Source organism: Desulfurobacterium atlanticum (assembly GCF_900188395.1).
Lineage (GTDB): Bacteria > Aquificota > Aquificia > Desulfurobacteriales > Desulfurobacteriaceae > Desulfurobacterium_A > Desulfurobacterium_A atlanticum.
Genome location: NZ_FZOB01000005.1, coordinates 56,303 through 113,371, shown reverse-complemented (window position 1 = coordinate 113,371; position 57,069 = coordinate 56,303). Strand labels below are relative to the sequence as shown.

The following is a 57,069-nucleotide window of genomic DNA, read 5'->3' as shown; positions in this document are numbered from 1 at the left end:
CTACAAAATCCACATTGCCGTATCTCTTGGAATGAACAATTTTTCTATAATCATTTTCCTCTAACTTCTTTGCTCGTGTTTCAGCAGAAACATTAATAGTAAGTTTATTTTTACGGGTATCGTTACCACTATAAAAACCTTTATCCACAGGCATAAACTTAGCACCAACGGAAACCTGCTCATTTCTTTCAGCTATTCCCAAAAAACTGCTATCCATTTTCTTTTTTCTTATTTCTGATTTCATACCCTTAAAATTTCTTTTTTCATCTTCTATAATCTTTTTCCCTCTGTTATCAGGATATTTAATTTCACTTTTATCTCCGCCAGAAACAGAAAAAGCTTTTCTTTCAATCTTAAAAAAAGAATCTTCTGTTTTACTCTGTTCAAAATTTACAAAATTTCCATCTTTTCTCTTTGCAGCCTTAGATAAGACAAAGGAAAAAATTTTACTGTTTTCTGCTAAAACTTCATCCTCTTTTAAATCACTATTGACTTCTGAGAGATAAAATTCCTTATTCAAACTCTTATTCTCTAGAGAAGCACTGTCTTGTTGTTTTTTTCTTGAAATCTTTTCAGGAATATCGTCTATTTTAAGCTTAGGATTAACAGGAGTATTAAATTTAAAGAAAGGACTTCTTCCAGCAGGACCGATCAACTCTTTATAAGAAATCTTTGCTTTTCTAAGTTTTGCTTTTTTAGATTTACTTTCATCAATAAATCTAACATTATTTTTGATTCCAATACTATTACCAGTTCCTTCCTTTATTTTTTTATCAAAATTTATACCAGAACTAACAGCTGTTTTCCCAGAAAAAAGTTGCTTTTTAGTCTCAAATTTATCATTTAAAATGTTTACAAACAGGAAATCAAAAACCCCTTTCTTATTAAATTTCTCTCTTCCCTTTCCTACAAATACATTGCTGTTGGTTATATCTAAGTTGCCATCTAAAATACTGGCAAACAGAGAATCAAACACCCCTCTCTTATTAGCCTTCTCTTTCCCTCTTCCCACAGAAATATTACTGCCGGCTATATCCAAAACTGTCTTTAACATCATAACCCCTGTAAGTATTCCAGGTATTTTCTATTATACATCTTTTTCCAGAATCTTATATAGCTTCTCCATGGCACGCTTTTTTATCTGAGAAATCCTTGAAACAGAAATATTAAGAATCTTTGAAATAGACTTTAAATCAAGCTCCTCAACAAAAAGAAGCTGTAAAATCAGCTTCTCTCTTTCAGAAAGATTATCAAGAGCCCTTGCGAGACGAAACTTCATCTCTTTTAGAATAACATTCTCCTCAGGGGAAACCTCTTCAGACTTCAAAGTATCAGCAATTGTCAATTTATCAGCTCCCTGAAAAAGAAGCTCTTCAATACTAACCATATACATTATTTCAGCCTTTAAATTTTCCACTTCTCCATTTTTTACTTTTTCTCTTGCTCCCCTTGACATAAAATCAAGAGTTCTTAAATAATCAAGAATCTCTCCCCTAATTCTTATATAGGCATACGTAGAAAAATTTGCCTTTGAATTGTCAAAGTTATCAATTGCCTTCATTAATCCTATAACACCTGTATTAACAAGATCATCAAAATCAATAATACCTTCAGGAATTCTTCTATAAATCTTATTAGCAACCTTTTTCACAAGGGGTAAATGTTCTACTACAAGCTCTTTCCTGCTTTTTCCATACATAAATTAACTCTTAATGCCCAAAAATTTCTTCAACTTTTCAAAAAAACCGCTATTTTCCTCTTTCAGAATTTCTCCTGTTTCTCTTGCTGCAATTTCCATAAGAGCCAAAACATACTGATCCTGCGGATTTGAAATGGCAACAGGCTCTCTTTTCCTAACAGCAACCTTTAAATTAAAGGATTCTGGCAAAACTCCAGCCACTTTTGGTCTAAAAGACAAAAAATTCTCACACGATGCTCTCATTCTTTCAAGAATTGAAAATCCTTCATTTTTATTTCTACACATATTTGCAACAATTTTTATACAATCATAGTTATAAAGCTTATATAAAGTTTTTATCAAAGCATAAGCATCGGTTATCGCTGTAGGTTCAGGTGTAGTAATTACATAGGTAACATCTGAAGAAACGGCAAATTTCAAAACATTCTCATTTATCCCGGCAGGAGCATCAAGAATAACATAGTCATAGATATCTGCTATCTTTTCAAGTTTATTTATCACTGTAATGGTATCTATACTTTCAAGTTCCTGAAAAGAATCAATACCTGAAAATCCAAGAAGTATATCAATATTTTCGTAAGTTTGAATCAAATCTCTTATATCTGCTCCTTTCATAAGAAGCTTTAAATTTTTCTCAGGAGAAACCCCAAGAATTACATGCACATTACCAAGCCCTATATCTGCATCAATAAGCAAAACTTTCTTATCAAATCTGTTAGCCAGAAGCCATGAAAAATTAACGGAGAAATTTGTTTTTCCAACTCCACCTTTACCGCTGGAAACGCAGATAAATTTGGCCTTTCTGCTTTTACTCTGATGATGCCTTTCCTTAACAAGCTCTATAAGCTTTTCTGCCTGTATGTTCATAGATCTCCCAGAATATAATCTGCCACTTTCTTAGGTGTTAAAAGTTTTATATCTTCAGGAACTCTCTGTCCTACACTTAAATAGGATAGCGAAAGCTCTGTTTTAACAGGCAGATTAAGTAAAATCCCAGGTTTCCTCGTTTCATCTACTTTTGTTAAAAGCAAAGAGGTTACAGGAAAAATAGCTCTATACCTGTTAACAACTTCTATCGCTTCATCATTGCTATAATTACAACTGATAACAAGATGCACATCCATTCCCCTGTCAGAGCTATAAAGTATCGCCTTTATCTCTCCTAAACGCCAGTAATCATAATGACTTCTTCCAACTGTATCTATCAAAATAACATCCATTTCAGAAAGATTACTGATGGTCTCTCTCAGCCTTTTCCCTTCAGACACAGTAAAAAATGGAATGTTCAAAATATTTGCATACATTCTTGCCTGCTGAATAGCACCAACCTTAAAAGTATCAATACTTATAACCCCAACCTTAAGCTGCTGGTTTATAACAAGGTCAGATGCTATTTTAAAAAGATTTGTCGTTTTTCCAACACCTGTGGGGCCGACAAACGCTATTATTTTTGGAGGATTATCAACCTTAATCCTACCTGTAAATCTTACCTTTACAGAAATCCCTTTCTCCAGGGCCTCTCTAAAAGTAGGCGTACTCAAATCAAGTTTATTGGTTTCAAGGTCAAGGCCGCATGCAGGCTCCACAATCTCTCTGGCAACTTCGGGGAAAACCCCTTTTGACTCAAGAAGTTTTAACAACTCAATAGCATCCCCTGTAAAATCCTGATAAACAGCACCACTTGCGGGAGATAAAGAAGAGGAAAGTGATTGAGATATATGGGACGGGGCTTCCGGTAGAGGAGGCACATATACTTCTTCTGGTTGGTGATTTACAGGAGCTGTTTTTATCTCCTTCTTAAGCTCATTAATCAAGCTTTTTAAACTGTCAAGCTCCTCTTTAAGAGCTTCTGTTTCTCCACTATTTTTATCCTTCTCTTTAAAAAACAACCTGTAAAACTTCTTTTTTGTAAAAGGCAACAAACCCGATTTTGTCTCAACCTGATAGTAAAGAATCTCTATATCGCCACCGTATATGGCTTTGGCTCTCTCTATAAGTGCTTCAAGATTATCTCCTTCAAGAATTTTAACAGACATTCCTCCCTTATCTCCTTGAAAAACGATTTCAGATACAAGTTGTATTATAACCGATTTTAAATTATAAGTTTTCTCCTGTGTGCTATTATTTTTTCTGCATAAATACTTTCAGTTACACGGAGGACCCAAATGTATAAGTTCAAAGAAATAGAAAATAGATGGCAAGAAATCTGGGAAAAAGAGAAACTCTTTAAAGCTGATATAGATGAAAACAAAGAGAAATATTACGTTCTTGAAATGTTTCCCTACCCTTCTGGAAAGATTCACATGGGCCATGTGAGGAACTACTCCATCGGTGATGTAGTGGCACGTTTTAAAAGGATGTTTGGTTACAACGTAATCCATCCGATGGGATGGGACGCTTTTGGCCTTCCCGCCGAAAATGCAGCAATAAACCGGGGAATCCACCCGAAAAAATGGACTTTAAGCAACATAAAATACATGAAAAACCAGCTAAAAAGACTTGGATTCTCTTACGATTGGGACAGGGAAGTGGCAACCTGCCTTCCAGAATATTACAGGTGGAACCAATGGATATTTACAAAAATGCTTGAAAAAGGCATTGCATACAGGGCAAAAACCACCGTAAACTGGTGTCCCACATGCCAAACTGTTTTAGCAAATGAGCAGGTTGAAGACGACGGTGGATGCTGGAGATGCGGAACAACAGTTGAACAGAAAGAGATAGACAGCTGGTATCTCAAAATTACCGACTATGCAGAAGAACTGCTACAGGATCTTGAACTTCTTAAAGGACACTGGCCAGACCCTGTTATAGAGATGCAGAAAAACTGGATAGGTAAAAGTATTGGAGCAAAAGTAAAATTTCCCCTTGAGGAAAAGATAGAAGATGTAGAACATATTGAGGTTTTTACCACAAGACCGGATACCCTTTTTGGTGTAACCTATCTTGTCCTTGCCCCAGAACACCCGCTTGTAGAAAAGCTTACGAAAGAGGAACAGAGAGGAAAAGTAAAAGTATTTGTTGAAAAAATGAGAAAAACCGAAAAAAGAAAAAGAACAACGGGAGAGCTTGAGAAAGAAGGAGTTTTCACAGGCTCTTACGTTATCCATCCATTAACAAATGAAAAGATACCTGTTTATATCGCAAACTTTGTTCTTATGGATTACGGAACAGGAGCTGTAATGTCTGTCCCTGCCCATGACCAGAGAGATTTTGAGTTTGCAAAAAAATACAACCTTCCGATAAAAATCGTTATTACTCCTGAAAACGAAAACATAGATGCAGAAAAACTTGAAGAAGCCTATGAAAAACCCGGAGTAGTTGTTAATTCTGAAAAGTTCACAGGAATGAAAAGCACCGATGCAAAAATTGCAATCACAGAAGAGCTTGAAAAGAAAGGGTTAGGTGAGAAAGCTATCCAGTATAGATTAAGAGACTGGAACATCTCAAGACAGAGATACTGGGGGACACCCATTCCCGTAATCTACTGTGAAAAGTGCGGAATAGTTCCTGTACCTGAAACCGAGCTTCCTGTAAAACTTCCTGAAAACGTTCAATTTACAGGAGAGGGAAATCCTCTTGAAAAGGTTGAAGAATTTGTTAACACAACATGTCCAAAGTGCGGAAACTCTGCCAGAAGAGAAACTGATACAATGGATACATTTTTTGATTCATCATGGTATTTCTTAAGATACTGCTCACCTGAATGTGAAACTCTTCCGTTTAAACCTGAAGAAGCTTCCTATTGGATGGTTGTTGACCAGTATATAGGCGGAATAGAACACGCCGTTCTACATCTTCTATACTCAAGATTCTTTACAAAGGTTTTAAGAGACCTTGGGCTTTTTAAAGCTGATGAAACCCATAAACAGTATAAATTCTTCAAGGCAGGAGAACCTTTTGAAAACCTTCTAACTCAGGGAATGGTTTGTAAAAGGTGGATAAAAGTTAAAACAGCACTTTCCGTTTTAGGCATAAAAGAGGAAGATGATATTTCAAAACTCATAAACGCCCTTGGTGGCAAAAGCGAAAACAAAGGTAAAACGGTAAAAGAGTTTCTCTCTGAAAACAGAATAGGAAACGGTGATAACTTCCTGCTTGTAATCTCAAATGAAGAGATAGCAAAGCAGATAGAAAACTGGAAGGAGAAACTTGAAGAACTTGTAAAAACTCACGGTGAATTATCAAAGATGAGCAAATCTAAACTAAACACCGTAAGTCCTGAAGATATGATAAACCGCTATGGCGCCGATGCAACAAGACTTTACATTCTATTTGCCGCTCCACCAGAAACAGAATTTGAATGGAAAATGGAAGATATTGAAGGTGCTTTCAGATTTTTAAAACGGGTTTTCAACTTTGTTGAGGAAAACGCTTCAATCTTCAGAGAAGATACACCACCTTCAACTCTATCAAAAGCGGGAAAAGAACTCAGAAGAAAAACTCACGAAACCCTTAAAAAGGTAACAGAGGAATTTAATGAAAGATTCAAATTCAACACAGCCATAGCAGCAATCATGGAGCTTTTCAATCTGATTTCAAGGTTTAAACCTGAAACGGGCGGAGATAAAGCCGCTCTAAAAGAAGCCATTGAGTTGATGATAATTATGCTTTCTCCTGTTACTCCGCACATCGCAGAAGAGATGTGGAAAATAACCGGACATAAAACTCTGGTTTCAACACACAGATGGCCGAAAGTTGACGAAGAAGCCCTTATAAAAGAAGAAATAGAACTTCCTGTCCAGATAAACGGAAAGGTAAGAGAAAAAGTAACTGTCCCGGCAGATATTGATGAGGAGAAACTTAAGGAAGTTGTCCTGAGCCTTGAAAAAATTAAAAAGTACACAGAAGGTAAGGAGATTAAAAAGTTTATTTATGTAAAGGGAAGGCTTGTAAATGTGGTTGTTAAATAGAATATTGGTAATTGCTCTCTTAACAGGTGTTGCAGTATCTTCAGGCTGCAGCACCTTAAAATATGCAACAAAAAAAGAAGCGATAAAACACGTTTACATAGCCCCCGTTACAAACAGAACACCAGAAGAGGGAGCGGATATATTTTTCTCAAAAGCGGCAGATGAAGCGTTTTACACAGATTCAAGATTTATGGTTGACATGCAACCTATTCCTGACGAAACTATTATCATAAAACCAACTGTTAAAAACATTTCCAGCTATTCCGTAGGATATAATATTTACGACCAGGCAATAGAGTATAAGATTAACGTAACTGCAACAATAAAACTTATAAAATACGGTTACAAACATCCATTTAAAACATTTACAATAAGTGCTTATGAATTTTACAGTGCAGTTGGTTCTCCATCTGAGGTGGAACAGCGAAAAAAGGAAGCAATAGAAGCAGCAGCTAAAAAAATCTTCAGGGAATTGGGAGAAAAACTACTGGAGGAAGAAAGTGGAAAAAGTAATTGATTGCAAAGGGCTACCCTGCCCAGAACCTGTATTAAAAACCAAACAGGCTCTTGAAGAGATTGAAGAAGGTATTATAACGGTAATAGTTGATAATAAAGCGGCAAAAGAGAACGTAAGTCGGTTTGCCAAAAATAAAGGCTGCACTATTGATGTTAAGGAAAAAGAGGGATTGTTCTACATCACCATAGCAAAAGGATTTACATGCACTCTTCCTGAAGAAAATTCGGAAAAGAAAACAGGAGATTATGCCGTTTTAATAGCCTCCACTTACGTCGGTGAAGATAAAGAGTTGGGAGAAATCCTTATAAAAGGATTTATTAAAACCTTTATAAATGCAGAACCTCTGCCGAAAGGTATCGTCCTTATAAATACCGCCGTTAAGCTTGCGTGTAAAGGCGCAGATAAGGAAATCGTAGAAGCACTGAAAGAACTTGAAGGGAAAGGTGCAAAAATTATCTGTTGCGGAACATGTCTTAACTACTTTAACCTCCTTGACTCTCTTGAAGTTGGAGAGGCATCAAACGCTTACGATGTGGTTCAGTTTTTATCAAACGCAAAAAGCGTTGTAAGGCTTTAGTGGAGAAAGCATGAAAGTTGTTATACAGAGAGTAAGTGAAGGAAAGGTAAGTGTAAATGGAGAAGTTACAGGTGCAATAAAGAGGGGAATCGTAGCTCTTGTAGGATTTGAAAAGGGAGATTTACCTTCATTTCTGGAAAAGATGGCGGATAAAATAGTAAACCTTAGAATCTTTGAAGATGAAAACGGAAAAATGAATCTTTCGTTAAAAGATATAAAAGGAGAACTTCTCCTTGTCCCAAACTTCACCCTTGCTGCAGACTGTAAAAAAGGCAGAAGACCGAGTTTCCAATCATCAGAATTACCTGAAAAGGCAAAAGAGATGTTTGAAACATTTGTCAAAGTCTGTGAAAAAGAGGTTCCTGTTAAAACAGGAGTGTTCGGTGCTGATATGAAAGTTTATATTTTAAATGACGGCCCTGTAACTTTGATTTTAAACTCAAAAGAAATTTTCTAAAGGAGGAAGAATGAACTTTTATTTTGAAGCAGAAAAAGTTTTAAAATATCTTCCTCCACTGATTTTCATAATCTCTTCTGTTATTATCATAAAACTTCGTCCGACAATAAATAAAATCCTTTTAAAACAGTTTGCAAAAGATAAAAAGATAACGAAGGGAGAAAAATTAACCCTTGAGTTTTCAACAATTATTACCTACATACTGGCAACCTTTCTGTTTCATATGGGGGTGCTTCAGTTTAATCTGCCACCTTTCTGGAGAAAGGCTATAGACATAACAGCTTACTGCCTTTACATAGGTCTTGCAACTTTTGGAATTTTAAAGCTGGTTGACATGGTTATCAACTACATGAGTGAAAAAACAAAAAAAACCGTTCCCATTTCAGAAGAACCGCTTGTAGAAACATATTTTTCAATGATTTCAAAAGTAACCAAAATATTTATAGTTTTTGTAGCTTTCATAATACTTCTTGATAAACTCGGATTTAATGTTACCTCTTTAATAACATCCCTTGGTGTTGGTTCTCTTGCTGTTGGTCTTGCTGCTCAAGACACAATAAAAAACTTTATATCAGGTATTCTTCTTGTTACAGACAGACAATTCAGAATAGGGGATAGAGTTTACATAAAAGACATTGACGTTGACGGCTACGTTTACGACATAGGACTTAGAACAACAAGAATCATCACAATTGCAGGGAACAATCTCATAATAGTTCCAAACTCAAAACTTACAGAAGGTGTTATAGAAAACGCCCTTTATCCCGATGCAAAATTTAAAGATTCTATAAAAATCGGAGTAGCTTACGGCAGTGATGTTGAACTTGTTAAAAAACTCATTATAGAAGCTATAACATCCACCCCGGATGTTCTTCAAAATCCTCCTCCTTCAGTGTTTTTCATAGATTTTGGTGATTCTGCACTAATATTTCAGGCATTTTACTATGTTAAAAAGAAAGACATAGCCTACAGAGTAAAATCGCAGATAAATGAAAAGATTGATAAACTGTTTAAAGAACACAATATAGAAATTCCATTCCCATGCAGAACAAACTACTTCCCTGAAGGAGTAAGGGTGAAAATTGAAAGGTAAAAAGCTTTTCAGTATAAAAATGCGGGCATGTAGAAGCGGAGAGCACATCTCAGGAGCTGAAAGAATAGCACAGGAGCAACAGATTCCAGAAATTACAAAGCAGCTGTCCCAGAGAGCGTTAAATCATTCAAAAGGTAAACCTGACCTGATAAACATCAAAATAGAGCTGCTTGAAAAGGAACCCATCCCTCTTAAACTTCTTTCCATTTATGAAATAGAAGACCAAAGGAATTATACTTTAAAAGAGATTCTGTCAAAACTTTTCCAGAAAGCAAATATTGACGAAAGTGTAGGATTTTCTGTCTATAAAGCACTAATAAGTGGTGCTTCTCCATCTGGCAGAGTGATGAGAGGAGCTATGGTAGTAGATATACTAACAGGAGTGAGACTTGAACCTGATAAGTTCAGAGGGATAAGGGCTTCCTACATGGACATAACTCAAGAAGCTTTTGAAAAACTTAAAAAAATAACGGGAGACAGATTCACACCGAACATGAAAGATGCGGTGATTCTTTCAACAAAGGTTCTCCACCACAAAAACGTAATAGCAGAACTGTGCATATCCGACGACCCGGATTACACAACCGGATACTTTTCAATAAAAGGAGTAGGATACATAAGAATAAAGGACATTAAACCTTACGGACTTCCAAAAGGCGGAAGGGCTTTTTTTGTAAAAGGAACTGTTAAATTAAAAGAGTTTATAGAATATATGGAGTCAACTCCGGTGCTTATGGTTGATACCGATAAATATTACTGTTTACCGCTCTCTGAAATACTGGAAGCCTGATTAAACGACTTTTCTGCAAATTTACCTGAAGAAACCTTTCCAGAAACACTTGCCCCTTTCTCTACAACAAAATCTTTAGCAAAAATCTCCCCCTCAACAACAGCAGTTGATTTAAGCTCAAGTGTTTGAGCGTAAATATTACCTTTTACCGTCCCCTGAAGAATAAGAACATCAGCATTAACATTTCCGTTTACAACAGCAGAAGCACCAAGTATCACAAAATCACCTTCAATATCCCCTTCTATCTGACCGTCAATTCTTACCTTGCCTTCAGCCTTTATATTTCCTGACACTTTCAGTTCTTTTGAAAGAATACTTTTTATCTCCGAAGAGCTGTAGTCTTTTTTTGGTTTAATCTCTTTCTTATCTCCTTTTCCAAACATTCCCTGCAACCTCCAGAAATTTCATCGGATTAATCCATCTATTATCTTTCATTACTCCATAATGTAGATGCGGACCTGTACTTCTTCCAGTATTACCCATCTCTCCTATAACCTGTCCAAGCTTCACTTTCTGACCTTTTTTAACATAAATCTTCCTTAAATGAGCATAAACAGTTTTATAACCTGAAGGGTGTCTGACAACCACTATTTTACCCCAACCTGCCCATCTGCCGACCTGAACCACTTTTCCATCCGCAGTTACACGAACAGGAGTTCCAGGTTTATTGGAAATATCAACTCCAGGATGAAACGCAAGAAGATGAGTAAAAGGATCAACTCGCATACCAAATTTTGACGATATTTTTCCGTAAGCTGGGACTCCAAAGGGATATATTCTCAAAGTATCTATCATCTCATCAACAGTATCAAGGGACTGATAAAACTGCTCCACATCCATCTTTTCAATCGGAATATAAACTCCCCCTTCTCCACCGTTACCGGATTTTAAACTTTTCTTAATTCCGGCAGTTTTCATAATCGTATCTATCATCTTAACCCGCTGTGAAAGTGCCTTAACAACTTTATCTCTTTCCTCTGTTAACTTCACCACCTCTTCTTCTAACTTCTCATTTTGAGAAGAAACAGCGGCAAGATGCTCTTTAAGTTTCATATTCTCTCTGGCAACATTTTTAAGCTTTAAAGTTGAAGTAATTGCAACATAACCTACAAAAAGGAAAAAGCAGAAAAACAGAAAAATGACTCTTTTAATTTTTTTCGGAGAAATGGTATAAGTTTTATACTCCCCTAACTCATCCTCTATAACTATTATCTGCACTCTATCCTTTGCCAAACCTATACCCTCTTTAAAATTTCAGAAATTCTATCATAACAGTATTTAGATTTTTCTCTGTAAATCAAAAAACTTCACAGTCCCATAAACACATTCATTATAAGGAATTTTCATTCCTTTTCTCTTTGCCTTCCTTATCAATGCTCCTGTTATCCCTTCTATCTCTATAGGTTTCCCTCTTTCAAAATCAAGAAGCATTGAAGTTTTATATTCTCTAAGGTCAGAAGAAGATTTAAGATACCCTTCAATGGTGGAATCCTTAAGCGATATTCCATAAGCAGCAGCTACCTTTTTACACTCAAGCATCAGGTTCTTTAAAATAGAACGGGTATATTCAAACTCAAGCATCTGACCAACCGTCACTCCGGTAACAACAGAATATGGATTAAATGCAACGTTCCACAACAACTTTTTCCACAGAGTGTAATTAATATCTTTTGATATCCTTACATCTATCCCGGCCTTTTCCATGTCCGCTGCAATATGCTTTATCCTGTCAGAAATTTTCCCATCAATCTCACCTATCTCAAGAAGCCCCGCCGCCTCATGAACTATAACACCAGGCTCTTTAAGATAAGAACCGATAAAAGCCGTTGCACCTATAACTCTATCATCACCAAGATACCTGCCTATTATCTCCTCATTCTCTATTCCGTTTTGAACAGAAACAACTGCAAAATCACCGTTAACCTTTGAAAGTTCTTGCACAACACTTTCAGTATCATAAGACTTTACACACAAAAGCACCACATCACAATCTTTAAGCACATCATAAGAATCTGTAAAAACAACTTTTCCAGATTCCTTTACAGTAAATTTCCCGTGTTTATAACTTTCCACAGTAAGTCCTTTATCTTTAAAAACCGATAGATATCTTTGTTTTGTAACAAAAACCGTTTCAAATCCTCCCTTTGCCAGCATTCCACCATAAAAACCGCCTACACCACCAACTCCAACTACACCGTATCTCATAATAAACTCTCCTACTTCCCGATTTACACTTTCAAATCTTACCAAAAGAGGCTATTATTTTTATAGGTTTTAAGTCATCAGGAAGGAGAGATAGCCATGAGATACACAGTATCAGAAGAGCTGGAGATGCAAAAACTTACAGACCAGCTTCTAAAGAAAATAGACAGAAAAAATTTCATAGATAAAATCACCAGAGAGGAAGCCGAAAAATTTGCGGAAGATTTAAGAAAAGTTATACGTTACCACGATTATAAATACTATGTGGAAGCAAATCCTGTAATATCAGACTACCAGTATGATAAGCTGTTCCACGCTCTTGAATCCATAGAGAGGAAATTTCCCGAACTTATAACACCCGACTCTCCAACTCAGAGAATAGCACCGGCATTTACCGGAGAGTTTCAAAAAGTTAAACATCTTGCCGAAATGACATCTCTTGAAAACACCTACTCTCCAGAAGATCTGAAAGAGTGGGACAGAAAAGTAAGAACCACCCTTGGGGTTGATAAGGTTGAATATGTAGTAGAACCAAAATTTGACGGAGCAAGTATTGAACTTGTGTATGAAAATGACACCTTCGTAAGAGGTGTAACAAGGGGAGACGGAATTGTCGGTGAAGATGTTACTTTAAATGTAAAAACCATAAAATCAATCCCATTGAAAGCACCTTTTTCAAAATACGGCATCAAACTTATCTCCATCCGCGGTGAAATAATCATGCCAAGAAGTGTTTTTGAAAAGCTTAATAAGGAGCGAGAAAAAGCGGGACTTCCGCTCTTTGCAAACCCAAGAAACGCAGCAGCCGGCACGATGAGACTAAAAGACCCCCAGGAAGTTGCAAAAAGGAACCTTGACTGCTACACCTATTTTATTCTTTACAGTGAACCGAAGAAACTATGCAAAGACATAAAAACCCACTGGGATGCTTTGAACATTTTAAGAGATTGTGGCTTTAAAGTATCTCCATTAAGTAAGCTTTGCAACGGAATAGAAGAGGTAATTGACTACATAATGAAGTGTCAGGAGGAAAGGGAATCCTGGGATTTTGAAGCTGATGGAATGGTGGTGAAGGTTAACGACACCTGTGCATGGGAAAAGCTTGGCGAAACCCTTCACCATCCAAGATGGGCAGTTGCATATAAATTTCCGGCAAAGCAGGCTGTAACAAAACTTTTAGATGTGATATGGCAGGTAGGAAGAACGGGAGCCCTTACACCTGTTGCCGTACTTGAACCTGTTGAAGTGGGTGGAGTAGTTGTATCAAGAGCTTCCCTTTTTAATCCAGATGAGATAAAAAGAAAAGATATAAGAATAGGTGATTACGTTCTTGTTGAAAGAGCAGGAGAAACTATTCCCTACATAGTGGCACCGGTAAAAGAGAGAAGAACTGGCAATGAAAAGCCTGTAGAATTACCAAAAACATGCCCTGAATGCGGCTCTCCTGTTGTTCACGAGCTTGACGAAGCCGTCCCGAGATGTCCCAACATAAACTGCCCGGCACAACTAAAAGAACACCTTATCTACTGGGGAAAGGTGCTTGATATAAAAGGACTTGGTGAGTCAACGGCAAATCTACTTACAAAAAAAGGATTTGTAAAAAACATTGCCGACCTTTACACAATTGATAAAAATGAACTGCTAAAGCTCCCGGGATGGGGAACTAAAAAAGTGGAAAATCTCCTATCCCAGATAGAAAAATCAAAAAATGCTGAATTTTACAAAAAGCTAACAGCCCTTGGAATAAGACACGTTGGGGAAAAAACAGCAATGCTACTTGCAAAGAAATTTAAAAACCTTGACGAACTGATGAACGCACCGTTTGAAGAACTTGCAAACATTCCCGGCATAGGACCAATCACAGCAACAAGTATAAAAAACTTTTTCAAAGCTGAAAAAAATGTGGAAATGATAAATAAACTAAAAGAGGTCGGATTTAAATTTGAAAGAACAGAAGAGGAAGAGAAAGAAGAGGAACTACCAAAACCACTTGAAGGCCAGAATGTTGTATTTACAGGAGAACTTGAACACTTTACAAGAAAAGAAGCCCAGAAGATTATTGAACTTTTAGGAGGAAACCCTACAAATTCTGTCACAAAAAGAACATCTTTTGTCGTTGTAGGAGAAAATCCCGGTTCAAAACTTGCCAGAGCAGAAAAGCTTGGAATAAAGCGGATGAATGAACAGGAGTTTATAGACTTCATAAAACAGTTTGCAGAGCAAAATCCTGAAGTAAAGAAAATACTTGAAGAAAAAGGGATAAAAGCATGAAAGATTATCTCTGTGAAGACACAATAGCAGCAATAAGCACCCCGATAGGAAAAGGAGCCATAGGAATCGTTAGAATTTCGGGAAAAGAAGCCTTACCGATACTTAAAAAAATATTCAGAATGAAAAGCGGAAAAAAGAAAGAAACATTTGAAGATAGAAAAATGCACTACGGAATCGCAGTTGACACTAAAGGGGAAACAATAGACGAAATATTAGCAGTTTATATGAAAGCTCCTAAAACTTTCACCGGAGAAGATGTTGTTGAAATCCACTCCCACGGCGGGATATATGTTGTCAGAAAAATTTTAAGGACCGTCCTTTCTCTCGGTGCCCGCCTTGCAGAACCGGGAGAGTTTACAAAACGAGCATTTATCCACGGAAGGATAGACCTTGTTCAGGCTGAAGCGATAAACGAAATAATAAATGCAAACAGTGAACTCTCGCTTAAAGTAGCGGTAAATCATCTCAAAGGAACGCTTAGCAAAAAAATTAAAGAGATAATGGACAATCTCTTCAACTTAAAAGCCCTGATAGAAGCAGCCGTTGATTTCCCAGAAGAAGACATTGAAATAATAGAATCGGCAAAAGTAAAAGAAGAGATAGAAAAATCTATAAAAGAGATTGAAAATCTCCTTAAAACTTATGATGAGGGAAAAATTGTAAGAGAAGGGATAAAAATAGCCATCGTCGGAAAACCAAACGTTGGGAAATCTTCCCTTTTAAATGCTCTTTTAAGAGATGAAAGAGCAATAGTAACCGACATTCCAGGAACAACAAGGGATATTATAGAAGAATCCATAACACTTAAAGGCATTCCTGTAAGGCTCATAGACACAGCAGGTATAAGAGATGCAAAAGATAAAGTTGAACAGATAGGAATCGCCCGCTCCATTGAAAAACTTAAAGAGGCAGATATTGTTCTGTTTTTAATTGACGGAGCTCAAGGATTTACAGAAGAAGACCGGAAAATTTACAGTCTTGTAAAAGATAATCCCAACACAATCGTTGTAATCAACAAAGCAGACATGCCTTTGAAAGTCTCCTGTAAAGAGTTTAAGAAAGAATGTATCACCATAAGCGCCAAGACCGGAGAAGGCATAGACAAACTTACAGAAAAAATAATGAACAAACTCCTTCTTGAACCTGAAACACTTTTCAAAGAAAGTGAAACGATGATAACAAGCGAACGGCACAAAAAACTTTTAGAAAAAGCTCTTAAAAGCTTAAAAAAGGTTCTTGAAAGTCTTGAAAAGGGCTTTCAATCTCCAGAATTCCTCTCAATAGACCTTGACGACGCAATAGACGTAATAGGTGAAATAACAGGGAAAAGAACCGTTGAAGATATGCTGGATATTATATTTTCAACATTTTGCATCGGAAAGTAATTTTTGAAGTGGGTAAAAATTACTTTTCCATCTCACACTCAAAAAGCAGTTTCAACCCCTCCTGAACAGTAAAAGAAGGTGAAAAACCGATTTTTTTCAGATTGGATATATCTGCACAGGAATGTTTTATATCCCCTTTCCTCGCAGGTGCAAATTTAACAGGTGGAATTTTCCCCGCTATATTTTCAATATATTTTAAAAGGTCAAGGAGGGATGTTTCTTTCCCTGTCCCTGTGTTAAAAACTTTTCCGTAGGCAGCTTCACTTTTCTCAACAAGTAAAAGTGCCTTTACAACATCTTTCACGTATATAAAATCTCTTGTCTGCTTTCCGTCTCCAAAGATTGTTATCTCAACGTTTTCTCCATTTAAAAACCGTAAAACCCTATCCACAAAAATTGAAACCACTCCCGAATAGGGAGAAAAAGGATCCTGTCTCGGCCCAAAAACATTGAAAAATCTGAGAGCACTTGTCTTTAATCCGTAAAGGTTAAAAGCATTTAGGACATACCTTTCAGAAGCATATTTATCAACAGCATAAGGAGTTTGAGGCTTAACAGGGTCATCTTCCTTTTTAGGAAGCCCGGGTAAATCTCCGTAAACAGCTGCAGAGGAAGCAAATATAAAGCGGGAAACGAAAAACTTTAAACAACAGTCAAGAAGATACATCGTTCCATCAAAGTTTGTTCTGTGAGTTTCTTCAGGATTTTCAACACTTTTTGCAACAGAAGCGACAGCGGCAAGATGAAAAACCGTGTCAAACTTGAAGGAATCAAACAGATTAACAACCCTTTCTTTTTCCCCGACATTCCCTTTTAAAACTGTTAATCTGCTATTTTCAGGAAGATTTTCCATTTTACCGGTGGAAAAATCATCAAAAACAACAACTTCCCTTCCTTCTTCAAGAAGCGATTCTACAAGATGAGAACCTATAAATCCGGCTCCGCCTGTAACAAGAACCTTCCCCATCACTCTCCCTTTTTAACAACAAGCACAGGCACTTTTGACTTTTCAATAACACCGTGAGAAACACTTCCAACAACAAGCTCCTCAATAAAACTTTTTCCATGTGCACCTAAAACTATAACTTTAGCCTCTTCATCCTGTGCTACTTCAACAATTCTATCTGAAAAATCAGCAGCAGCTGTTAAGTAAATCTTTACTTTCAATCCTTCCTCCTCAATTTCTTCTTTTACCTTATAAGCCATCTCTATAAGTTCACGAAACTGTCTTGCTTCATTTTCAGGAAGTTCAAACATCAACTCTGTTTTTTTCTCCATCAAGTTTACACCTTGAGGGAAACCTGTTGTTTTTGCATCAATAACATGAACAACCACCACCTCTTCCGCCCCGGCATCTTTAAGCCCTTTCACATACTCAATAGCCGCTCTTGCAAGTGGTGAAAAATCTGTGGCGTATAAAATCTTTTTAAACATCGGCATAGCCCACTCCACCAAACTGTTTTTAATCAGTCTCCCTTTTTAATAAGCAAAACAGGACATTTAGATTTCCTTACAACATCAAGAGAAACACTTCCGAGTATAAGCTCCTTCAGAAATCCTTTTCCGTGAGCCCCTATAACAATCATATTAACATTTTCCTCTTCAGCAATCCTGACTATCATTTCAGCAGCATTTGAGCCAGCAACTATTTTAAGAATCACAGAAATACCTGCTTTTTCAAGCTCATTTTTAATAACACTCGCTCTTTCAATAACATTCAACAGGTATTCCCGGTCTGCCTTATCAAGAACTTCAACTATCTCCTTTTCTTTTAAAAGGTCAGCACCTTCAGGAAGTGCAACGGTAAGTTCATTGACCACATGAACAACTACAACTTCTTCCATTCCCGCACTTTTTAACTTTTTAACATAATCAAAAGCATACCCGGCAAGCGGCGAAAAATCGGTAGAATAAAGAACTTTTTTAAAAAACGGCATCTTTTCCCCCTACATTCAATTTACCCTGAAAGGTGCAACATCTATTCCTGGAGAAACCTCCATCTTTTTCTCTTTCCCATTCTGTTTAACAATTACAGAAACTTTATCACTGTCCTTTCCGTCAGAATATCTTGCAACAATCATCGCAGCTTGCTCAACAGTTGAATCGGAACTATCCCACCTGAGTAAACCTGTAGGTCCTGGTACACTTTCAGTATATAATAAAATCTCTCCATCCTCAAATATCTCTTTTAATCTAGGGTTCTCTTCCCTATTTCTTCCAACAACAAGCTTTCCTTTACCTATACGAAAATGTCTTCCTATCTTTAAAAGCTCTGCATCTTTTACAGTTAGCTGGTCATGTGTAATCAAATCTTTTACCTTTCCAGCAAATGAAGGTTCAGTTAAAAGGCACCCCCCTGCAGGCGTTGGAAGATTCTCCATATTAAGTCCTATCTTTTCTATTATCTCAGGATAACGTTTTCTTGAACGACCTTTAATATCAAGAAAATACTCTCTTTTAATAATTCCTTCCTTTTCATAAACTGTCTCTGGAAGCAACCTGGCTGAAAGGGGTCTGAAAACTCTTCCTTTAAGACCTGCAATCCGTTCTATTCTTTTTAAGGAATCGCCTCTTTGAGACATAGGTCTCTGGCCTAAAACCTCTCCTGTAGCGATAATCCCATCACCAGCAATCTCTTTAAGTTTTCTCAGCATAAGTACTTTACAATCAATACAAGGATTTACATTCTTACCGTATCCGTGAGGAGGGTTCTTTAGAACAGGGAAAAATTCTTCGGTAATATCAATAATTTCAAGGTCTATATTAAGAGTTTCAGCAACTTTTTTCAACTCCTTTTCGCTTTTACCAAAAAACGGTGTTTTAAAATGAACTCCTATGACAGAAAATCCAGCATTCCTTAAAAGTTTAGCTGCAATAATGCTATCGAGACCTCCAGAAAACAGCAAATAAGCTTTTTTCATAAATCCTCTCTTCCCAAACCATTTATTTAGTAATACTTTAAATATAAGACCAGAAAAAGGAGGATGGGGTATGGCTACCTTAAAGCTTAATATTATCGGAAAAGACCTTGACCTGACAGATGCTCTAAAATCCATAATCAACGAGAAATTCGGGAAACTTGAAAAGTATCTTGGAAGTGCAAAAGAAGAAGTTTTTGCAGATGTAATCGTATCTAAAGAAAAATACAGAGCTTCTGTAGAAATAGTAATCTATAACATTTTTGACCATACAATCAGGATAAAGAAAGAAACAGATGACCTTTACACATCCATAGACGAAGTAGTTGACGCAGCAGAAAAACAGTTAAGAAGATTGAAAGATAAAGTTCAAAATAAAAGACACAACAGAGAAGGTATAAAAGAGTTTTCTCTCATAGAAGAGGAAACAACTGAAAAACCTATTAGAATTGTAGAAGTAGAGCCCGAGCTCTATAAACCTATTACCGTTGAAGATGCTGCCGTTAAGCTTTTAAGTTCAAATAGAGAATTTGTTGTTTTCTGTAACGCAAAAACAAAAAAAGCAGCAGTGCTTTATAAACGTAAAGACGGCAACTTGGGACTTATAGAAATTCCTCCGTGTGTATAAAAGTTGCAAATTTTTAAATTACCGATAAATTAAAATTGTAGCCGCAGGGGTGGGACAAGAGTCCCTGAGAGCCTGCATAGTGCAGGCAACCCTTGGAACCTGATCCGGGTAATACCGGCGTAGGGAGCGGCTAAAATCTTGAGGTTTAAGCAAAGATTTTAGCCGCTAACAGTTAACTGTTAGCGGCTTTTTTATTTTAAAACAAAAAGGAGGAAAAAAGCATGGAACTAAGTGAAGTAGTAATTTCAAGGGCAATCGTAGAAAGGTTCATGAACAAACTCCTCTCAAACCTAAAAGTGGATGTTGCAATTGTTGGTGGTGGACCATCTGGACTTGTAGCAGCATATTATCTTGCCAAAGAAGGCTTTAAAGTTTCCCTTTTTGAAAGAAAGCTCTCTATCGGCGGCGGAATGTGGGGCGGTGCAATGCTCTTTAACGAAATCGTTGTTCAGGAGATGGGAAGAGAAATCCTTGATGAGTTTGATGTTGGATATGAGAAATTTCAGGAAGGATACTATACGACAGATTCAGTAGAAGCTGTAACAACAATAGCTTCAAAAGCTGTAAAGGCAGGAGCGAAAGTATTTAATGGAGTAACCGTAGAAGATGTTGTTCTTAAAAAAGAGAATGGAGATTACAGAGTTTGCGGTCTTGTTATCAACTGGACTCCTGTAGAGATAACAGGTATGCATGTTGATCCTCTAACAATAGAATCAAAATTTGTGATAGATGCTACAGGGCATGATGCGTATGTGGTTTCCACACTTCAGAAAAAGGCTGGCATAAGACTTGACACAAAAACAGGATGCGTGGTTGGAGAAAAGCCGCTCTGGGCAAGTGTTGGTGAAGAAGATACCGTCAAAAACAGTCGGGAAGTGTATCCTGGAATCTATGTAAGCGGGATGGCGGCAAATGCCGTTTGCGGTTCTCACAGAATGGGACCGGTGTTTGGTGGAATGCTTATGTCAGGTAAGAAAATAGCCAAAGAGATAGCTGAAAGGTTAAAGCATAATGTGGAGGAATAATGGCTACTATCGTTGAACTTGTTAAAAAGGGTGATATTCCTATAGAAGTTAAAAAAGTAGCAGAAGATGAAAAAAGGGATGTTGATTATATAGTGCAGGGGTTGATTGATGGAACTATAGTAATTCCTGCAAATATTTACCACAGAGAAGATAAAAATTTCATTCCTAAAGGTATAGGAAAAGGGCTTAAAACGAAGGTTAATGTTAATCTTGGAACCTCTGCTGATATTGAGGATCTTCAACTTGAACTTGAAAAGTTGAAAGTTGCACTTAAGTATGGAACAGACGCTGTTATGGACCTTTCAACAGGGAAAGATATTGAAACAACAAGAAAAGTTATAGTGGCAAATTCACCGGTAATGGTGGGAACTGTTCCGATATATGAAGCTGTTGTTGAAGCTGTAGAGAAACATGAATTTATCGGGAAAATGACACCTGACGAACTGTTTGATGTAATAGAAAGGCACTGTAAGGACGGTGTTGATTTTATAACCGTTCACTGTGGTGTGACCCTTTCCTCCCTTGAAAGGCTTCAGAAAGAAGGAAGAATCATGAACATCGTTTCAAGGGGAGGTTCTTTAATCGCAGAATGGATGGTTTACAACGAGAAAGAAAATCCGCTATATGAGCAGTATGACAGACTTCTTGAGATAGCAAAAAAATATGATGTAACCCTTTCTTTAGGTGATGGAATGAGACCTGGTTGTCTTGCTGATGCGACAGACAGGTGCCAGATAGAGGAGCTTATAACTCTCGGAGAACTGGTTGATAGAGCAAGGAAAGCCGATGTTCAAGTGATGGTGGAGGGTCCTGGCCATGTTCCTTTAAATCAGGTAGAGGCAAATATCATCCTTCAGAAAAGACTCTGTCACGAAGCACCGTTTTATGTTTTAGGTCCAATTGTTACAGATATAGCTCCCGGATACGACCATATAACTGCAGCAATAGGTGGAGCAATAGCTGCAAAAGCCGGTGCTGATTTCCTCTGCTATGTTACTCCAGCTGAACATCTTGCTCTCCCTGATGTAAACGACGTTAGAGAAGGGCTCATAGCTTCAAAAATCGCAGGGCATGCAGCAGATATAGTAAAAGGTGTTCCCGGGGCAATTGATTGGGACGTAGCGATGGCAAAAGCAAGGGATGAACTTGACTGGGAAAAACAGTTTGAACTTGCCATAGACCCTGATAAAGCAAGAGAATACAGGGAAAAAAGAGCACCTAAAAAAGATGAGGAAACCTGTAGTATGTGTGGAAACCTATGTGCGGTAAAAACATTCAACGAAAGAGTTAAAAAGTCAAAATAAACAGGGGGAGTTCCCCCCTTTTCTTCTCTGCCATTTCACCGCTGATTTCATAAATCTCCGAATTTGGTAATATATTAAAAGAGAAAATCTTTTTGGAGGAGAAAGTTTGGATACCTTTGAAAAACTTAAAGTTGCACTTCAAACGGCACTTGACAAAAAAGCTGAAGAGCCTGTTATTCTTGACCTTACAGGGCTTGGGGCGCTTGCCGATTATTTTTTGATAGTTTCCGCTTTATCAGATACCCACGGCAAAACACTTGCAGACGAAATAACAAAAAAGCTAAAAGAAGAAGGAATAACTCCCGTTAGTATTGAAGGATATGACCTTGCAAACTGGATACTTATAGATTACGGAGATGTAATAATTCATATCTTTAAACCGGAAATAAGAGAACTTTACAGTCTTGAAAACCTATGGATAGATGCACCTCAAATATCTGTTGAAGAACTTATAACATGCTAAAAGTGATAGCTGTGGGGAAGATCCCGCACCACTTAAAAGAGGTTCAGGAATTTTACCGTTCAAAGATAGAAAAACTAACCAATTTTGAAATTGTTGAAATTAAAAAGCAGAGAACAAAAGATGAAGAAGGAAATCTCTTACTGAAAAAACGAAAAGGATTTACTATAGCACTTGATGAACGGGGAAAAGAGTTGGACTCTGTACAGTTTTCAAAGCTTATAGAGAAGCACCCTAATATTTCTTTTATAATAGGTGGAGCTGATGGTTTATCAGAAACCGTAAAGCAGAATTCCGATATGATTTTATCCCTTTCAAAACTCACAATGCAGCACGACATTGCAAGGATTGTGCTACTTGAACAGATATATAGGGGATTTCAGATAATCAGAAACACTCCATACCACAGGGAGTAGATAAGAATGATTATAAAAGAAGCCACTTATAGAAAAAAAGAAATAGAAGAACTGGAAAAACTCTTGAAAAGGGAAGACCTAACAAAACGACAGATTTTTCTCATAGAAAGAGAGCTTTACAGAATAAGAAAAGGAATAAAAGGAGAAAAAGACGCTGCTTACTTCATAAACTTCTACTTCAAAGATTCCAAAAACTGGTTTGTCCTACATGACCTTAGACTTGAATACAAGGGGCGAGTGGCTCAAATAGACCATCTGTTAATAAACCGACTTTTCCACATTTACATCCTTGAAACAAAAAATATGGGACAAAAAATAGAAATTACAGAAACAGGTGAATTTATCATTCACTATAAAAAAAGCAGATTTGGAATACCTTCTCCTATAGAACAGAATTTACGCCATCAGGCTCTCTTAAAAGAGATAATAGAAAATGAAAAGTTGCTTCCTGTAAGTTTCGGAATAAGAATCAAACCAAGATATTTCTCTTACGTGCTTGTTCATCCAAATACAATCATTAAAAGACCTCAAAAAGATAAATTTGATACAAGTTCTATAATTAAAGCAGATCAGATATACAATATTACACAGAAAAATGCTGAAAACTTAGGAATCATTCTGGACATTGTAAAACTTTCCTCAGAAGAAACTGTAAAAACCTTCGCAAGAAAACTTCTTCGTTTTCATAGGAAAAGCGAGGTAAACTGGTATAAATATTTTAATATAAAAGAAAAAATCACAGATTATAAACCCCCACGTCAATATTTTTGTGCAAAATGTAAAGCAACTATTTCTGAAAAGGAAGCTCTCTACTGCTGGGATAGGAAGAAAATTTTTGGTGGAAAAGCTTATTGTTATAAATGCCAACAAATCATAAGAAAAGGAAAAAGTCAGGTATGAAAGAAAAATTTAAGCTCACAACTACTGTAAGAGCTTCAGGCTGAGGAGCAAAGCTTAGCCCGGTCGGGCTTGAGAAACTGCTCAGCAACCTGAGCATTTATAGGGATAAAGACGTTATTGTAGGTATTGAAACGGCAGAAGACGCCGGAGTTTATAAATTGACAGACAGAATTGCTCTTATTCAAACGGCCGATTTTATCACTCCGGTTGTTGATGACCCTTATATGTTTGGGCAGATTGCCGTTGCCAACGCCCTATCAGATATATACGCAATGGGAGGAACGCCGATTACCGCAATAAACCTTCTAATGTTTGCCTCCTGTAAAGTGCCAGAAAATCTTCTTCCCAAAATATTACAGGGTGGAGCTGATAAACTAAAAGAAGCTGAAGTATCCCTTATTGGTGGACACACCGTTGACGATCTTGAAACAAAATATGGACTATCTGTAACGGGAATAGCACACCCGGAAAAAATAATCAGAAACTCAACTGCCAGACCGGGAGATATTCTTTACTACACAAAACCCCTTGGTATAGGAGTAATAACAACAGCAATAAAAGCTGACATGGCTAAAGATACAACCGTTGAAAAAGCGACAAAAGTAATGTCAACACTAAACAAAAAAGCTTCAGAAATTATGACTAAAATCGGTGCAAACGCCTGCACCGATATAACAGGTTTTGGCTTTTTAGGGCACACTTTTGAAATGGCAAAATTTTCCCATGTTGATATGGAGATTTTTAGTGAAAATTTCTCTTTTCTCCCTCAATCTTTTGAGTTTGCTCAAATGGGGCTTCTGCCGGCAGCAACGTATGAAAATATTGAGTATGTGGGGGACAACGTATCTTTCGCATCTCATATTTCAGAAGAGCTAAAACTTCTTCTGTTTGACCCGCAAACGTCAGGGGGACTTTTAATTTCTGTTCCTCCAGAACACGCAGAAAAATTTGAAAGAGAACTTAAAAATAACCAAATAGAATTTTCAGAAGTTGGTGTAGTAAAAGAGGGAAAAGGAAAAATACACGTTAAATAAATTCCATATGCAGAAAAAATAATATTAATTACAACTATTGACTTGGTGTAAAATTTTTGTAAAAATTATGTTCAGACATGCTAATTTTTAAGGGAGATAGGTATGGTATTTTCATGGTTGCATTTGGCTATTATACTATTTCTACTTGGTGGGCTCGGTTTTGCTGTCGGTCCTTTAATGGCTTCAAAGATGCTTTCACATAAAATCAAAGATGAACTTTTATACACTTCTTATGAGTGTGGGATGGTGCCTCACGGCGATGCGTGGGGCAAGTTTGGAATAAACTATTACTTCTATGCCCTTATATTTCTCGCTTTTGATGTTGATGTTTTATACCTTTTTCCGGTAGCAGTTTTTTACCCGCAAGCTCCAGGAATAGTGCCGTTCATAGACGTTTTAATTTTTGTAGGAATTCTCGGAGCAGCTGTTATCTACTTCCTTAGAAAAGGGGTATTCACATGGCCAAGGAAAATTCACATACAGTAGAGCCGCTTATTAAACCGGAAGTTGTTCCTCCGGTTGTAAGATTTGCAGTAGCCGAAAAATTTATAGAGATGTGCCGCTCTCTATCTATCTGGCCCATGGCTTTTGGTCTTGCCTGCTGTTCTCTTGAAATGATGGCAGCTGGAATGAGCCGCTTTGACCTTGCACGGTTTGGCTCAGAAGTTTTCAGGCCGTCACCAAGACAGGCAGATTTAATGATAGTTCCTGGAGCAATTTCAAAAAAGATGGCACCTGCAATTGTAAGGTTGTATGAGCAGATGCCTCATCCGAAATGGGTTATAGCCTTCGGAAGCTGTGCAATATCAGGTGGACCGTTCGTATTTAAAGAACAGTACGGAATAATAGAAGGAATAGATAAGCTTATTCCTGTAGATGTTTATGTTCCAGGTTGTCCTCCAAGGCCGGAAGCACTGTTTGAAGCTATATTTAAGCTTCAAGAGCTGATAGGCGGGAAACGTTGGTGGCCTCATCCTCCCAAGGAGGCAAAATAGTATGGAACTTTTCAAAGGTCTTGATATAAAAGTTATAGAAGATGAAAAATTGAAGGGCAGTAAGCACCAAATAGTAGCGTCACCTGAAATCATAAGGGAAATTGCAGTAAGATTTAAGGAAAACGATTATTTCCTTGAAGATATAATGGCAATGGAATTTAAAGAATGTTTTCATCTTCTTTATAGATTCAACCATTTTAAAACTCCAGGAACAATAACTGTAAGAGTGTCAATTGAAAAGGATCCAGCAGAAATTGAAACAATTTCTGACATCTACCAGGGTGCTCTGTGGCACGAAAGAGAAGTTTTTGAGTTTTTCGGGATTACTTTTAAAAACCATCCTGATTTAAAACCTTTATTACTTCCCGCTGAAGATTTTGAAGGATATCCGTTAAGAAAGAGCGAAAAAACCGTCAAATCTATAAAAGATGTGTTTCCAATGCTGTTTGACGAAACCGACCAAGAAGAGGAGCAATCCTGATGGAATTCTGGAAAGAGGATTTTTACTCAAAAAGATTTGCAGAGAAAAAGAGGGACGATACAATAATTGTTAACATAGGTCCTCAACACCCCGCAACTCACGGTGTATTAAGAGTAATCGCTGAACTCTACGGTGAATATATCGTAAGAAGCGAATGTGTTTTAGGGTATCTCCACAGAATGCAGGAGAAGATGGGGGAAGTTAAAACTTATCCCCAATTTTATCCAAATACTGGAAGACTTGATTACGGCCATGCCCTTGCCTGGAACTGGGCTTATGTTGGTGCGATAGAAAAACTCGTTGGGATAGAGGTTCCAGAAAGGGCGGAGTACATAAGGGTTATAACAACAGAACTTAACAGGATAGCTTCTCATCTTCTCTGGTGGGGTGTTTATATCCTTGACCTTGGAGCATTTACCCCTGTTATGTATGCATTTGAAGACAGAGAAATAATTCTTGATATACTGCAGAGAATAACAGGCTCAAGATTAACCTATACATACTTCAGATTCGGCGGCGTATTCCAGGATATAGACTCTAAATTCATCGAGCAGACAAAGAACTTCTGTAAAAGAATGCGTTCCAGATTAAACCTTTATCATGAATTTGTTACAGAAAACATGATATTCAGGAAAAGGGTTGAAGGTGTTGGAATATTCACAAAAGACCTTATAACAAGGTACGGAGCAACAGGTCCTGTAGCAAGAGGTTCAGGAATCAATTACGATGTAAGGAAAGCCGAACCTTATGGTGTCTACAACCACTTTGACTTTGAAATACCTGTTGAGAATGGATGCGACTGTCTTGCAAGGTACATGGTAAGAATGAGAGAGATTGAACAGAGTTTAAACATAATAGAACAGGCGATAGAAGGACTGCCTGAAGGTGATTTTAAAAATAAAAAAGCCCCAAAAGTGATAAAACCCCCAGCAGGTGAAGTTTACTTTTCTGTTGAAAGTGCAAGGGGAAAGGTTGGAATATACGTAGCAAGTGACGGAGGAATGAATCCATATAGAGTTAAACTTAGGTCGCCAACCTACTCAAATTTAAGCTTACTTGATGAAGCATCTGAAGGAATGATGCTTGCAGATTACGTTGCAACCCTTGGAAGTTTAGACCTCGTTATTCCGGAGATAGACAAATGAGTGGAACAGAAGGAACACTTATAAAAATAGTCGTTGGTTTGCTTCTGATTCTCGGTTTTATAGGATTTAACGCTATTTTACTTGGATACGGAGAAAGAAAGATTTCCGGATTTATTCAAAGAAGACTTGGGCCTTATGCTGTCGGTCCTCACGGCTCGCTTCAGATGATGGTTGATATGGTAAAACTTATGACAAAGCAGTTAATAACTCCTAAAAAAGCTGACAAATACCTTTTCTGGGCCGCGCCACTTATTGCTTTTATGTCTGTTCCTGTGCTTTTTATGGTTATACCTTTCAGCCCTACTTTTACCGTTATCAATTCAAACCTTGGCATTGTACTTATCCTCGCATTTTCAGGATTAAACGTCCTTGCCTTATGTATAGGCGGCTGGGGTTCCAACAACAAATGGTCATTGCTTGGAGCTGCAAGGGCAGTTTCTCAGTTTATTGCGTTTGAAGTTCCGATACTTCTTGTAGTTCTATCAATTGCCCTTATGACAGGAACGCTAAATCTTTCAGAAATAGTAAATCAGCAGGGAGGTTTCCCCTGGCAGTGGAATATAGTTTTGCAACCTTTAGCGTTTGTAATTCTATTTGTAGCATCCCTTGCAGAGATGAACCGTGTACCTTTTGACCTTCCAGAAGGTGAAAGTGAACTGACAGCCGGATACAACACAGAGTATGGCGGAATGGGATTTGGTCTTTTTGTCCTTGCTGAATATACCCACATAGTTGTTGCTTCATCTGTAATGACTGCCCTGTTTCTCGGCGGGTGGAAAGGACCTGTTTTCTCAGGTGTTTGGTGGTTTTTATTAAAGATGTATCTTCTCTGCTTTATTATTCTGTGGATAAGATGGGCTTTTCCAAGGGTAAGATTTGATCAGCTTTTAAACTTGAGCTGGAAATATCTCATACCGGCAGGAATAGTTAACCTTCTGATTACTGCATTGTTTGTAAAACTATTCTAATCAGGGAGCGAAAAGTGGCTTTTATAAAGGAGGCTAAAGAGATTTTAAAAGGCATTAAAAGTCTGTTTGTAGGTATGAAGATTACGGGAAAATATATGGTAGCTCCAAAGTTAACAGTTAACTATCCGTGGGAAACGGTAGGGAAGGATGCTCTTGAAGGCTTCAGGATGGTTATACAGCTTGTTCCTGTGCCTGCAAACGGGACTTCCCACAAGTGTGTGGGATGTGGGATGTGTGCAAGAAGCTGCCCTTCAAACTGTATAAAGCTTGATGTTAAGCAAACTGTTGAAGAGATAGAACTTCCAGATGGAAAGAAAAAAAAGAAAGTTAATAGAGAACTACAGGGATTTTATGTGGACTTTTCTCTGTGTAGTGTATGTGGTCTCTGTGTAGAGGTTTGTCCTACAAAGACACTGACTTTCTCAAATTATCCTTACATAGTTGGAACTGAAAGGAACGAATTTGTTTACGATATCCTTAAAGAATTTAACCAGAGATACGGTAAGGAGCAAAAAAATGGAACTTAACGCTGGATATATAGCTTTTGCTATATACACATTGATAATAATTGCTGGAGGTGTTCTGGCAATTGTAAGTAAAAACATAATTCGTTCTTTAGTAGGACTTATAGTTGTTCTTTTTGGTGTGGCAGGTATGTACTTCCTCATGGCAGCACCATTTATGGCGCTTATGCAGATTATGATATATGTTGGGGCGGTCAGTGTACTTATATTTTTTGCGATAATGCTTACTAAAAGTGATGCGGAAACCGGAATAGACTGTAAGAGACTTATAAAAAGTTTAATTCCTGCTGGTATTGCATCCTGTGTAATGATTTTAACAATAACACAGAGCCGTATAAACTTTACAGTTCCTGAAGAACTAACTCTTAAAGAGATAGGAAAGATTTTACTTTCTACCTATATGCTTCCCTTTGAACTTATCTCAATAGTTCTTTTTGTAGCGATGGCAGGAGCTGTTGTTTTAGGTTTTGAAAGAAGGAGGGAGAAGGAATGATACTTTCACCCCTTACACTTTTCCAAATAGTTGGTGTTGTTCTCTTTTTTATGGGTGTTACCTGCATGATTTATAAAAGAACTTTTATAGGAATGCTCATCGGTGTTGAGATAATGCTTAACGGTGCTGGAATGAATCTTGTGGCAGCGTCTCAATTAACAACGGCAGATAGTGCTACAGGACAGATAGGAGCACTTTTGATAATGGGACTTGCAGCAGCAGAAGCTACACTGATACTGGCAATAGTTCTTGTTGTATATAGGAGATTCAAGACAATAGAATCTGAAAAAGTTGCCACACTGAGAGGTTAAAAGAATGAAGGAGTTTATTTTAAGCTCACAAATGATAATACCATTAATACTTACAGGTATAGCTCCTATACTTATAGTTTTACTGAGAAAAGAGCCTAATAAAAAGGAAGCTGTATCGTTTGCAGTTGCCATTTTAACGTTTATATCGGTTATATCTCTTGTCCCTCCAGTGTTAAAAAATAAAGTTCTCATTTATAAGCTTTCAGAACTTTTACCGGGAATTTCCTTTAAGTTTGCAGTTGACGGAATGAGTCTGCTGTTTGCGATAGTATCTTCGTTCTTATGGATATTTGCAACAAGCTACAATATAGGATATATGCGCTCTTTAAAGGAGCATGCTCAGACAAGGTTTTTTGCATGTTTTGCATTTGCAATATTTGGTGCTTTAGGTCTTGCTTTCAGCGGTAATATTTTCACAATGTACTTTTTCTACGAAATTATCACAATAGCTACATTCCCCCTTGTTGGACATGAACAGACTGAAACAGCACTTGAAGGTGCAAAAAAATATCTTATTTACCTTATGGGAACATCAAAACTGTTCCTTTTACCTGCGATGATTCTCACCTATGTGTATGCCGGAACGCTTGACTTTAATTTGATGGACATTACAAAAGGAATATTCCCGACAACCACTCCCCACTGGGTTGTTATTCTTACATATGCACTTTACATAGCCGGTATAGCAAAAGCAGCCATTATGCCTCTTCACAACTGGCTTCCATCAGCCATGGTTGCACCAACACCTGTATCAGCTCTCCTTCACGCTGTTGCAGTTGTTAAAGCGGGTGTGTTTTCAATAGCAAGAATTGTTCTTTGTGTAATGGGTGTAGATTTAATGAGAAGGCTTCACCTTGATATACCAACCGCTTATCTTGCATCTTTTACAATAATTTTTGCTTCCATAATTGCCCTTACGAAAGATGACTTGAAAGCAAGAATTGCTTATTCCACAATAAGTCAGCTTTCCTATATTATTCTCGGAGTTGTATTGCTTGCACCTGCAGCCATTCAGGGAGGACTTTTCCACATTGCTGCCCACGCTTTTTCAAAAATAACACTGTTTTTTGCAGCAGGAGCAATTTATGTAGCAGCTCACCTTAAAAAGGTAAGCCAGATATCCGGTGTCGGCAGGAAGATGCCAATAACATTTGGAATGTTTGGCCTTGCAACACTGAGTATGATAGGGCTTCCGCCTGCTGTTGGATTTGTAAGTAAATGGTATCTGATTGAAGGTGCATTAAACGTTCATCAAACTATTTTCATGGTGGTTCTTCTCATAAGTGCACTGTTCAACGCTGCTTATTTTGTGCCTATTGTCTATAAGGGTTTCTTTGAAAAGCCAAAACCTGATATAGACATAGACCATATAAAAGAAGCTCCTTTAACAATGGTGATTCCTTTATCTGTAACTGCCATATTTTCGTTGTTGCTTGGAATATACCCTTACTTTTTCTTCCATCTTATCCAGACACTCTGGAGGTAAAAATGGATATTGTTAAACTGCTTGAAACATTAAGAGATAATAGCGATAAACTGAAACTTTTATGGTGGGGTTTTCTGGCTCTAACTGTTGTGCTTAACTTTTTTATCCACCCACATCATCCACACTTTGAGTGGGAAAAGATACCCGGAGCCTGGGGAATATTTGGCCTTGTTTGCTCTGTAGTTCTTATACTGTTTATGAAGAAAGTTGTATATCCTTTAATAAGCCGTCCAGAGGGGTACTATGAGTGTTAATTTTATCCATCCATCACTGTTTTTCTTTATACTGGCTATAGTTGTTCCTGTTCTTGGCAGGAAAAGGTATGATTTCTGGAAGTGGCTGTTGCCTGTCCCTGGGATACTTGCGTTGCTTGTAGCACTTACAGTAAAGCCTGGGACATACACCCTTGGACATTATCTTGGATACACTTTAACCGCCCATGTATCAAGTTTATCATTAATCTTCTTGAATATATTCGCCATAGAAGCAATAATTGCAATGATTTTTTCCATGCATGTTAAAAACCCGTGGCACCACGTTGCTGCTGCAACTTATGTTGGCGGTGCTATTGCATGTGTACTTTCTGGAGATTACCTTACTCTTTATATATTCTGGGAGCTTATAGCGGTAGCTTCAGCGTTTTTAATCTGGCTCAATGAAGACCTTGACTGTGCCCCTGTTGTAGCATTCAGATATTTGCTATTCCACATAGTCAGTGGACTTTTTCTCCTTGCAGGTATCTTTTTAAGATATAAATATGAAGGAACCTTTGCTTTTATATCAGCAGATGTTCATCATTTAAACTTTTACGACTGGCTTATACTCATAAGTTTTGCCATTAACGCTGCAGTTGTTCCATTTCATGCGTGGATTCATGATGCTTATCCTCGCTCCACAGTGCCGGGTATAGTGTTTATGAACGCTTATACAACAAAAACAGCCGTTTTTGCCCTTGCTACAGTGTTTACTGGAATGCACCTTTTAGCTGTAGCAGGAACAATAATGACAATATTTGGTGCTGCAATGGCACTTATTGAAAACAATGCAAGGAAAATACTTACATACCATATCATCTCTCAGGTAGGTTACATGGTTGCAGGTATCGGTATTGGTGGAGCTTTAGGGCTAAACGGCGGTATAGCTCACGCCTATGCTGATATCCTGTTTAAAGGACTTCTTTTTATGGCCGTAGGTGTGATTATCTACTCAACCGGAAGAAGAAAACTCACAGAAATGGGAGGACTTGCATACAAACTTCCGTGGGTTATGATTTTCTATATGGTGGGAGCACTTTCAATCTCTGGAGCACCTCTTTTTGCTGCTTATGTAACTAAAACCATGGTTATAGCAGGAGCAGCTGAAGAGCACATGAAACTTCTTGCTCTTGGACTTGAAGTTGCGGCTGTTGGAACTTTCCTTTCTGTTGGATTAAAACTTCCCTATTTTGCCTTTTTCCACAAGAAGGAATTTGATGGAGAAGTGAAAAAGCCTATTCCAAAAAATATGTATGTCGGAATGGCGATGGCTGCTTTTATGTGTGTTCTTGTTGGTTCATATCCACATTTCCTGTATAAAATGCTACCGATTCAGCCTGTAGAATATCATCCTTATACCGCATCTCATATACTTTCAACCCTACAGCTTCTTGGATTTACGGGGCTTGGATTTTACCTTCTAAGAAAAATTGTTAAGCCTCACGACAAAATTATCCTTGACCTGCAATATCTTTACTACGATTTTACAAAATGGCTTGTGATGGTGTTTGCCAATATTGTGGCAGCTGTAGATAGCTTCTGGTCAACAGTTTACAAAAAGGTTGGAGTTGCATTTCTTGTCTGGGCAGCAAACTTTACATCCATATTTGATAGAGGAATTATAGATGGTATTGTTGATGGAAGTGCCAGATCTATTGAAAATGGAGGCACTATTTTAAGCAGATTACAGACAGGAAAGCTTAACGATTACATAGAATACGCCCTTGCTTTTGGGTTTGCAATTATCCTTATTCTTTACTTTATACTACATTAAAACGGAGTGGTTCCATGGTTTTAACCGGATTGATACTTCTTCCGATAGTGGCGGCTTTGGTGGTTCCTTTTATAAAGGATGAGAAGGCTGTGAGGATTTATTCCCTCATCGTTGGATTTGGAGAGATTTTACTTTCTATACCTTTAATTACCGGCTTTAAGCCGGATGGTGGTTTTCAGTTTGTAGAAAAGATACCATGGATACCTTCCCTGGGACTTAACTATTATCTTGGTGTTGATGGAATAAGTATTTTGATGGTGCTTTTGACAACTTTTCTTCTTCCAATTACCGTCCTATGTTCCTGGACTTACATAAAGAAAAGAGTAAAAGAGTTTCACATAGCAATACTTCTTACAACTGCAGCATGTGTAGGACTATTTTCTTCTTTAAACCTCGTCCTGTTTTACATTTTCTGGGAAGCGATACTTATACCGATGTATCTGATCATAGCCATCTGGGGAGGACCACGAAAAAAATACGCTTCTATTAAATTTTTCCTTTACACACTTGCAGGAAGCGTGCTGTTGCTTGTTTCCATTATCGCCTTTTACAAAGCAGGAGGCACTTTCTCAATTCCTGAGCTTATGAATCGTAAATTTTCTCTCACATTCCAGATTCTTACGTTTATCGCTATGGCAATCGCCTTTGCTATTAAAGTTCCAACGTTTCCGCTTCACACATGGCTACCTGCAGCTCACGTTGAAGCTCCAACAGCCGGTAGTGTAATTCTTGCTTCAATACTCCTTAAAATGGGAACTTACGGATTTTTAAGGTTATGTCTTCCCCTTACTCCTGAAGGAAGTCTAACGCTTGCCCCTTTAATGATTGTCCTTTCTGTAATTTCAATCATTTATGGTGGATTTGTTGCCCTTGGACAGACAGATATTAAAAAGCTTATAGCTTATTCATCTGTAGCTCATATGGGGTTTGTAACTCTGGGTATCTTTATGTTTAATCTGTTTGGTATAGAAGGCGCCATAATGCAGATGTTAAACCACGGAATTGTTACAGGTGCCCTTTTTATAATGGTTGGTGCTTTATATGAAAGAAGCCACAGCAGAGAGATAGTTGACAATTTAGGTCTTTCAAAATATCTGCCCATATTTACAGGTTTTTTTCTTCTCTTTTCTCTTGCATCTTTTGGATTTCCTGGAACAAACAGTTTTGTGGGTGAAGCTATGGTTCTTATAGGAACTTTTGCTAAAGACGTACCGACAGGGCTTGCAGTGATTCCTGGAGCAATGCTTGCAGCTGCATATATGCTAAGGTTAACCATAAAGCTTGCATGGGGAGAACCGTCAAAAGCTAAAAACTGGAAGGACCTTAATATCAGAGAAATGGCGATGTTGATTCCACTTGCTCTACTTGTAGTTTATATAGGAGTTGCTCCAAAACTGTTTATAAAAACCATAGAACCATCTGTCAAAGATTTAATAATCCATGTGGAGAAAAACTCGTCTGGAAAACTTAAAAAATCACCTAATATCTGGCATGGAGAGAGAAGATGAACGGATTTGCCCTTGTAATTCCGGAACTGTTTCAACTTTTTATAGTAGTGGTGCTTTTCATACTTGCAGTAAGTAGATGGGAAAAAAATGTTTCCTGGTTTCCTTATCTTACAGCAATAGGAGTGGTTGTTTCTGTTCTTTCTTTATTTAATTCAGGCACTTTATTTTACGGGACGTATAAAATTGACCTTCTCTCTCAAATTTTTAAAGCAACAATATCTATCGGGTTCTTCCTTTTTTCACTTCTTGCGGTAAAGAACAAAACTGTTGAAGATGAAAAAAAACCTGACTATCTTTTACTTTTGTCACTTAGTGCTCTTGGATTAATGCTAATCTCTTCTGCTGTAGAACTTATAACGATATACATAGCTCTTGAGATAGCATCCTACGCGTTTTATGCTGTTGTTCCTTTAAGAGCAAAGAGTAAAGAGGCTGCTGAAGCAGGTATTAAATACATAATGTTCAGTGCTGTTATGACGGCAATATCTCTTTACGGATTATCCTTTATATACGCTGATGCTCACACAACATTTCTTTCACAATTTAAAAGTATAGCATGGAACTTAAATACCCATCCTATGGCTACTGTCGGACTTACACTATTTATAGTTGGATTTCTCTTTAAAATTGCCCTGTTCCCCTTCCATTTCTGGGCTCCTGATGCGTATCAGGGAATGTCAAATGAAACAGCCGCATATTCAGCTACAATTCCAAAACTTGGCTCAATAATCGTTTTAATAAGAATACTTGAAGCTGTATATCCTTCAGCTGCTGTTGCTTCAACCCTTGCTGTATTTGCAGCCATTGCAATGACGGTCGGAAATATTACAGCCCTTGTTCAAAACGACATCAAAAGAGTTCTTGGATACTCAAGTGTAGCCCATGCAGGTTATATGACAGTAGCACTTCTTGTTCAATCAAAAGATTCCCTTGCAAATGTGGTATTTTACGCAGTAGGATACATTTTTATGAACTTTTTAGCATTCTGGGTTATCTGTAAGATTTCAAAAAGTGGAGAAAACATTACTTTTGAAAACCTTAAAGGACTGTATAGAAAAGCTCCTGTACTGGCATTTGCAATCACAGTAGCAGCTATGGCACTTACAGGCTTACCGCCAACATGTGGATTTATAGGCAAATTTTTCCTTTTAACAGGTGCCTGGGGGAAAGGATTTGATTGGTTAATTGTGGTGGCAGCGCTTAATACCGCCATTTCAGCTTATTACTATCTAAAACTTGTAAGATTCTCCTATGCTGAAGAAGGAAATGAAGAAAAAGATATTTCCATCTCGCTGTTTGATTCTTCTGTTGCACTTATACTATCAGCGATAGTATTCTTAATAGGTATCATACCAAGCCCAATTTATCAGTTAGCAATAAAAGCAACAAATATGATAAAGTAAGGGGAGAACAAATTTCCCCTTACTTCCAATTGTAGTTTTCAAGTACTGCAAGAGCTTTATAATCTGTAAGGTCAAGCTGAATAGGTGTTATTGAAACAAAATCTTTTTTTATAGCCCAGTAATCTGTACCAGGTTCTGCTTTCCAGTTCGGCTCCTCACCACCTATCCAGAAATAGCTTCTACCCCAGGGATCTTTACGTTCCTCCACTTTTTCACTGTAAGCTTTTTTTCCCTGTCTTGTAATTTTTATACCTTTTATACTCTCAAAAGGCAGATTTGGAATATTAACATTCAAACAGCAACCGTCCGGTAACCCTTCTTCTATTACTGTTTTTACAACTTTTTTTGCCCATTTCGCAGCTGATTCCCAATGAAAGTCTTTAAAAGCAGCAAGGGAAAAAGCTATAGACGGAATTCCTAATAGAGCACCTTCCATCGCTATGGAAACAGTCCCGGAGTATGTAATATCTTCACCAAGATTTGGTCCTCTATTTATCCCTCCGATTATCATGTCCGGTCTTTTACCGTTCATAACAGCATGAACACCTATATAAACACAGCTTGTAGGTGTTCCATCAACAGCATACCAGTTTTCAGCCACTTTTTCACATCTTATAGGTCTATGTAATGTTAAAGCCCTGCCAACTGCACTTCTTTCCCTATCAGGGGCTACTACAACAACATTGCCAAACTCACATAGAACATCGTAAAGAGCTTTTAAACCTTCAGACCTTATACCATCATCGTTTGAAAGTAAAATGTTCATAAATTTTCTCCTTTTTGCTCAACTGCACAAACAGTAATATATGCGTTATTTTACAAGAAAATTATTTTTGAGATAATATTGATTGCTAATGGGAAAAGGAGGCACATTTTGAAAGCTTTAATCGTTGATGATGTTCTATTCACAAGACTTATAATGGAAGAAGCTCTAAAAATTGCTCAAAGCAAGGGAAAACTAAACCTTTCCCATATAGAGCAGGCTGAAAGTTATAAAGAAGCTGTAAAGAAACTGCAAAAAGAACAGTTTAACCTGGTAATTACTGATATAAACTTAAAAGACGGTTTAGGAACAGAACTGGCGAAATTTGTTAAAAGAAAATACCCTGAAAGTAAAGTTATAGCTCTTACAATGTATCCCGAAGAGTTTGAGAAGTACAAAGATGTTTTTGATGAATTTATAAAAAAACCTATATCATCAGAAGAACTTGAAGAAAAAATAGAAAAAATAATTAAATGAGGAAATAAGATGCTTATACTTGAAAAAGTGCTTTTTTTAGCATTAAAAGCTTTCCATCCGTGGGAAATTATTATCAAATTTTCCGATGCGGAAGCCACTCTTTACATAGAAAACAAAATGGTTATCGCTGCAGAATATAAAGAAAATGAAACCAGCCTAAAAGATTTTGAAGCATTTAAAAAAATAGTAGAGAAAAGAATGGAGATTGAGAAACTTGACATAATCCCTTTAAGTAAATCTGTGGAAAACAGAATGTCTTGTGATGTTCACTGTGTAATGAAAATCCTTGAAGAAGCTGAAATAAGCAAACCAAAAGAGAAAAGCTGGATAGAGGAATTCCTTTTAAACCTTCTATCACTTGATACCAACTGGATAGTTAACCTTCACGGAACGACATTTAAAGGGAAACTGTATCTTTATAACAGGAAATATGTTGATGCATACTTTGTTGACAAAATATCAAAGAAAACTCTAACAGGAAAAGAAGCTTTTGAAAGATTGGTAGAAAACAGGGAGCAGATAAAATCAACAGAACTGCAACCGTTAAAAGAGAAACCTCAAGAAAAATTTTCAATCAACTTTATTGAATTGCTCAATATTCTTAAATAAAAATTTTAAAACAGAAAGATTTGTTTATTCAGAAGTTTATAAACTATAATTGTTAATTGGAGGAAGCTTATACGGAGGATTTAAATGAACTTAATCAATTCAGCCCTTGTTCCAGCAATGAGATATAAACTTTCTAAAACACTTGTTTTCAGGAAAGCCGTAGGAGAAGCACCGGCTGATGATATGAACAGTAAAGGAAAGAAGCTTCTCTATATCCATGTGCCTTACTGTGAAGAAGTATGTCCATTCTGTTGCTTTAACAGCTACGACCTTTACAAGTATAAAAATACTATAAAAGAGTACTTCCAGGCGGTAAAGAAAGAGATAGAGATGTATAAAGATTTAGGTTATGACTTTAACTCTGCATACGTTGGCGGAGGTACTCCAACAACAGTTCCAGATGAACTAGCCGAAATTCTTCAACTTATAAGAAAAGAGTTTAACATCACAGAAATCTCCATAGAAGCAAATCCAAGAATTTCCGATGAAACGGTGAAAATATTTCAGGAAGCAGGGCTTGACAGGCTTTCTGTGGGAATACAGAGCTTTAATGATACCCTTTTAAAAGAGATAGGAAGATATGAAAAGTATGGAAGTGGAGAAGAGATAAAAGAAAGGGTTAAAGAGTTAATTGGAAAATTTAGAATAGTAAATCTTGATTTCATATTTAATCTGCCGACGCAAACAAAAGAGATTCTTAAATCAGACCTTGAAACGGCAATAGAGCTTGGAGCTGACCAGATAACCTGCTATCCTCTTATGGTTGCAGAGCAAAATGTTCACAACATCAAACAGATGGGAAAAGTTGATTATGATAAAGAAAAAAACATGTATTTCAATACAATACTTCCTACAATGAGAGAAAAGTATATTCCAGCTTCTTCCTGGTGCTTCTCAAGAAAAAGGGAAGATAAAAAGATAGATATGATAGATGAATACATCGTAGATTATCAGGACTATATCGGAGTTGGATGTGGTTCTTTCTCTTTTTCCAACGGGTATGTGAATATGAACGCCTACACAATTCCTCTCTACATAACACTTATAAAGGAAGGTAAGTTTCCAACCATTATGCGTTCATATAAACTTGCGAAGAAAGATCACATGAGATACTACATGATGATGAGTCTTTTTGGAAGAAGATTAAACAAAGAGAAATTTGAAGAAAGATTCGGTGTGCCTTATGAAAGGGGGCTGTGGTGGGAATCACGGTTTGTTAAGCTCATGGGAATGGCAACTGAAGAAAGGGGCAATGTTTATACAACAAAAAAAGGGATGTATGCCTTCCTGATAATGCTCAGACAGTTCTTCGTTTATGCCAACAGATTAAGGTATATAGGAAAGAAGGGTTCTGTTGAAGTTGAAAGTGAACTTAAAAAACTTATTAATGATTCCGATAGAGCGTTTGCTGTAAATGAGTGAGAGGAAATTATCCTCTCACCTTCTTTATAAACAAATCCAGAAAAAGAATAAAGATAAACACAATATTTGTGTCAAACATCAACTTAAAACCTTTACCATTTAAAACTTTTAACACTTCGTAATCGTTATAAAAATCAGGACGCCACTTCACGATAGATATAATTTTATAACAGAGAACAAACAGATAAGCTACGGGTAAAACCGATATAAGATATAATCTCTTATGAATCAGAAAGAAAACAGCAAAAATCAGAGAGAAAATATAAACATAAAGGGAGAAAAAATAAACAGGAGCCATTCTTTCTTTTCCAAATCTAACAACCAGATTCCTTTTCCCGGCTTTCCTATCCGGTCCATAATCTGGAAATTCTCTCAAAACTTTTTGAGCAAACACTGAAACCATGTAAGGAACAGATAAAACTACAGGCAACCATGAAAAATGTCTTGCCTGAAACATATACGCTATAAGAGTAGGAGCAACGGCATTTGTAAATGCAAGAACAATTTCTCCAAGTCCCCTATAAGCAAATTTAAACGGCCAGCCGGTATAACCGTAAGCCAGAATAAAAAGAACAAAACATAAAAGGTAAAAATTCCATGAAAAACGGTATTTAAAAACAAAAATAAGTCCGAGCAAAACAGCAAGAATACCAGAAAGATAGGCAATAAAAAGGGCTTCTTTAGGCTTCATAAGCCCTTCCACAAGAACTTTTGACCCACCAGTGAAAGCAGAAGGATTTTCACTGTCAGTTTTTAAATCGGCAACATCATTCTGAACATAAACACATTCAACAGCTAAAATCAGTATTCCAAGACTGATAAGAAAAAGTCCAACATCCACCTTTCCTGTATCCCATATGGCAATCACCGTTCCAAGGAGAAACGGATAAATCATAGTAAGAAACTTAAACGGCTTTGAAAGCCTTATAAAAGCTTTTATTTTCTCGTAACTTACCATAACACTCTCCACAAGAAAGAAATCAACATAAATTATAAGTATTTCAGGGAGAAGATTAAACCTATTCCTATTGAGGAGAACGTATGGAAGGAATATATACCGTTGAAGAGATTCAAACCAGAGCCATACCTTTTAATCAGATAGATGGTGTTACCTGTGCAACTTTTGCTGTAATTTCAACACCGGCTCTCATCTACGAATTTCGGTTTGCAGAAAGTGGAAAATACCGTAAAGCAGTAAAAGTTTCAATAGATGGTGAAGATACTTCTGTTGGTCCTGCACCCAACGAAACACTTGGACTTGTTGATGGTATAGTTAGCAGACCTGCTTTTATACAGAAGTTGATTGAAGGCAGAAAGGTAAAAGCAATTGTAACAGCTGAAAAGTTAAACGGAAAAAAAGATGTTTTAGAAATTAATCTATCTTTAAAAGATTTTGACTACGCTAAACTTTTCTTTACAAGGGTATGTGTAAAAAACTACATGGGATTCATAAGTTATGAGCCTGTAAAAACAATATTTGCAGCAGATACATTAAATCCCGGGGAGTTTACATTTTCAGGGTGCGGAGCACTAAATCCTCATGAACACTTCACCATAAAACCGGGAGAAAAAATATTCATAGCCGGAACAACAGGAGTAGTAACAGGAGAAGGAACGAGAAGTAAACCTGAAAAGCCGAACATAGCTGTTTTATGTGATTTAAGAGAGGTTAAAAAGGAATATTTTGGAATATTTAAAACAGGCGGAGGTGTAGAGTACTATCTTGGCCTTGGGATAAAAAGAAAAATAACGAAAGAGGAATACAAAAAAATAGTAAAGAAAACGCCTGATAAAATCACACTCCCTGTAGCAAATGTAGTTGGAAGAGATGTTATCTGTAAAAAATCGTACCAGGATGTATGGAAATTTGACGAAAGTTTTTCTTTCAGTAAAGAAAAATGTAAAAACTGCAGCCCGTGTTTTGTGGAAGAGTTCTGCCCGGCAGACGCATTCAGAAAAGAAGAGGGTTTTCTCTCTCATTGCATGTTCTGTGGAAGATGCCTCTTAAAATGTCCTCATAAAGCTGTAGAAGGAAATACAGGAACAGTTGATATCAATGGAAGATCATATAGTATAGCATTCAGACAATCCTCTCTTAAAAGAGCAAGAGAGATAGCAACAATGCTTAAAACTTTTGATAAAATAGGTTTAACTTAAAAGTTCTATGGGGGCTATGATGAAAGTGCTGTTTCCTACAATCTTTGAAAAGTTTTCATTTGGAATTTTAAAAGAGATAATCAAACTAAAAGAAGCAGGACTTGAAGAAGTTGTTTTTTTATACGTTGTAGAACTTGAAAAAGTTATTGTTCCAAAAACAGGGGAACTTCTAAAAGGTGAACTTGAAAAGGAGAAGAAGAAAGCTGCAGAAGGTTTTAGAAAGTGGCAGCTGCTTCTTGAGGAATATGGAATTAAAGCAAAATATTATGTAAAACTTGGAAAAGCTGTTGAGAAAATTCTTGAAACAGCACTTGATGAAAATGTTGATCTTGTCATTTTAGGACACAGAAAAAGAAGAAGCTTCTTAGGAATACTATTTAGCAGTCTCGGCTCAACAGCCCTAACATTCATAAAAGTTACCGCTTTTCCAGTTCTTGTATTCCCCTCAACCTTTAAAGAGCACGAGAAAGTTTCCATTTTTGAGAAAATAGAGATAGCAACAGATTTATCAAAAAACGCTTACAGAACGGTGGAATATATACTTAAATTTAAACCTTTAATTGAAAAAGTCGTTGTTACCCATGTTCTTAAGAGAAGAGATAATATAGAAGAAGTAGAAAATAAACTAAAGGAAATTGTAGAACATCTTAAGGCAGAAGGCATAAAAGATGTTTCTTATAAGCTTATAGAGCATACAGACCCTGCAGATGCCATTCTTGAATCTGCTCAGGAAGAGAATGTAAATCTTATAGCAATGGGAATTATCGGAACCCACGAAGAGGAAAGAATGAAATATAACCTTTTCTGGTTTGGAAGTGTAGCTCAAAAAGTAACCGATGACGCTGACATTCCGGTTCTTCTTGTGCCACCAGAAAGGGAGACAGAAAAGATCAAAGAGATGCTGAAAAACGGAGAGTAGATGGAACTACTTGCAAAAAGTGGATTTATAGGATACGTTTTACTGCTTCTTTCAATAACTACATTTGCAGTTTTTCTTGAAAGGGTATTTGTTTTAAACAGATTTTACAAACAGGTAAAAAAGCAGGGATTTAAAAAAGAGCTGATGCAAACCATTAAGGATATAGAAAATAAAACTCCTGAAGTAATAGAAAATCTTTTATCACTTAAAGGTGCCAAAATAATAGCCGAATGTGAAAGGAGGGTGAGTTTTATAAAATTAGCATCATCCATAGCTCCCCTCCTTGGACTTCTTGGAACTGTCATAGGAATGATAGAGGCTTTTCACAATGTAGCTGGAAGTGGATACAGTGTCAATCCCGCTCAGCTTGCTGATGGGATATGGACAGCTCTTTTAACCACTGCAGAAGGACTATGTGTAGCGATTCCTGCCTATTTTGGATATTTTTATCTAACAGGAATAATTGACAAAATAGAGCTTGCCCTTAAAGAGGATATGGAAGAGGTACTTATAGAGGTTTACGGTGATAGAGTTCAGAAAAAAGAAAGATGATGAATCAATACTTGATATAGCACCTCTTGTGGATATGGTGTTTCTGCTTCTCATCTTCTTTCTTCTAACCAACACCTACCAGAAACACCAGATAGGTGTTTCCCTTCCTGTAACAGAAACAGGAAATGAAGCAAAAGTAGAAAAGAAAACATATTTAATAGAGATTAAACCTGACGGAACAATACTTCTAAACGGAAAAAAAGTTTCCATCAACCAGCTTAAAAAACTGCCAAAAACAGCAGAAGTGGATATAGCAGGGGATAGAAAAGTAAACTACGAAACGTTTATGGAAGTTCTTGACAGACTAAAAGAGGCAGGCATAAACAATGTCAACCTTCTTACAATCAAAAAATAGACTCTTACTCTTCACATTAATACTATCCTTATTAATTCACTTTTTAATTTTAAAGTTTATAGATGCTAATAGAAATCCAGCAGGAAAACTTATCACTTTAAATGGAGATAAAACTAAAATAGCTGTAAAGATAAAACAGAAAGCTATCAGCAATACAGAAAAGCAAACAGACAATAAGCAAGGAATAGAAAAAAAACATCAAACTAAACCTATAAAAAAGAAAAGTAAAGTAAAGAAAGCAAAAATCAAGAGAAAAACGTCTGATAAAAAAGACAAAAACAAGACTCATCAAAAACCTCAAAAGAAAACTCAAATATCAAATGTAAAAAAGCAGATAAGAAAACCAGAGAAAGAAACAAATCATAAAGAAGAAAAAAAAGAACAAAAGATGGAAGCTATAAACAGAGAGAAAAATAATTTATCAGTAGAATCTAAAAAAGAAGAAAATAGAAAAACTACCAAAGGCGGCTCTCTTTTTTCCTTTTTAAACTGGAAAAACATGTATATAAAAGAGGTAATTAACTCACTTGATAAAAACAAACAGTATCCAGAATTAGCAAAAGAGATGGGCATTCAAGGAACTGTAAAACTTGTTCTTACAATAGATAGAAACGGAAATGTGGAAAAAATAGAAGTAGCAGAATCTTCAGGTTTTCCTATTCTTGATAAAAACGCTGTTAAAACGGTAAAAAAGAGTAAGTTTCCTCCATTTCCGCCTGAAGTGAAAAAGGAAAAGATGAAAATAAATATTTACATCACGTATAAAATAAATGGGGAGGATTAATCCTCCCCTTTAAAATTATTCTATAACAATATCTTCAGTTGAAGAACCAGCCTTAATAATCAGTAAAGAACCTGTATCAAGAACCTTTTCAATTTTTCCCGGTCCAGAGTAAGACTCTTCAAGGGTTAAAAACAGCTCATAAGCGTTCGGCACTCCCTTAACATATACCACGTATGTAGCGGCCGACTTTCCAGCTGCAAGCCTTTTAACAGGTCTTTTAGAAAGTTTTCTGAAAAGTCTGTAAAGTGCCTTATCAACATTTCTGAATTCACTCTCATTAGAGAATACAACAACTTTAAACGGTTTTCCTTTTTTCGCTTCCTTTATCCAGGCTTTTCTTATCTGACGGGTAATTTTATCAGCAAGGTCATTTGTTGCCTCCTGAACAACCGCCTCAGGAGATGTTACGTTTCTCTCTGGTGAAAATCCTGTTGAAGCACCAAGAAGTTTTCCGGTTGCTGTTTCGTAAGCTTTTGCCTTTGCAGAAGCTTTCAGAAAAGTTCTTCCATACTTATTTACCTTCCAGACATTGGTCTTAACCTTTACAAAAATATCACTACCCACCTGCAATGCTTCCATATAGTAAGGGTCTGTTTTACCTTCAAGTGCTGCCACTGTTTTAATAATGTTACTTACCTGAGTTTCATCTTCTGGCACATAAACCTCATAATCCCTATCCTGCAGATATTCTTCTATAACTGTCACCGCAAATTTTGAAAACTCATCATCAGATTCGGGAAGAACGGCTATAAACGGCAACCCAACTTCTTCAGAAATCTCTTCTGTTGAAGCGATAACCCCGGCATCAAGTAAAGTGTTTTTAATGGAAGCAACATCAACCTTGAAAAGATAACTCATAACAACGTAAGGGCCCTCTTTCCTTTTTGACTTTGGAGCACTACTCCACCTTATATATCTATCAGGATTTGAAAGTATTTCAGCAACAACTCCCTTAGCTCTTCTTTTCTCCTTTGAAGTTTGAAGCAGCGGTCTATCACCTGCATAAAGAACAAACCATATAGCTGCTTTTTTTGCATCCTGTTTTGCCTGTGAAACGTTACACCCTTTTCCAGAAGCAAGAATCACATACTCAGCAGTGCTTGTGGACTCAACAAACTGAGCTTCTCTGGAAAGAGGTTCTACTGAAGAAGGTATCGTGCAAACCTGTTTCTGTCCGCCTGAAGAGGCACAGGAAGTTACAATAAGACCCAGCAAAGAAAAAAGAATAAACTTTCTCATTCTCCCCTCCTGAAAAACTTTTCAAAAAGCTTAAATTTTTCTTTCATTTTTAAAGGAATAGTGTCCTGAATAACCACTTTGTTTCCTTTTATCACAAGAGACTTACCAGCTGAAATTGTAAACTCCTTTGCATAAAACAGAAACTCTTCTTTTAACTTCCTTTTGTAAGCTTCAAACTCATCTACCTGCTTTTTTTTATAATTTTCAAACTCTTTTTTAAATTTGGAAAACTCATCTTCTACTACAGCCTTGTAAACTTTAAAAGGTTCTTCCACAGAGCGTATAGAGAGAAATCCTTTTTTCAACCCAACCTTAACACTATCAACAGAGCCCACAGCTATTATAAATTCTGTTCCCTTAACCCCTATTATAGAAACAGGAGTTTTTACGAAAAACCCTTTTACATTCCCGTACCTTTTAACAGAATAAATTACCTCTCCTTCTTCCTGATAAACATCACCTCTATTCTTCACTGTTAAGACGCTTTTTTCAAGAAGCAGCAGTTTTGAAAAGCCAAAATCTATGAAAGCTCTTGACGATGAATAGGTTTTAATTTTTGAGTTAAAACCAAACTTAAACGGAACATTCGTAACTTTTTTGCCTAAAAAAGTATCTTCAAAAATCTTAACTTTTCCTTCAAAATCAGTAATCCTGCCGGCGGTTACCGCACCGGCAGGAAGTGTAAAAAGTAAAAGAACTAAAAAAATTTTCCTTATCATTTTGCTTTCTCACACTTTGGCGGCTCAGAATATAGCTTTGCAAAGCTACCAACAGCTCCAAAATGGAAGGAAAATCCAATAAATCCATTAACTCCACCTTCTGTTGTTGCACTTCCAGTATATTGATTTCCCCATATATCTGTAAGAGTAGTGCTGGAATAAACATCTAAAGCGTATCCAACTTCACCATTTATTTCAAAGTTAGGAGAGAAACTGTAAACAAACCCTATGTTAGGAGTAAGAGTAAGAGCGCTTATAGTTAATTCATCTCCCCATGTCCCTGTAAATTTCAAATATCTTCCGGAAATATCAGCACCTGGAGCAATTGATAAACCCGTTGTTCCCAAATAAAATCTTTTATAAACTCCAAAGCCTCCCTCATAGTAAGCATCAGGAGAAAGCTGAAGAGTCCCAAGCCATCCCATATCCACGGTCACATCATCCGCTCCAAAACCAATTCCTGTATAAACCTTTAACCACCACTCTGAAAGTGCCTTTGAATTTCTTATATATCCAAGGTCAGCATCAAATCTCAAACGAATAGTGGACCACGTTCCTCCACCATCAGCAGGATATCCTGCAACTTCAGAAACGGTAAACGGAGTAAAACCTGCCTGTAATCCTATTAAAACTCCAGACCACGGATGCTCCCTTAAAAGGTCATATTCCTCAACATTCCCTTTTATAAGGGTAAGTTCTGTCTTATCAATAGAATTTTCATCACAGTTTGCCGCAACTTTTCTTGTTTTACCAAATCCTTTATAAACTTTCTCCCCATCTTTAAACTCGTAAACATCAAACGGAGCGTCAACTCTTATAGCCTCAGCAACTCCTACAGCCGCCTTAAATGTTGATCCTGAAACCTCTTCAGCCGGAGCAAAAACAGCAAAGTTATCATCCTCTTTAAGCTTCATTCCAGCATTTAGTGCAGCCGCTTTAGCGGTAGTAGAAATAGCCTTATCAAAAAGATTTTTATAATACTGGGCACCGTAAACGATTGATGTTAAAGGCATAATTTCAGTAGTTTTACCAGACTCAGCCTTTATCTCCTTGTAAAACTCAAACTTTCCAGTACCAGGATTAAACTTGTAAATAATCACTTTAGGTTTCATTTCCAGTGTCATCTTGGCGTTATAAGGAGCACCTGCTACAAGAATTTTGTCAAGACCTGACGATACATTTAGTGTTAATACACCAGAAACAGACGGAATGTAAGTAGCAAAGGCAAATCCTGAGTTCATAAGTTTATCAGCCACATCCGCTGTTATTCCAAGCTCTTTAGCTTTTTGAGTAATAAATGTCATCTGCTCCTTTTCAGGCAGTTCTTTATAACGCTGATCCATACTTGCTGAAAGAAGCTGACCAACAACAGGAGCCACCTTAGAATTAAGGTAACTTTCCACCCTGTTTTTAAAATCGGAATAGCTTATCTCCTGAGGAATTCCCGGAGATGGAAGTCCAGTATCTGCCACCATCTCTCCAGTTTTGGTTATTATTACAGCTTTATCCGGTAAGAGAAGAATTTTGTCAAATCTTTGAGTAATAACATATTTATAAAACAGTTTCGTAAGGTCATCAATCTGGTTTTTAGAAACCTTATAAGTGTAAGCATTTTGACCTGTCGCAGCACGAACCAAACCGGCAATGAAAGAAGCCGTTCCTTTCTTTGTATTATCCACCACAGGAACGGTAACTGTGGTTGAAGAGAAAACAAGCTCTCCAACAGAAAGGGCAGCTTTCCTCTCATACCGTTTCTGAGTAACATCAGAATAGATAGCCTGAGTGTTTTCCACACCGTAAGCTACACCTGAAAAGAGCAGGGAAAGTGTTAAAAATGCCACTCCTGCGCGAATTCCCATCCCTCACCTCCTGATTATTTTGAAAGCTTTTCAGTATCAACACTGTTTAAAAGGCTGTTAATCACAGCTTTAACAAGCTTTTCAGCTTTCTCTTTCAAAATCGTATCGTGAGTTTGATCGGTTGTGAAAAACGGCTTCATCTTTCCTCTTTTCATAACAACAGGTTTACCGTTTGAAAGAAGGGTTGCAACAACTTCAAGTTCATGTTTTTCATAACCTTTAACTTTGGTTTTAAAATCTCTTATTTTTATATCAAGAACATTTGGAGCACTGTTTGTAACTATAAATCCACTATCAATAAGCAGCTTTTCAACTATCGGCCTTGCGTAATCAAAATCTATTTTCAACACAACAGGCACCGAGAATGAAATTTTCTTTGGAAGTTCAAGGGAAATTGTTTTTTTCTCCCCTCTGGACAGGTATATTTTCTCTCTAACAGACTTATAACCCTTTCTGGCTATCTCAACAAAATACTCTCTATCAGGCTTTAAGAGAATTGTTTTACCGGCTCTGTAAACTTTACCATCCACTTTAACAACCGCGTCCTCAGGAACAGTGATGACCACAAGTCTTCCGTAGTTTAAGTATTTATCTATCTCTCCAATTTTTTTAAGTGCAAAGTTTACATTCTTTTTATCGTTTACTGCTTCAGCTATAGATATAAGAAGAAATGCTTTCTTTTTTAGCTCTCTAAGCTCATCTTTTGACAGTGCTGAAAGGTCTCTTTTTAAAAAGGACTTGAGATAATCTACCGTCTGCCTTACTCCTTCATCTGTTAAAACAGCACAAACTTCATACCCTTCCTTTTTCCTTCCTCTATCTTCAAAGAAAACCCCCTTTAAAAGAGTTTCTGTTCCTATTAAAGTGGAAGAAAAATACTCCCTTGTAATCTTCCTGTTTTTAAGCTGTTTTTTCACAACTTCCACAGCACTTACATTTGAAATGATATCCTGAGAGATTCTCTTTAAAGCTGTAGCCCTTGCCTCAGTTTTATTTTTGCCGAAAGCACACTCTTTAAAAATAACCCTGCCTTTTAAAGTAACAGGTTTTTCTTTTTTAACAGCAGGAGTGTTATTTTGAGACTCATTATTTTGCCTGGATTCTGTTTTTTCAGAATCTACAGGATACTGATACTCTTTTTCTTCAGACTTAAATTCTCCCTCAAGCTCATTAAAAGCTTTCTCTGCTTTCTCTTCTACAGCCCTGATTTCAGGGTCCTTAACACTTGTATTTGTTTTTGCAGATACATTTTGATTTGCAGAAACACAGGAAAACAGTGATAATAATAAGCTCAAGATAGCTAAAAAATACGCCCTCATATTACCCCCGAGAACTTTATAATTAATCTGCTTTTACAACCCCAGCAAAAACCTTCCCAGAAGGTGAAAAGTAGATACCTATAACCCTTCCCTTAACTTCCTGTTTTACCCCTTCTTTCAAAACTTTTAATATCCATTTATTTTTATCAATTTTAACAGATATCCTTTCATAGTCAACTAAAAGTCCTTCATCTTTTGCAAGCTGAAATAGCGCCCTTTTTATTGCAGTGTTAACCTGTTCTTTTACCCCTCCTATGTGGTTGCCACAAACACCGACATAAACATACTCTCCACCTAAACAGAAAGGATCATCTATCCAGCAGGGCTTTAACTTTTTATTTTTAAACATATCAGGTCTATTTGTTTTTAAGTCAGGAGAAATTAAATACATAAATAGTTTGCCGTTCCTATCAACAAATAACGACCTAACAACAATTCTAATACTCCTGCTTTTTACCTTTCCCAGATGAATTTCTCTCACCTTTAACTTAAATGTTGAAAGAGGCTCTTTAAACGTTTTTCTGATTTCAAAACCGCTTATATCCACTCCATACATCAAAGAAAGCTTTTCCACTCCATCTTTTAAAGCAGTTATATACTCGTCAAAAAAGTTTGGAGCTATATTTGAAATACCTACAGCGCCTGCAACACCTTCGGCAAAATAATCGCAAACCCACTCCGGCTTACACTTTGAAAGGTCAGGAGAAAGACAGTCTTTATAATATTTGAAAGATAACGGTTTTTTAAATCCAGCATAAGCAGCATAAATTTCCTTTGAAACAAATCTATCATCAACTATTTTTTTAGTTAGAAATTTAACCTTTCTGCCTCTCAGATAAACATCCTTTCCCTGTTTAAGTTCTTTAATCTCCTCTGTACAATCTTCATCAGTAATATTACACAGGCTTTTCATAGCTCTCTCTTTCGCTATAAGATAAGCCTTCTCCTCTTTTATAGCAGGATTTGAAAATCCAACTCCCCCTTTATTTCTTAAATCAGCCGGTTCAAAAAACCAGGGGGGAACTGCTTCTACAGCCCCCCTTTTATGAGACGAACACCCTGAAATTAAACCCACAATCAGAAACATTACCCACAATCTTTCCATTAACTATTTCCTTAATACTTCTGCATCTCCTTTTCAAGCTCCTGCTGAGCCTTATAAGCTTTAAACTCCTGATAGAGAATATCCTCATCTCTTGGTGAAAGCTCCATTTTCTGAGCCATCTCCTTAATCATCTGTTTAACGGTATGAGGTTGAAGAGCTACAACCGCACAAACAACATATCTTCCATCATCAGCCCTGAACGTTTTGGAGTTGATTACCCTTGTTCCTCTTAAGTACTGTTTGGCAACCTGCTTGGCCACTTCTTCAAATGTGCTTCCCATATAACGTTTTTTACCAGCTACAGTTCTGTTTTTATACCTTTTAACCATAGTCATAACTTTCACTTCAAGTAACCTTGCAAGTTCGCTCCTTGCATCAGCTACAGATTCTTCTCTTGCTATCTGTGCTTCTTCTATATCCATGGCAAAGTTACATTTACAAACCGCAAGTCCTCCTTCAATGTTAGAATACTTATTGCAGTAATCATCCCACGGGAAAGAAACTTCCACTGTTGTTTTAGGAGTAGGCTTCCCCCCTCCACATCCTGCAACAACAGCAATAAGACCAACCATAGCAGCAGCTAAAACCTTTCTTACTTTCATAATATCCTCCCTCTAAAAGTTTTTATATAAATATATTTTACTATAAACTTTTCTAAGATACTCTCTTGTCTCTCTCATAGGTAAACGTTTACGTAAAGTTTCATAAACCTGCTCGGGTGACATTCTGTTTATAACCTTTATAGCTCTTCTCAAATTTGTTGTCCCTGTAAACGCTCTTGCAACCCCTCCTGGTCCTCCATTGTAAGCAGCGATAGAACAGAAAAGCCTGCTTTTAGGATTTTTCACTCCAGCAAAATATTTGTAATACAGCAGGTAAAGATAACCACTTCCTATATTTATATTATTTTCACTGTTGAAAAGGTAGGAAGGTGTAAGAAGCATAGGTTTTCCAAAAATATTCTTAGTGACATCCCTGCCGGCAGTTTGAGGAACAATCTGCATCAGTCCGTAAGCTGGAATGTGGGAGACTGCCATAGGGTTAAAGCTGCTTTCTGTATGTATAATGGAGAAGATCAAAGGAACATCTATCCGGTATCTCTTAGAATACCTATGAACAATATCTCTATACTTTTTTGCCTTTATCACTATTCTATTTTTAGGAAAAGAATATGTAAGAACAATCTTCTTTCTACCTTTTTTCTCTCTAAGTTTTTTTATTTTTCCTTTTTTTAATATGTTTTCAGCAATTCTATCCGCCTCATGGTTAGATATGTTTTCCTTTCCTGTTAGAACATCTCCAACTATTTTCTCTTTTTTAACCTTTGATAGTGCTATATTTTTAAGTTTCCGTTTCTTTAGTCTTTTTTCAACATTAACAAACACTGGATTTTTGTTAAAAGCTGTTTTAACATCCTCAACTACTATCTCTTTTAAGGCTTCTTTTAGCTGCTTTTTGTAGTTATTGCCGGGATTTAGAATTTCCACTTTAATTGTGCTGTTCTGGAAATCAACGATTGTCCTCTTTCTAAAATCTTTGCTGTATTGAACAAAAACCTTTTGAGACGGCAAAACAGGTTGACTCCAGTACTTCCCAATCTCTCTTTTATACTTTTCAAACTCCTCATTAAGAATCTTTTTATATAAGCGAAACTCTTCATCTATTCTTTTTTTGTACTCTTTAAATCCATTGTCTCTGAATGATAAAAATTCATTACTCAAATTTTTTTGAAAATCCTGGAAGCTCTCTCCATAAACAGTTGAAATGGAAAGAATAAATGCCACCGTAAAGGTTAATAGCCTTTTCATACTTCCCCCCATAACCAAATTTAACTGGAAAACCCACAAACGAAACTTAAATACTTAATTATATATTTTTTTCCAACAATTAATACTTATAAGTATAAGCAAAAACACTTTATAAAACATCTTGACAACCAATTTCACTAGTAAAAAATTACTAAGGAAAATTATGGTAAATTATCAAAATAACAAAAGAAAAATACCTGCAAAAGAGGTATGTAGTAATGAAAGGAGTAAAGCCGTTTCTAAGACTTTTACTTCTTGTAATTTTAATACCATTCATACTTGGATGCTTTCCATCTGAAGATAATAAAGAATCTGAACCGACAACTGATGTTTCCTCTGAAAGTTCCTCTTACACTATAGAAAAATCCAGCGGAAAAATAAAGTTTGAGGTTGAAAACATCAACTATATGAATGGAACACTTATCGCAACCCCGGACAAAGTAAAATATGCAATAGAAAACTCAATAGAAAATACAAATAACACTTTTTCAAACATAATAACTTATGAAAACAGTACGGTAATAATTGATAACGTTACACCTTCCTCCAACATTTCAATAACATTTCTGACAGAAAATAAAACAGAAGGATTTCAGTTAAATAACATATCTGTAAAGGAGTCTGAAACGGTAGACCTTGGGAAAATTTCTCTAACCAAAACTTACAATATGACATTAGAAGTGCAAACAAATAAGTATGAAAGCCTTCTTCTAAATATTCCGGAACTTCTTATAAAAAACAGGAAAATTTTGCCAAATACAACAGAAACTATTCAAAACATTCCTGAAGGATGCTATTTAGTAGCAATATCAGATATTAATGGAAATGTTATTTTCTTTAAATATATTAAAGTTCCTGAAGAAAGTGACATAACAGTAACTCTGGATGACTTTATTAGTTCTTCAAAAATAAAAGGAACTATTCAAGATGAAGACGGAAACCCAATAAGTGAAGCAATAATAACACTCCAGCCCTCAAAAGGAAATTTCCTTTTAAATCTATCAGATAGTGCAGGAAAGTTTGAATTTAAAAATGTTGCCATAGGTTCTTATACATTATCTGTCAGAAAAGAAGGATTTGTCCCAGTAGAAAAAGAGATAAATATCTCTGAATACGGTTCAGATTTAAATATAGGGAATATTACACTTAAAAAGGAAACTACTACAGGAAGTGTAATGGGGTATGTTTTTCTTCCAGGTGAAGATACCAATGCAGGAACAATTATAGGATATGAAAAAGTTGGAGATAGCAGTCAAATAGAAACTAAAGCATATACCTCAAAGTCGGATGGTTTCTTTTTAATAAAGAACCTCCCTGAAGGAGAATATAAACTCAACATCACTCCCACTAAAGATTATTTTAAAACGAAAACAATTACATTTACTATTATCAAAGGAGATACCACATTTATCACAGAACCAATAATACTTGAAAGGCAACTGGGGTCAATTAGCGGAACTTTAACTCTTCCTTCTTCTGATACTCTGTTTTCTATTGATATAAACATATATAACTCAAATAATAATGAACTTTTAAAAACGTATCACTTTTACGATATCAATCCACAAACCCCTTTTAACTTTATATTAAACAACATTCCTGCCGGTTACGATGGATATATTTTGTCAATATCAGGAAGAGATGGAGAAGGAAATAGTCTTAAAGAAGAAAATATTTTTATAAATTCCATTTCCCCCGGAGAAACTTATACGGTATCTTACCCAATAGAAATAGAGTATATAGACCCGAATCCCCCAGAAATTACCTATACAAAATTTTTAAACCTTGATAACCCGAAAGTTTCAGTATGTAATGAAACAACAAAAACGTGTTTTTTAAATCCTGAAAATCGCTTAAATATAGAAGTTGCAGCTACAGATGATGATGGAGATTTAATAAATTACAACTTTTATTCAAATGCAGGAGTATGGCTCTATAAAAATCCAACTACTGGAAAAGCAATATTGAAACTACCAGATGAAGGTGGAATATACACTTTAACTATAGAGGCTACTTCAAACTCCAGAAAAGATATCGCCACATACACTTTAAATGTCAACCATTATCCTGAAATAGATATACTTTCACCATCAGAATCAGAACTTACAAAATTAAATCCTAAAACATACAGTGCTAATGAAGAAGTTAAAATAGTAACCTCTATTTTTGATTTAGAAGATTCTGTGGAAAATTTAAGTATCCAGTGGTTTTCCGACTTACAAGGTTTATTATCAACCAACACAACAACTCTTGAAAAAGTGCTACTTCCGGGTATTCACCGAATAGAAATCTCTGCCACCGATTCAAACGGTTTATTATCAAAAAAAGAAATTTACGTTAAAGTCAATCCTATAGATTATGTATGGTTGAAAGAACCCGACATCCCATATCTGAAACTTTACACAACATCAGATGGAATTTATTTAAATGATAAATTTCAGATTCCAGAAGCAACTACAGACAAAACTTTAATTTTTGAATCCCCTAACGAAACTATTGCATCAGTAAATAATAATGGAACCATAACAGCAAACAAAAGCGGAACTGCAATAATAAAGATACACTCCCAGGAAACCGATGAAAACAACAAACCCTTGTACGAATACCAGATAGTTACAAGAGTTTTAGGAGACCTTGATAGTGAAGAGAACAAAACCTTATCTTCAGGACAGATAAAGCAAATAAGAGTTCAAACAGCAAAACTATCTGATATAGACGGAGATGGTTTTGTTGAGGACTATATTCCTATTAAACTCCATTTCCCGGCACCTGGGAAATATGAAATTCTTATGTTTGACAAAAAACTCTTAATAGATGATAGTTACGTGGAAGGGCAAATTTACCTTAACAACGGACCAGCAACAGGGACAACGATAAATACGGAAGGAGCTATAGAACTTGAAGTGGTGAATCCTTCTGACAATTATGAATTAAGACTTTATCCCAAAAATACAAATTATGAGACAGACTGCGACTTACTTCTTAAGATAGGCATATTCCCATCCGAAGAAATACCAGCATCCTTTCCAGAAACGCAGATTTATGCAGTATGGGACGGTAACTTAGAACCAAATGATGTCCCGGCTACCGCCTATCCGTTGCAACTTGGAAAAAGCATAGTTACAAATGTTAACTTATTCAGTTATGACACAGCTGACTATTATGTTCTTAAAAATCTAACCGAAGATACTTATACCGTCACTGTTACTGTCCTTGAAGGTACCGATTCCTCCTACTCTTACAACGGTTATGTCTACGTTGAACTCTACGACCCTCTCGGTAATAAAGTTGATTCCTATAAGGTTGCCGACGATGATTCCCCAGACCCGGGAGATTCGTTGACCTTTACTTTCAAAGTAATCACTCAAGGTGACTACAAAATTAAAGTCTACAGAGGTAACAATAGGTTAACTTATTATAGCCTGGTGGTTTATCCATCTGTTGAAAACGGATTGATTCAAGACGCTGAGGGTGAACCAAACAATTCATTACCAACAGCTACTCCTATTAACCTAAGTGAAACTATACAGGGAAAAGTCAATTTTGAAAGTTACGACACAGCTGACTATTATGTTCTTAAAAATCTAACCGAAGATACTTATACCGTCACTGTTACTGTCCTTGAAGGTACCGATTCCTCCTACTCTTACAACGGTTATGTCTACGTTGAACTCTACGACCCTCTCGGTAATAAAGTTGATTCCTATAAGGTTGCCGACGATGATTCCCCAGACCCGGGAGATTCGTTGACCTTTACTTTCAAAGTAATCACTCAAGGTGACTACAAAATTAAAGTCTACAGAGGTAACAATAGGTTAACTTATTATAGCCTGGTGGTTGAGAAATGAAAAAAACTATACTGTTCTGGATTATATTTTTTCTTATGTTCCCTTTAAACTCTTATTCTGAAATATCAGCTTCTGCTGGATACTGGCTAATGACCTGGGAACAAAGTGATAAACCAGACACAGAAGTAGTTAAAAGTACAATTTACCACACATTTAAAATTGATAACTTAATGGCTCGGGAAATCTCTTTAGCAGGAAAATGGAAGTTCATAAAATTAAGCTTAAAATACCTATCAACAGATGAAGAAACAGTAAAGAACACAACCAAAGCGGAAAAGCTATTTGGAAAATTAGGAATTGATTTTAACGAGTTTTCTTCCACAATCACCTACATAAAAGGAACAACAAATGGAATCGCTGAAGGATACGACACCCAAACGCAAAACAGATCCTATATAGATTTCTCAACCTCAATTTACATCTACAGTATTGAATTTAGCTCTGAAAAATTGTTAAACAACAACATTAAAATTGGTTTTCAGAACATAAAATACCAGCTTCCCCAAACTTTTTATATACTGAACAACAATCAAATAATATTACAGGCAGTGGAATCTGCTATGGAATGGGACGCCAGTTTTTTAACAGTAGGATTCTCAAACATAAATAGTAATAATCTCTTTTTCCTATCAATATCCGCCGGCTACGGGCTGAATGTAAATGTATCTGGAAAATACTCTATAGATCCTTCAGGATATGGTGTCTATCTTAAAGGAAAAACTGCCTTTTTTTATAAAGGAGAAGCAGGTATCAACTACAAAGTAACAAAGCACATATATCTAAATTCAGGATACAGATATACAAAATACACTTTTGAAACTGAGAAAGATACAAGCAGTTTAAACATCTATGCAAAAGCCACCAGTACTCTATTTGGACCTTACCTAAAACTCAAAATACTCTTTTAAACCAAAAATCCATATATTTATCTCCATACTGCTAAGCAACGGAGAAGATTATGGATTTCTTAAACCCATCTTTCTGGCAGGAGTTTGCCTTAAAATATGGCGCTTTGGGACTTGCATTTAACAGTTTTATAGAAGCGATATTTTTCCCTATACCTCCAGACGTTTTGCTTATCACCCTGTGTGCTGCAAATCCAAAAAGTGCGTTCTTTTATGCAGCTGTAACAACTCTGTTCTCAACACTTGGCGGAATTGTGGGTTATTTCATAGGTTATAAAGGTGGCAAACCTCTTGCTGT

The 57,069-nt window shown here is 36.7% G+C and carries 59 protein-coding genes and 1 riboswitch (2 of these 60 only partly in view); of the genes, 39 read left to right on the top strand and 20 right to left on the bottom strand.

The annotated features are described in order from the left end of the window. The 4 genes in view from CHB58_RS04995 to CHB58_RS04980 are tightly spaced (at most 33 nt apart) and all read right to left on the bottom strand, a layout consistent with a single transcriptional unit that may run on beyond the window. A protein-coding gene (locus tag CHB58_RS04995; protein WP_089323010.1) for a hypothetical protein crosses the window boundary here: on the bottom strand, positions 1-1,054 show its beginning. 1,085 nt of this gene lie to the left of the window's left edge; 1,054 of the gene's 2,139 nt are visible here — the first part of the coding sequence; it begins with the start codon at positions 1,052-1,054; its stop codon lies beyond the left edge, outside the window. Between the two features lie 33 nt (positions 1,055-1,087). Continuing rightward, the gene (locus tag CHB58_RS04990) at positions 1,088-1,699 is read right to left on the bottom strand and encodes a sigma-70 family RNA polymerase sigma factor (RefSeq protein WP_089323009.1); all 612 of its coding nucleotides are present in this window, start codon (positions 1,697-1,699) and stop codon (positions 1,088-1,090) included. A 3-nt stretch (positions 1,700-1,702) separates the two neighbouring features. After that, on the bottom strand, positions 1,703-2,566 hold the full coding sequence (locus CHB58_RS04985) for a MinD/ParA family protein (protein WP_089323008.1): 864 nt from the start codon (positions 2,564-2,566) through the stop codon (positions 1,703-1,705). Further along, positions 2,563-3,735: a flagellar biosynthesis protein FlhF gene (locus CHB58_RS04980; protein WP_089323007.1), complete on the bottom strand. Its 1,173-nt coding sequence runs from the start codon at positions 3,733-3,735 to the stop codon at positions 2,563-2,565. Before CHB58_RS04980 ends, CHB58_RS04985 begins: the two co-directional genes overlap by 4 nt. 129 nt (positions 3,736-3,864) lie before the next feature. Here CHB58_RS04980 and leuS point away from each other — a divergent pair, with 129 nt between their 5' ends. From leuS to CHB58_RS04950, 6 genes are read left to right on the top strand one after another with little or no spacing between them, the layout of a single operon-like run. Next, complete coding sequence (gene leuS / locus CHB58_RS04975) at positions 3,865-6,612, top strand: leucine--tRNA ligase (RefSeq protein ID WP_089323006.1); 2,748 nt, start codon at positions 3,865-3,867, stop codon at positions 6,610-6,612. Next, positions 6,596-7,129, top strand: a complete 534-nt coding sequence (gene lptE / locus CHB58_RS04970) for an LPS assembly lipoprotein LptE (protein WP_180706439.1) — start codon at positions 6,596-6,598, stop codon at positions 7,127-7,129. The genes leuS and lptE overlap by 17 nt, the downstream gene beginning before the upstream one ends. Continuing rightward, positions 7,113-7,706, top strand: a complete 594-nt coding sequence (gene yedF / locus CHB58_RS04965) for a sulfurtransferase-like selenium metabolism protein YedF (RefSeq protein ID WP_089323005.1) — start codon at positions 7,113-7,115, stop codon at positions 7,704-7,706. The genes lptE and yedF overlap by 17 nt, the downstream gene beginning before the upstream one ends. A gap of 10 nt (positions 7,707-7,716) precedes the next feature. Further along, positions 7,717-8,163 (top strand): D-aminoacyl-tRNA deacylase, encoded by a 447-nt coding sequence (dtd, locus tag CHB58_RS04960; protein ID WP_089323004.1) that lies wholly within the window; start codon positions 7,717-7,719, stop codon positions 8,161-8,163. Between the two features lie 10 nt (positions 8,164-8,173). Then, positions 8,174-9,256: a mechanosensitive ion channel family protein gene (locus CHB58_RS04955; protein ID WP_089323003.1), complete on the top strand. Its 1,083-nt coding sequence runs from the start codon at positions 8,174-8,176 to the stop codon at positions 9,254-9,256. Further along, a complete protein-coding gene (locus CHB58_RS04950) occupies positions 9,246-10,046 on the top strand; it encodes a 6-carboxyhexanoate--CoA ligase (protein ID WP_089323002.1) in 801 nt (266 codons plus the stop codon). The genes CHB58_RS04955 and CHB58_RS04950 overlap by 11 nt, the downstream gene beginning before the upstream one ends. On the opposite strand, the gene CHB58_RS04945 is transcribed toward CHB58_RS04950, so the two are convergent. The 3 genes from CHB58_RS04945 to CHB58_RS04935 are packed head-to-tail and all read right to left on the bottom strand — an operon-like array spanning position 10,010 to position 12,251. Continuing rightward, a complete protein-coding gene (locus tag CHB58_RS04945; RefSeq protein WP_089323001.1) occupies positions 10,010-10,429 on the bottom strand; it encodes a bactofilin family protein in 420 nt (139 codons plus the stop codon). The genes CHB58_RS04950 and CHB58_RS04945 overlap by 37 nt on opposite strands. After that, positions 10,410-11,279 (bottom strand): M23 family metallopeptidase, encoded by an 870-nt coding sequence (locus CHB58_RS04940; RefSeq protein ID WP_089323000.1) that lies wholly within the window; start codon positions 11,277-11,279, stop codon positions 10,410-10,412. Before CHB58_RS04940 ends, CHB58_RS04945 begins: the two co-directional genes overlap by 20 nt. A 45-nt stretch (positions 11,280-11,324) precedes the next feature. Next, entirely contained in the window at positions 11,325-12,251 is a 927-nt protein-coding gene (locus CHB58_RS04935; RefSeq protein ID WP_089322999.1) for a ketopantoate reductase family protein, read from the bottom strand. A gap of 96 nt (positions 12,252-12,347) precedes the next feature. Here CHB58_RS04935 and ligA point away from each other — a divergent pair, with 96 nt between their 5' ends. Both ligA and mnmE read left to right on the top strand, forming a co-directional pair. Continuing rightward, complete coding sequence (gene ligA, locus CHB58_RS04930) at positions 12,348-14,519, top strand: NAD-dependent DNA ligase LigA (protein ID WP_089322998.1); 2,172 nt, start codon at positions 12,348-12,350, stop codon at positions 14,517-14,519. Then, the gene (mnmE, locus tag CHB58_RS04925; RefSeq protein ID WP_089322997.1) at positions 14,516-15,904 is read left to right on the top strand and encodes a tRNA uridine-5-carboxymethylaminomethyl(34) synthesis GTPase MnmE; all 1,389 of its coding nucleotides are present in this window, start codon (positions 14,516-14,518) and stop codon (positions 15,902-15,904) included. Before ligA ends, mnmE begins: the two co-directional genes overlap by 4 nt. Positions 15,905-15,923: 19 nt before the next feature. Here mnmE and CHB58_RS04920 read toward each other — a convergent pair whose 3' ends face one another. Genes CHB58_RS04920 through CHB58_RS04905 form a run of 4 tightly spaced genes read right to left on the bottom strand, consistent with a single transcriptional unit; the run spans position 15,924 to position 18,825 of the window. Continuing rightward, on the bottom strand, positions 15,924-16,871 hold the full coding sequence (locus CHB58_RS04920) for an NAD-dependent epimerase/dehydratase family protein (RefSeq protein ID WP_089322996.1): 948 nt from the start codon (positions 16,869-16,871) through the stop codon (positions 15,924-15,926). Continuing rightward, positions 16,871-17,344, bottom strand: coding sequence for a universal stress protein (locus CHB58_RS04915; protein ID WP_089322995.1), 474 nt, complete (start codon positions 17,342-17,344; stop codon positions 16,871-16,873). Before CHB58_RS04915 ends, CHB58_RS04920 begins: the two co-directional genes overlap by 1 nt. A 26-nt stretch (positions 17,345-17,370) precedes the next feature. Further along, positions 17,371-17,841, bottom strand: a complete 471-nt coding sequence (locus tag CHB58_RS04910; RefSeq protein WP_089322994.1) for a universal stress protein — start codon at positions 17,839-17,841, stop codon at positions 17,371-17,373. Between the two features lie 15 nt (positions 17,842-17,856). Next, positions 17,857-18,825, bottom strand: a complete 969-nt coding sequence (locus CHB58_RS04905; RefSeq protein WP_089322993.1) for a DUF814 domain-containing protein — start codon at positions 18,823-18,825, stop codon at positions 17,857-17,859. A 70-nt stretch (positions 18,826-18,895) separates the two neighbouring features. Here CHB58_RS04905 and hpf point away from each other — a divergent pair, with 70 nt between their 5' ends. The 20 genes from hpf (at position 18,896) to CHB58_RS04805 (ending at position 35,931) form a co-directional block, all read left to right on the top strand. Beyond that, a complete protein-coding gene (gene hpf, locus CHB58_RS04900; protein ID WP_089322992.1) occupies positions 18,896-19,450 on the top strand; it encodes a ribosome hibernation-promoting factor, HPF/YfiA family in 555 nt (184 codons plus the stop codon). Positions 19,451-19,485: 35 nt separating this feature from the next. Next, positions 19,486-19,593: riboswitch (TPP riboswitch) on the top strand. A 78-nt stretch (positions 19,594-19,671) separates the two neighbouring features. Further along, a complete protein-coding gene (locus CHB58_RS04895) occupies positions 19,672-20,475 on the top strand; it encodes a sulfide-dependent adenosine diphosphate thiazole synthase (RefSeq protein WP_089322991.1) in 804 nt (267 codons plus the stop codon). Beyond that, the gene (thiC, locus tag CHB58_RS04890) at positions 20,475-21,779 is read left to right on the top strand and encodes a phosphomethylpyrimidine synthase ThiC (protein WP_089322990.1); all 1,305 of its coding nucleotides are present in this window, start codon (positions 20,475-20,477) and stop codon (positions 21,777-21,779) included. The genes CHB58_RS04895 and thiC overlap by 1 nt, the downstream gene beginning before the upstream one ends. A 106-nt stretch (positions 21,780-21,885) precedes the next feature. Next, positions 21,886-22,242 (top strand): ribosome silencing factor, encoded by a 357-nt coding sequence (rsfS, locus tag CHB58_RS04885; RefSeq protein WP_089322989.1) that lies wholly within the window; start codon positions 21,886-21,888, stop codon positions 22,240-22,242. Next, positions 22,236-22,655, top strand: coding sequence for a 23S rRNA (pseudouridine(1915)-N(3))-methyltransferase RlmH (locus CHB58_RS04880; RefSeq protein ID WP_089322988.1), 420 nt, complete (start codon positions 22,236-22,238; stop codon positions 22,653-22,655). Before rsfS ends, CHB58_RS04880 begins: the two co-directional genes overlap by 7 nt. 6 nt (positions 22,656-22,661) lie before the next feature. After that, positions 22,662-23,555, top strand: coding sequence for a nuclease-related domain-containing protein (locus CHB58_RS04875; protein WP_089322987.1), 894 nt, complete (start codon positions 22,662-22,664; stop codon positions 23,553-23,555). Continuing rightward, entirely contained in the window at positions 23,552-24,589 is a 1,038-nt protein-coding gene (gene selD, locus CHB58_RS04870; RefSeq protein ID WP_089322986.1) for a selenide, water dikinase SelD, read from the top strand. The genes CHB58_RS04875 and selD overlap by 4 nt, the downstream gene beginning before the upstream one ends. A 102-nt stretch (positions 24,590-24,691) precedes the next feature. Next, the gene (locus CHB58_RS04865) at positions 24,692-25,075 is read left to right on the top strand and encodes an NADH-quinone oxidoreductase subunit A (RefSeq protein WP_089322985.1); all 384 of its coding nucleotides are present in this window, start codon (positions 24,692-24,694) and stop codon (positions 25,073-25,075) included. After that, the gene (locus tag CHB58_RS04860) at positions 25,048-25,584 is read left to right on the top strand and encodes an NADH-quinone oxidoreductase subunit B (protein ID WP_089322984.1); all 537 of its coding nucleotides are present in this window, start codon (positions 25,048-25,050) and stop codon (positions 25,582-25,584) included. Before CHB58_RS04865 ends, CHB58_RS04860 begins: the two co-directional genes overlap by 28 nt. A gap of 1 nt (position 25,585) precedes the next feature. After that, positions 25,586-26,065 (top strand): NADH-quinone oxidoreductase subunit C, encoded by a 480-nt coding sequence (locus tag CHB58_RS04855; protein ID WP_089322983.1) that lies wholly within the window; start codon positions 25,586-25,588, stop codon positions 26,063-26,065. Further along, positions 26,065-27,210, top strand: coding sequence for an NADH-quinone oxidoreductase subunit D (locus CHB58_RS04850; RefSeq protein WP_089322982.1), 1,146 nt, complete (start codon positions 26,065-26,067; stop codon positions 27,208-27,210). The genes CHB58_RS04855 and CHB58_RS04850 overlap by 1 nt, the downstream gene beginning before the upstream one ends. Further along, the gene (gene nuoH, locus CHB58_RS04845; protein ID WP_089322981.1) at positions 27,207-28,178 is read left to right on the top strand and encodes an NADH-quinone oxidoreductase subunit NuoH; all 972 of its coding nucleotides are present in this window, start codon (positions 27,207-27,209) and stop codon (positions 28,176-28,178) included. Before CHB58_RS04850 ends, nuoH begins: the two co-directional genes overlap by 4 nt. Positions 28,179-28,192: 14 nt before the next feature. Continuing rightward, positions 28,193-28,705, top strand: a complete 513-nt coding sequence (locus CHB58_RS04840) for a 4Fe-4S binding protein (RefSeq protein WP_219350080.1) — start codon at positions 28,193-28,195, stop codon at positions 28,703-28,705. Then, the gene (locus tag CHB58_RS04835) at positions 28,695-29,195 is read left to right on the top strand and encodes an NADH-quinone oxidoreductase subunit J family protein (RefSeq protein WP_089322980.1); all 501 of its coding nucleotides are present in this window, start codon (positions 28,695-28,697) and stop codon (positions 29,193-29,195) included. The genes CHB58_RS04840 and CHB58_RS04835 overlap by 11 nt, the downstream gene beginning before the upstream one ends. Next, entirely contained in the window at positions 29,192-29,506 is a 315-nt protein-coding gene (gene nuoK / locus CHB58_RS04830; protein WP_089322979.1) for an NADH-quinone oxidoreductase subunit NuoK, read from the top strand. Before CHB58_RS04835 ends, nuoK begins: the two co-directional genes overlap by 4 nt. A 4-nt stretch (positions 29,507-29,510) precedes the next feature. Then, positions 29,511-30,992 (top strand): monovalent cation/H+ antiporter subunit D family protein, encoded by a 1,482-nt coding sequence (locus CHB58_RS04825; protein ID WP_089322978.1) that lies wholly within the window; start codon positions 29,511-29,513, stop codon positions 30,990-30,992. Between the two features lie 2 nt (positions 30,993-30,994). Then, the gene (locus CHB58_RS04820) at positions 30,995-31,246 is read left to right on the top strand and encodes a hypothetical protein (RefSeq protein ID WP_089322977.1); all 252 of its coding nucleotides are present in this window, start codon (positions 30,995-30,997) and stop codon (positions 31,244-31,246) included. Further along, entirely contained in the window at positions 31,236-33,020 is a 1,785-nt protein-coding gene (locus CHB58_RS04815; RefSeq protein WP_089322976.1) for a Na(+)/H(+) antiporter subunit D, read from the top strand. Before CHB58_RS04820 ends, CHB58_RS04815 begins: the two co-directional genes overlap by 11 nt. Positions 33,021-33,034: 14 nt before the next feature. Continuing rightward, positions 33,035-34,528: a complex I subunit 4 family protein gene (locus CHB58_RS04810; protein WP_089322975.1), complete on the top strand. Its 1,494-nt coding sequence runs from the start codon at positions 33,035-33,037 to the stop codon at positions 34,526-34,528. Then, complete coding sequence (locus tag CHB58_RS04805; RefSeq protein WP_089322974.1) at positions 34,525-35,931, top strand: NADH-quinone oxidoreductase subunit N; 1,407 nt, start codon at positions 34,525-34,527, stop codon at positions 35,929-35,931. The genes CHB58_RS04810 and CHB58_RS04805 overlap by 4 nt, the downstream gene beginning before the upstream one ends. A 19-nt stretch (positions 35,932-35,950) precedes the next feature. On the opposite strand, the gene surE is transcribed toward CHB58_RS04805, so the two are convergent. Next, positions 35,951-36,697, bottom strand: coding sequence for a 5'/3'-nucleotidase SurE (gene surE, locus CHB58_RS04800; RefSeq protein WP_089322973.1), 747 nt, complete (start codon positions 36,695-36,697; stop codon positions 35,951-35,953). Positions 36,698-36,805: 108 nt separating this feature from the next. Here surE and CHB58_RS04795 point away from each other — a divergent pair, with 108 nt between their 5' ends. The 3 genes from CHB58_RS04795 (at position 36,806) to CHB58_RS04785 (ending at position 39,202) form a co-directional block, all read left to right on the top strand. Beyond that, positions 36,806-37,171, top strand: coding sequence for a response regulator (locus CHB58_RS04795; RefSeq protein ID WP_089322972.1), 366 nt, complete (start codon positions 36,806-36,808; stop codon positions 37,169-37,171). A gap of 9 nt (positions 37,172-37,180) precedes the next feature. Continuing rightward, positions 37,181-37,780, top strand: coding sequence for a hypothetical protein (locus CHB58_RS04790; protein WP_089322971.1), 600 nt, complete (start codon positions 37,181-37,183; stop codon positions 37,778-37,780). Positions 37,781-37,864: 84 nt separating this feature from the next. Next, positions 37,865-39,202 (top strand): coproporphyrinogen III oxidase family protein, encoded by a 1,338-nt coding sequence (locus CHB58_RS04785; protein ID WP_089322970.1) that lies wholly within the window; start codon positions 37,865-37,867, stop codon positions 39,200-39,202. A gap of 7 nt (positions 39,203-39,209) precedes the next feature. Here CHB58_RS04785 and CHB58_RS04780 read toward each other — a convergent pair whose 3' ends face one another. After that, a complete protein-coding gene (locus tag CHB58_RS04780) occupies positions 39,210-40,160 on the bottom strand; it encodes a prenyltransferase (RefSeq protein ID WP_089322969.1) in 951 nt (316 codons plus the stop codon). A gap of 83 nt (positions 40,161-40,243) precedes the next feature. Here CHB58_RS04780 and CHB58_RS04775 point away from each other — a divergent pair, with 83 nt between their 5' ends. From CHB58_RS04775 to CHB58_RS04755, 5 genes are read left to right on the top strand one after another with little or no spacing between them, the layout of a single operon-like run. Next, positions 40,244-41,359, top strand: coding sequence for a homocysteine biosynthesis protein (locus CHB58_RS04775; RefSeq protein WP_089322968.1), 1,116 nt, complete (start codon positions 40,244-40,246; stop codon positions 41,357-41,359). A 19-nt stretch (positions 41,360-41,378) separates the two neighbouring features. Further along, the gene (locus CHB58_RS04770; protein ID WP_180706438.1) at positions 41,379-42,278 is read left to right on the top strand and encodes a universal stress protein; all 900 of its coding nucleotides are present in this window, start codon (positions 41,379-41,381) and stop codon (positions 42,276-42,278) included. Beyond that, the gene (locus CHB58_RS04765; protein ID WP_089322966.1) at positions 42,279-42,830 is read left to right on the top strand and encodes a MotA/TolQ/ExbB proton channel family protein; all 552 of its coding nucleotides are present in this window, start codon (positions 42,279-42,281) and stop codon (positions 42,828-42,830) included. After that, positions 42,802-43,185, top strand: coding sequence for an ExbD/TolR family protein (locus CHB58_RS04760; RefSeq protein ID WP_089322965.1), 384 nt, complete (start codon positions 42,802-42,804; stop codon positions 43,183-43,185). Before CHB58_RS04765 ends, CHB58_RS04760 begins: the two co-directional genes overlap by 29 nt. Beyond that, a complete protein-coding gene (locus tag CHB58_RS04755; RefSeq protein ID WP_089322964.1) occupies positions 43,157-43,969 on the top strand; it encodes an energy transducer TonB in 813 nt (270 codons plus the stop codon). The genes CHB58_RS04760 and CHB58_RS04755 overlap by 29 nt, the downstream gene beginning before the upstream one ends. A gap of 15 nt (positions 43,970-43,984) precedes the next feature. Here CHB58_RS04755 and CHB58_RS04750 read toward each other — a convergent pair whose 3' ends face one another. From CHB58_RS04750 to CHB58_RS04720, 7 genes are read right to left on the bottom strand one after another with little or no spacing between them, the layout of a single operon-like run. Next, entirely contained in the window at positions 43,985-45,208 is a 1,224-nt protein-coding gene (locus tag CHB58_RS04750; protein WP_089322963.1) for a DUF6175 family protein, read from the bottom strand. Beyond that, positions 45,205-45,927 (bottom strand): FecR family protein, encoded by a 723-nt coding sequence (locus tag CHB58_RS04745; protein WP_089322962.1) that lies wholly within the window; start codon positions 45,925-45,927, stop codon positions 45,205-45,207. The genes CHB58_RS04750 and CHB58_RS04745 overlap by 4 nt, the downstream gene beginning before the upstream one ends. Continuing rightward, the gene (locus CHB58_RS04740) at positions 45,924-47,786 is read right to left on the bottom strand and encodes a hypothetical protein (protein WP_089322961.1); all 1,863 of its coding nucleotides are present in this window, start codon (positions 47,784-47,786) and stop codon (positions 45,924-45,926) included. The genes CHB58_RS04745 and CHB58_RS04740 overlap by 4 nt, the downstream gene beginning before the upstream one ends. Before the next feature lie 14 nt (positions 47,787-47,800). Continuing rightward, the gene (locus tag CHB58_RS04735; protein ID WP_089322960.1) at positions 47,801-49,105 is read right to left on the bottom strand and encodes a PEGA domain-containing protein; all 1,305 of its coding nucleotides are present in this window, start codon (positions 49,103-49,105) and stop codon (positions 47,801-47,803) included. A 22-nt stretch (positions 49,106-49,127) separates the two neighbouring features. Continuing rightward, a complete protein-coding gene (locus CHB58_RS04730) occupies positions 49,128-50,210 on the bottom strand; it encodes a hypothetical protein (RefSeq protein ID WP_089322959.1) in 1,083 nt (360 codons plus the stop codon). An 11-nt stretch (positions 50,211-50,221) separates the two neighbouring features. Then, positions 50,222-50,812, bottom strand: a complete 591-nt coding sequence (locus CHB58_RS04725; protein WP_089322958.1) for an LPP20 family lipoprotein — start codon at positions 50,810-50,812, stop codon at positions 50,222-50,224. A gap of 12 nt (positions 50,813-50,824) precedes the next feature. After that, a complete protein-coding gene (locus CHB58_RS04720) occupies positions 50,825-52,018 on the bottom strand; it encodes a murein transglycosylase domain-containing protein (RefSeq protein ID WP_180706437.1) in 1,194 nt (397 codons plus the stop codon). A 218-nt stretch (positions 52,019-52,236) separates the two neighbouring features. Between CHB58_RS04720 and CHB58_RS04715 the strand changes: the two genes are divergently transcribed. The 3 genes in view from CHB58_RS04715 to CHB58_RS04705 are tightly spaced (at most 50 nt apart) and all read left to right on the top strand, a layout consistent with a single transcriptional unit that may run on beyond the window. Next, on the top strand, positions 52,237-55,866 hold the full coding sequence (locus CHB58_RS04715; RefSeq protein ID WP_089322956.1) for a carboxypeptidase regulatory-like domain-containing protein: 3,630 nt from the start codon (positions 52,237-52,239) through the stop codon (positions 55,864-55,866). Continuing rightward, on the top strand, positions 55,863-56,774 hold the full coding sequence (locus tag CHB58_RS04710) for a hypothetical protein (RefSeq protein WP_089322955.1): 912 nt from the start codon (positions 55,863-55,865) through the stop codon (positions 56,772-56,774). Before CHB58_RS04715 ends, CHB58_RS04710 begins: the two co-directional genes overlap by 4 nt. A gap of 50 nt (positions 56,775-56,824) precedes the next feature. Continuing rightward, on the top strand, positions 56,825-57,069 hold the beginning of the coding sequence (locus CHB58_RS04705) for a YqaA family protein (RefSeq protein ID WP_089322954.1). 337 nt of this gene lie beyond the right edge of the window; 245 of the gene's 582 nt are visible here — the first part of the coding sequence; its start codon is at positions 56,825-56,827; the stop codon falls past the right edge of the window.

What these genes read in the sequence shown, in the direction of transcription:
- CHB58_RS04945 (WP_089323001.1), bottom strand. Translation starts at nt 10,429, where the DNA reads ATGTTTGGAAAAGGAGATAAGAAAGAGATTAAACCAAAAAAAGACTAC.
- CHB58_RS04745 (WP_089322962.1), bottom strand. Translation starts at nt 45,927, where the DNA reads ATGATAAGGAAAATTTTTTTAGTTCTTTTACTTTTTACACTTCCTGCC.
- CHB58_RS04865 (WP_089322985.1), top strand. Translation starts at nt 24,692, where the DNA reads ATGGTATTTTCATGGTTGCATTTGGCTATTATACTATTTCTACTTGGT.
- mnmE (WP_089322997.1), top strand. Translation starts at nt 14,516, where the DNA reads ATGAAAGATTATCTCTGTGAAGACACAATAGCAGCAATAAGCACCCCG.
- CHB58_RS04790 (WP_089322971.1), top strand. Translation starts at nt 37,181, where the DNA reads ATGCTTATACTTGAAAAAGTGCTTTTTTTAGCATTAAAAGCTTTCCAT.
- ligA (WP_089322998.1), top strand. Translation starts at nt 12,348, where the DNA reads ATGAGATACACAGTATCAGAAGAGCTGGAGATGCAAAAACTTACAGAC.
- CHB58_RS04825 (WP_089322978.1), top strand. Translation starts at nt 29,511, where the DNA reads ATGAAGGAGTTTATTTTAAGCTCACAAATGATAATACCATTAATACTT.
- CHB58_RS04770 (WP_180706438.1), top strand. Translation starts at nt 41,379, where the DNA reads ATGAAAGTGCTGTTTCCTACAATCTTTGAAAAGTTTTCATTTGGAATT.
- CHB58_RS04920 (WP_089322996.1), bottom strand. Translation starts at nt 16,871, where the DNA reads ATGGGGAAGGTTCTTGTTACAGGCGGAGCCGGATTTATAGGTTCTCAT.
- CHB58_RS04880 (WP_089322988.1), top strand. Translation starts at nt 22,236, where the DNA reads ATGCTAAAAGTGATAGCTGTGGGGAAGATCCCGCACCACTTAAAAGAG.
- surE (WP_089322973.1), bottom strand. Translation starts at nt 36,697, where the DNA reads ATGAACATTTTACTTTCAAACGATGATGGTATAAGGTCTGAAGGTTTA.
- CHB58_RS04935 (WP_089322999.1), bottom strand. Translation starts at nt 12,251, where the DNA reads ATGAGATACGGTGTAGTTGGAGTTGGTGGTGTAGGCGGTTTTTATGGT.
- CHB58_RS04735 (WP_089322960.1), bottom strand. Translation starts at nt 49,105, where the DNA reads ATGAGGGCGTATTTTTTAGCTATCTTGAGCTTATTATTATCACTGTTT.
- CHB58_RS04775 (WP_089322968.1), top strand. Translation starts at nt 40,244, where the DNA reads ATGGAAGGAATATATACCGTTGAAGAGATTCAAACCAGAGCCATACCT.
- CHB58_RS04875 (WP_089322987.1), top strand. Translation starts at nt 22,662, where the DNA reads ATGATTATAAAAGAAGCCACTTATAGAAAAAAAGAAATAGAAGAACTG.
- CHB58_RS04910 (WP_089322994.1), bottom strand. Translation starts at nt 17,841, where the DNA reads ATGCCGTTTTTTAAAAAAGTTCTTTATTCTACCGATTTTTCGCCGCTT.
- CHB58_RS04750 (WP_089322963.1), bottom strand. Translation starts at nt 45,208, where the DNA reads ATGAGAAAGTTTATTCTTTTTTCTTTGCTGGGTCTTATTGTAACTTCC.
- thiC (WP_089322990.1), top strand. Translation starts at nt 20,475, where the DNA reads ATGGCTACTATCGTTGAACTTGTTAAAAAGGGTGATATTCCTATAGAA.
- CHB58_RS04905 (WP_089322993.1), bottom strand. Translation starts at nt 18,825, where the DNA reads ATGAAAAAAGCTTATTTGCTGTTTTCTGGAGGTCTCGATAGCATTATT.
- CHB58_RS04915 (WP_089322995.1), bottom strand. Translation starts at nt 17,344, where the DNA reads ATGCCGATGTTTAAAAAGATTTTATACGCCACAGATTTTTCACCACTT.
- CHB58_RS04835 (WP_089322980.1), top strand. Translation starts at nt 28,695, where the DNA reads ATGGAACTTAACGCTGGATATATAGCTTTTGCTATATACACATTGATA.
- CHB58_RS04850 (WP_089322982.1), top strand. Translation starts at nt 26,065, where the DNA reads ATGGAATTCTGGAAAGAGGATTTTTACTCAAAAAGATTTGCAGAGAAA.
- leuS (WP_089323006.1), top strand. Translation starts at nt 3,865, where the DNA reads ATGTATAAGTTCAAAGAAATAGAAAATAGATGGCAAGAAATCTGGGAA.
- CHB58_RS04980 (WP_089323007.1), bottom strand. Translation starts at nt 3,735, where the DNA reads ATGTCTGTTAAAATTCTTGAAGGAGATAATCTTGAAGCACTTATAGAG.
- CHB58_RS04855 (WP_089322983.1), top strand. Translation starts at nt 25,586, where the DNA reads ATGGAACTTTTCAAAGGTCTTGATATAAAAGTTATAGAAGATGAAAAA.
- dtd (WP_089323004.1), top strand. Translation starts at nt 7,717, where the DNA reads ATGAAAGTTGTTATACAGAGAGTAAGTGAAGGAAAGGTAAGTGTAAAT.
- CHB58_RS04720 (WP_180706437.1), bottom strand. Translation starts at nt 52,018, where the DNA reads ATGAAAAGGCTATTAACCTTTACGGTGGCATTTATTCTTTCCATTTCA.
- CHB58_RS04755 (WP_089322964.1), top strand. Translation starts at nt 43,157, where the DNA reads ATGTCAACCTTCTTACAATCAAAAAATAGACTCTTACTCTTCACATTA.
- CHB58_RS04860 (WP_089322984.1), top strand. Translation starts at nt 25,048, where the DNA reads ATGGCCAAGGAAAATTCACATACAGTAGAGCCGCTTATTAAACCGGAA.
- CHB58_RS04765 (WP_089322966.1), top strand. Translation starts at nt 42,279, where the DNA reads ATGGAACTACTTGCAAAAAGTGGATTTATAGGATACGTTTTACTGCTT.
- CHB58_RS04780 (WP_089322969.1), bottom strand. Translation starts at nt 40,160, where the DNA reads ATGGTAAGTTACGAGAAAATAAAAGCTTTTATAAGGCTTTCAAAGCCG.
- CHB58_RS04725 (WP_089322958.1), bottom strand. Translation starts at nt 50,812, where the DNA reads ATGAAAGTAAGAAAGGTTTTAGCTGCTGCTATGGTTGGTCTTATTGCT.
- CHB58_RS04785 (WP_089322970.1), top strand. Translation starts at nt 37,865, where the DNA reads ATGAACTTAATCAATTCAGCCCTTGTTCCAGCAATGAGATATAAACTT.
- lptE (WP_180706439.1), top strand. Translation starts at nt 6,596, where the DNA reads ATGTGGTTGTTAAATAGAATATTGGTAATTGCTCTCTTAACAGGTGTT.
- nuoK (WP_089322979.1), top strand. Translation starts at nt 29,192, where the DNA reads ATGATACTTTCACCCCTTACACTTTTCCAAATAGTTGGTGTTGTTCTC.
- CHB58_RS04815 (WP_089322976.1), top strand. Translation starts at nt 31,236, where the DNA reads ATGAGTGTTAATTTTATCCATCCATCACTGTTTTTCTTTATACTGGCT.
- nuoH (WP_089322981.1), top strand. Translation starts at nt 27,207, where the DNA reads ATGAGTGGAACAGAAGGAACACTTATAAAAATAGTCGTTGGTTTGCTT.
- CHB58_RS04730 (WP_089322959.1), bottom strand. Translation starts at nt 50,210, where the DNA reads ATGGAAAGATTGTGGGTAATGTTTCTGATTGTGGGTTTAATTTCAGGG.
- CHB58_RS04740 (WP_089322961.1), bottom strand. Translation starts at nt 47,786, where the DNA reads ATGGGAATTCGCGCAGGAGTGGCATTTTTAACACTTTCCCTGCTCTTT.
- CHB58_RS04895 (WP_089322991.1), top strand. Translation starts at nt 19,672, where the DNA reads ATGGAACTAAGTGAAGTAGTAATTTCAAGGGCAATCGTAGAAAGGTTC.
- CHB58_RS04990 (WP_089323009.1), bottom strand. Translation starts at nt 1,699, where the DNA reads ATGTATGGAAAAAGCAGGAAAGAGCTTGTAGTAGAACATTTACCCCTT.
- CHB58_RS04710 (WP_089322955.1), top strand. Translation starts at nt 55,863, where the DNA reads ATGAAAAAAACTATACTGTTCTGGATTATATTTTTTCTTATGTTCCCT.
- CHB58_RS04810 (WP_089322975.1), top strand. Translation starts at nt 33,035, where the DNA reads ATGGTTTTAACCGGATTGATACTTCTTCCGATAGTGGCGGCTTTGGTG.
- hpf (WP_089322992.1), top strand. Translation starts at nt 18,896, where the DNA reads ATGGCTACCTTAAAGCTTAATATTATCGGAAAAGACCTTGACCTGACA.
- CHB58_RS04955 (WP_089323003.1), top strand. Translation starts at nt 8,174, where the DNA reads ATGAACTTTTATTTTGAAGCAGAAAAAGTTTTAAAATATCTTCCTCCA.
- CHB58_RS04715 (WP_089322956.1), top strand. Translation starts at nt 52,237, where the DNA reads ATGAAAGGAGTAAAGCCGTTTCTAAGACTTTTACTTCTTGTAATTTTA.
- CHB58_RS04805 (WP_089322974.1), top strand. Translation starts at nt 34,525, where the DNA reads ATGAACGGATTTGCCCTTGTAATTCCGGAACTGTTTCAACTTTTTATA.
- CHB58_RS04985 (WP_089323008.1), bottom strand. Translation starts at nt 2,566, where the DNA reads ATGAACATACAGGCAGAAAAGCTTATAGAGCTTGTTAAGGAAAGGCAT.
- CHB58_RS04820 (WP_089322977.1), top strand. Translation starts at nt 30,995, where the DNA reads ATGGATATTGTTAAACTGCTTGAAACATTAAGAGATAATAGCGATAAA.